Below are 51,539 nucleotides of genomic sequence, written 5' to 3'. Positions count from 1 at the left end.
GATCCTGACCAATAAGAATAGTGTTTAATATTGATAAATTAGAAAACGCTGACATTAGCCAGCGTTTTTATTATGAATACGCATATGTATTTATTAATGATTAATGTATTAATAAATATTCAATTTATCGTGCTATTTGATACTTATTTTTTATGTAGCTCGTATTGAGAGGCCATATCACCAGAAACTTTATTGCCTGCTGCATCTAGCTTAATGAGCGTGCCATCTTCGATAGCATATTGCTCTGGTTTTCCTTTCCCGTTATCTAAGCTTAATGTAGTCCCTTCTGGAGACCAAGCAAACTTACCTTCGGTCTTTTTATCTTTACCATCAATCTGTTGAGTCATGGTAAAGGTTTGATCTTCATTTAAAGTGATTGTGGTATCTACATTTTTACCATCAGCACCAGGTAGTGAACCTTGGTAACTTCCTTGCCAATCTAGATCACTTGTTTTTTTCTGTAGGGGATCAACAGCCGTAGGGGCAGAGCTAGTTGGCTCATTAACATTTGGTGAAATATCACCAGATGCTGCAGGTGAAGCGTTTTGTTCAACGGTAGCGGATGGTTGTTGGTCTGCTTTAGGTTCAGTTTTATCTGAATTGCCATCACAACCAGCCAAAATTACAGTTAATACACTCAATGCCAAAATCGACTTTTTCATCGTTTAATCCTTTCTCTGTTTGAAATACAAACGGATGTGTTGTTGTTTTGTGGAATGCATTATCCAGCAAACGAATGTTAGGAGAGTCAGGTGGTAGTCATCCTTTCAACAGCGGCTGTAAGAAGGTTGTCAGTGATGTGTTAAGACCTCAACCTAAGATTTACATAGCGATAAAATTCCATATTTATCAGCGTATTAATGCCTGTTGGTCTATAAAGCTGCGAGCTATTCAAATTTGTTGCTTTTTTAATGGTCGTTAAGAAGCAGATCAACAGGCTGGATACTTACACATAGGTTGGAAAATCCGGACTAGATAGATGTTTTATTACGCCAAAAATAACAAGGTAGTTGTTCAATTACTTGTTTATGATAGTTTGGAGAATATTTTTCTATATCCCAATAACTTTAAGACTCAGGATTCAGAACTTAATCTTGTGGTTACTAGGGTATATAACCGATGAGTCAGATGATGGAATTAGATAGAACAGATCGACACCTATTGTCGTTATTGCAAAGTAACAGCAATTTATCACTGAGCGAGTTATCAGAAGCTGTAAACCTAACCACAACTCCTTGCTGGAAGCGATTGAAGAAGCTTGAAGAGAGTGGGGTTATTAAGAAACAGGTCGCTTTATTGGATGCAGATAAATTGAACTTGTCATTTATAGCTTTTGTTATGGTTAAAACGAATGACCACTCACATGAGTGGTATCAAAACTTTGTCCGCGCTGTTGAAGAGTTTCCTGAGGTAATGGAGTTCTATCGCATGGCGGGTGAGTATGATTACATGATGAAAGTCATTACAAAAGATATGAATAAATTTGATCTTTTTTATAAAAAACTTGTTAATAGCATCGATGGAATAAATAATGTTACCTCAACATTTTCAATGGAGTCATTAAAATATACAACGGAGCTCCCTATTTAATATATTTTGATCTAAACATATAAATATCTGATGGTTGTATTAATTGTCGTTATATTGATAAGGTATAATTACATTTATTAATAAAACTATTTGTTATTTTAAATTATTTTGTATTAGTTTATTCGTTGTATATAATGGCCGGCCATTGTGTCAGGTTGTTTATTCGCACGGATTACAATTTTTCCTTGTTCTCTTCATCAGCTCGGCATAATTCCTCTAATTATAATTAAGGTTTAAAGTATGTCGTTCATTATTTCTTGGTTCGAGAATCGTTCGGTAGGCTACAAGCTAGGTGTAGGGTTTGGTTTAGTCCTTATTCTTACTGTGGTGGTTGCGCTGGCCGGAGATTATAGCCTTCATATTGTAAAACAGCGCGGAAAAAAAGTATCCGCAGCACTAAGTATGAATCTTTTACTATCACAAGCTAAATTAAATTTTAATGACTATGTGATGAAAGATAGTGATAAAAACAAGCAAGCAACGTTAGATCTCTTAGCTAAGTTGAAAAGTGAATTAGTGAATGAACGTCAACTATACGTTGATCAAGAGGACCTTGATGAATTCGACCAGTCAATAAAAAATACNGATGTATTGGTTAATAANGGTTAATAATATCTATTTGCAAATTAAAAAGCTCAATGAAAAAAATAAATTAAAGCAAGATATTGATAGAAGTTATGTTAGTGGTGTGAAAGATGTCAAAGCTGCGTTTGAAGCTATTTCTGCAAATGATAAAACATTCACGAATAGTGAAATAGAACAAATCCGAACAATACTTTTTGACCTAAGCAGATATTTAAACGAAACGGCTATTTTCGCTCATACGTCAGAGAAAATTGACATTAGCAGCACACTTTTATTAGGTGAAAAAATTCAAGGGTTAATTAACGCTTTACCGAGTAGTGCGTTAAGCCTGTTCACTAATGACGGTATGAAATCACAGATAGTTGCTTATCAAGAAGAAGTGCGCCGATTCGATAAACTCAATAGTGATTATCAAGTGGCATCGAAGGCAGTAGAGGATAAAGGGGGGCAAATATTTTCTAGTCTAGGTCGTTTAATCGATAGCCAGAATAAAAAAACGGAACTTGATGGAACCAAAGCGATAGTGACCTCATCTGTTGTCACGGCTATTGCTGTGATTCTCGGTGCTATTGCTGCTTGGATTATTTGGCATATGATCACCAAGCCATTAAATGAGACAGTAAAAATTGCCCGCCGTATTGCCGATGGTGATTTGACTCATACAGTATCGACAAAACGTAAAGATGAATTGGGACAGCTGCAAAGCACGATCGGGCATATGACTGAAATGTTGCACGGGCTAATCAGTGAAATTTCTACTTTATCGGGTGAATTAAGTGCTGCCACATCGCAGTTCTCTAAATCTTCCAAAGATAATTCAGCACGTATGCAGAATCAGCAAAAAGAGAGTGAACAAGTCGCAACCGCGATGAATCAAATGAGTGCAACAGTCGCTGAAGTAGCAAAATATGCAGAGCAAGCTTCGCATGCGACTCAAGAAGCAAGCACGATTGTATTTGATGGCCATGAAATGGTGAACGATACCACGCTTCAAATGCGTTCTTTGGCTGAAAACGTCGAACGCAGTACTTTGTCTATGCATGAACTAAAACAGCAAAGTGATGATGTGGGTAAAATATTGGATGTGATTAACGGCGTGGCTGAGCAAACTAACTTGTTGGCGCTGAATGCCGCGATTGAGGCCGCTCGGGCGGGGGAATCAGGTCGAGGGTTTGCCGTTGTGGCTGATGAAGTGCGCAATTTAGCGAGTCGAACTCACCACTCAATTAAAGAAATCGAAACGTTAATTGGTCGCTTGCAAGTCGGCGCGGATGAATCGTTACGTTCAATGGAAGAAAGCCAGCAATTCTCGCAAGTGACTATCTCTCGTGCTCAAGAATTACAACAAGCGTTTGAGCAAATTAGCGAAACAATTAAACGAGTGGAAGACATGAGCACTCAGATTGCGACCTCATCAGAAGAACAGAGTCTAGTATCGGATGATATCAGCCGCAGTATGGAACGAGTGAATGAGATCACTCAGCAAGTTGCGGAAGAGGCGCTAGAAGGTGAGCGCGGTATGGATTCATTGTTAAATCGTACACAAGATTTACACGCGTTAACGGCGCGATTCAGTATTTCTGCTTAGTTCTAATATGCAAGCCCGCAATAATATCCCCAAATGACCTCAAGATGCAGGATTCATAGCTTCATCAACGAGCCCAGGTCAAGCTCAATCACGGCAGGAATGGTTATTCCTTTTCAACGTGATTGAGCGCAGAAATAGGTTTGTTGATGAGCTCCCAAANGGCGAGTTTTATTCGCTCCTAGGCTGTGTTACTGATTTTCAACGTAGAATGACTATGTCTTCAAATCAGTGCCTTGCCTAAGAGCGAAACCATTCTCGCTGAAACAGCATCTTGAGGTTACTTGGGTATAATAGCGGGCCTTTTATATCCAAATTAACTAAACAATGATTTAGCCAAAAATCCAAGCGATTAGAAAAACGACAATCAGTAAACCAGCAAATACTTTCAGTAATGGGCCGATTTCCGGAGTGCCGCCTGCTGGTGGTTTGTTACAGCAGCTCATATCTCTTCCTCCTTAAGTTTGTCACTGAATTCACTATAAAGCTTCCCCTTAGGGAAAGGTAAAGAGGTATAAGAGAACTTTTTTATTGGATTACGTTTGCTTAAATCTCATCACGCCTTCTTGAACCGCAGAAGCGACTAAGGTGCCGTCTTGGCAATAAATCTCTCCACGAACAAGTCCCCGCCCATTTGAGGCAGTTGGGCTATCAATAGCAAACAGTAGCCATTCGTCCATTTTGAAAGGGCGATGGTACCAAATAGAATGATCGATTGTTGCCACCTGAAATTTTGGAGTCAGCAGTGAAACACCGTGTGGCTGTAGGGCTGTGACTAAAAAACCCCAGTCAGATGCGTATCCAAGTAAATATTGGTGGATTAACTGATCGTCGGGCAATTCACCCGTAGCGCGAATCCAAAGATGCTGTTTAGGTGCCATTTTTTCAGGCTTAATTGGATTTACAATATTCACAGGCCGCACTTCAATTGGGCGTTCACCACAAAATGTTGTCTTAAGTGGCTCGGGTAATAAGTGGGCAATCTGCGAGGCGATATCTCGTTCAGACGCTAAACTCTCTGGTTTTGGTACTTCAGGCATTGCAGATTGATGTTCAAACCCTTCACTGATCTCTTGATACGACGCGGTTAGATAGAAAATAGGGCGATCATTTTGCATCGCTTTCACACGTCGAGTACTGAAGCTTCTTCCGTCACGAAGGCGCTCAACATCGTAATAAATTGGTTTGGATATATCACCTGGGTAGAGGAAATAGCTATGGAAGGAGTGAACGGTGCGAGTATTCTCAACCGTGTAACGTGCCGCTGACAATGCTTGGCCGATCACTTGACCGCCGTAAACCTGGGGCAAACCGAGATTTTCACTTTGACCTACATAGGTGCCATTTTCGTGTGGCGTTAACTTCAGTAAGTCCAACAATTCTGAAAGGGCTTGGCTCATGAATAAGGAAATTCCTTTAAACTAACATTGTTAAACAGTACGTCACTCTATGCGATTTAAGCAAGTTAATCCTGATTTGGGTCCCAGCGAAATCGCTTCAATGATATTTTGCCATCTGGCGAAACGTCGACCCCTTCTGCTAGAAGTTTCTCACGTTGACGTAAGAGATCGTCCCCTTTTAGTGAGATTCTCCCTTGGCTATTAACAACTCGGTACCATGGCAAAGTCGAGCCTGCAGGTAAGTTAGACAAGGCTTTACCGACTTGTCGAGCATAACCGGGAAAGCCCGCCATTCGGGCAACCTCACCATAAGTGGTTATACTACCTTTGGGTATTCTCGCTATAACATAGAAGATATGTGCAAAAAATTGATCCATACTAAAAAAGTCCTACTACGATTATTTACCAAGGAAAGGTACAGGGGATCAAAATGGTATTTTCTATTCTTCAATTTGGAATGACAACCTTATTGGCGATTGTTTGTGCGAGAGCGATGGGGTTAAGCGGTAATGACATACCGTTTATTTCGTTATTGATTCCGGCTTTGTGGTTTTTACCACGAGGTGGAATATCAGGATTTGTTTTATTGGCATCGATGGCAGCGTATGGAATGACGCTCGCTTATCAACCGGCTTCTTTATCAGTAAGTGTTTGGGTGTTATTCCCACTGCTGATGGTTGCGTTTTCACCGCGCAGCAATATTGGCGTCATTGCTTGTTGTGCACTAATTACGATAACGCTTGAAGTGGGAATTATGGTGACTCAATCGGCTGGGAAACTAGGCGGCACACCTTGGGTTACCGTGGTTCAATTGGTCTCTGTTTCGCTCATGTGGTGGGCAGCGCGCAGTTGGAAACCTAGAAAAGGTCACAGTTGGTGGACGCTTCTTTTAGTCGTACCTCTGTGGATGGCAGGCTTGGAATATTCCGCGCTCTTGTCATTAACAGTGGTGGGCATTATGGCTTCTATGGAAACGATTCGTTCAACATTTAAAGATACGGAATTTTGTTGGCACACGTTATTGTGTTGGACGTTACCTTCGGTTGGGTTTGCAACATTTGTACTATCTCCCGATTTAGACGTACCCAATCCCGTGTTTGTGGTTTGGATGTGCTTACTTGTTACCGCATGGATGACAGATTATATTTTGCGAAGTAATGAAGAACAGATGGAACAATAAACAAAATACATTGTTGCGTGAAATCGATTTCTTGCAAATAAGTGTAAAAAATTAATGATATGGGCGTGTTTAGTTTAGGTATTGCTGAGATGTTTCTATATAATGCATTCACAATATACTGATAACAAAATAAACAACAACGTCCATGCATTATAAACTGATCCTTAGCGGTTGGTTGCTTGTACTTTTGTGTTCGTTCCAAGTACACGCCGATATTACGCCTAATCAAAAAAGTTACACCGTTGCTTCTCAATCTGATGATGTCGTTGCGCGCATTATGTTCGACGCAATAGCCCATCAGTTTAATCTTGATATTCGCTTCAAAACTTACACCAGTTTTGAAGCGATGCTGCATTCTGTTCAGGTTGGAGACAGTGATTTTGCTGCGAATGTGACATTCACGCAGCAGCGCGCGAAAGTATTCGACTTTTCTAGCCCAACTAATATTGACTATACTTATTTGTTTAGCCGCGAGTTTCGTCCGTTAGAGACGATGAAAAGCATCGCTGTGCCTGAAAAATCTGTCTATGACGAACGTTTAAAATCAACATTTCCATTTATACATATCAAATACTTCCATGGCATATTTGAAGCTCAGAAGTTATTAAATTCTGGAAGTGTTGATGGTGTAATTGGTCCGATAAATAGCCTCAAGCCAATGTTAAAACACGGCTACAGTGCGCAATTAGTGAATAAAGAACTTCATGTTCAACCTGTGTCGATTATCGCGACCAAAGGTAAACATCAAGAAATGTTAAAAGTGATGGAGCATTTCCTTTATTCTTCGGAGTCTCAAGAAATATTGCGTCATACCGTGCGTAATTATCAGTTTGAATTACGCCGAAAAGCACTGCGTCAAGCTGTTAATGAAAGTGGTTTGAATTTACAGCTGCCACTTAAAGTTAAGTTTGAAAATTTACCACAGTATGCCACTTATCATAGTAACGGTAATGTCGAAGGTATCAGTGCTGATGTCGTCATGAAGGCGTGTGATGTGCTGCTGATAAGGTGTGAAATCACTAGTAAACCATCAGAAAGTTGGGCAAGTATGTTCAACGATCTACGTAATAATAAAATCGATATATTGGCGCCTATTACCGTTTCGCAGCAGCGTAAAAGCATCGTGAATTTTAGCGATAGTTATTATCATCCTAAGGCATTACTGATTAAGCGCGAAGGATATAAAGAAGGTACATATAAAGATATTTCTGAACTGATCTCTGAACGTATCGGAGTCATCAAAGAAGATTATTTTGAGGAAATGTTGCATCAAATGTTGCCTCATAAATCTTTGGTGCGTTTTACCTCTCAGAAAAAACAGATCCAAGCGCTGCTTGATGGCGATGTTGATTATATCGTTTTAACTGAGGCGAACTTTTCTGAAGTGCTGCGTGAATCACCGAAAATATTGCCACTAGAAGTGGATAAATTAATCGGTCAATTTAGCCAGTTTGATATTGCTGTCGGTTTTACTAAAAATGACAGAGGTGCTAAATTATCGAAACTGTTTTCACAAGCAATTCAAATTATCGATACCTCTAGAATTGTTGCCAAATACGATTTTCGACCGGATTGGCGTTCTAATCTTGCACTGCAAAAACATTACCAAAAAAATGATCAAATAAATTTAGTAATGGTGGTTATTTTACTTATTGTTACGGGGTATTTGATTCAGCGCCAATTCATCATGGATTCCTTAACAAAATTACGTAACCGTAATAGTTTGTGTCGCCGTTTTGCAAAAGGTGTTTCTAAAGATATCAGTATTGTTTATGTTGAAATTGAGCAATTTAAGAAAATTAATGAGACATATGGTTTTGAAGTGGGTGATAAGGTACTGAAAGAACTGGCTAAAAGGATGAAGAAAAATTGGCCAGGTCACTGTTACCGGTTTAGCGGTGATGAATTTGTTGCAGTCGATGTTATTAGTCCTGATAACGTGAACACTTTTATAGAACGCATTGAGAACTTTATTTATGTTGATTCAGAACGAGAGCAAAGTTTTCCTGTGACGTTGTCTCTGGGAGCGTCGTTTAGCCGCAAGAAAACGATACCACTAAAAGAAGTCTTAGGGGAAATATACGCTGATATGGCTCAAGGGTGGTCGGGCAATCACTAAATATCACGATTGGCGTTGGTATTTTCAGCGGTTTGTTTAAATGCTAAGCATTTGAATCGCAAACCCTGTAAATTCTTTGTGATAGGGTTGCATTCAGTCATGGGATGATTGATAATCCTCATCACTCTTCGGTAACCGAAAAATACTGAAGTGACCTATGGAGGCTCTGGTCCTCCCGCAACACTAGTTCGTAAACCTGGTCAGGTCCGGAAGGAAGCAGCCACAGCGAATGACGTGTGTGCCGGGATGTGGCTGGGGCTTCCACCCATTTGATACGTGCAAAATAAGTCAGCAACAATTGCAAAATGACTCAGCAAATTTGCACACTAAGTCAGCATAGACTACATTTTGTTGTAGGTTTACAACAAAGTTATAACGCTATGTATGACCAAACCAAAAAATCTTCCCATGTACACAACATCAGCAAGTTTATGAGCTTGAAGAATGATGCTGTTGTGCGAACAATGTCCGTTCTTGAATTCGACTTTTGTTTTCACCTCGAATACAACCCCGATGTTCAGAGTTTTTCATCTCAGCCAATTAACTTAGCTTATTGTTTTAATGGAAGAAGTTGCCGCTATACTCCAGATTTTTTGGTTTCTAGTGCTTCAAAACAGGATTTGTTGGTTGAAGTAAAACATTCTAGCCAGATCTCGAAGCCAGATTTTAGAGCTAGATTTACTGAAAAGAAAAGGGTTGCTATGGCTGATTACGGATACGAGTTACGGTTAATTACTGAGAAGCAAATCCGGATAAATCCAATACTCAACAATTTAAAGTTGTTACATCGTTACTCTGGTCTACATACAGTGACTGAGGCTGAAAGGTATGTTCTTAAATATATTCAGCGAAAACAAAAAGTACAGCTTTATGATATTTCAGAAGCTTTAGGTTTGACTGAGCATGAAACCCTGATAAGTGCGTTGTGTTGGTTATCGTCAGGAAAAATAAAAACAGATCTAACCAAAGAAAGCTTTGGGTTAAGTAATTATGTCTGGTGTTGATGAACCTCTGGATAGCGATAGTGGCCTATTCGGATTTGTTGATGAATTTATTGATGAAAATGTAGATACTCCTTCTCAAAACGTTACCAAATTCTTCAATTCAATAGATAATCAATTTGAACCTTCTTTTGATACTTTGTCTTCAGAAGTACAGCAACAGGCGCTTGATCGTCTAGACATATTGAACTACGTGGAAAAACGTCTCACTGGCGGCTGGACTGAACGGAATTTATTGCCGTTGCTAAATTCTTATAAAAGTAAAACTGGTAAGTGGGTACCGACTTGGAGAATATTGGTTGAATGGAAATCTGCATATTTTGAATCTGGTAGAGATATTTTCTCATTGGCACCAAAGCATAAACAAAAGGGGAATCGAAATAAAAAGAAGGATTCCCAACAGCTTGTTGATGAAGCAATAACTAAAAAGTATTTAACCAAAGAAAGGTTGGCAGTTGCCGAAGCGTTTGAGTATTACAAATCAAGGGTGATTGAAGAAAATCGTAGAAATACTGTTACAAAGATAAAGCCGATTAGTAAGCGTACTTTTTATAACCGAGTTGATGAGTTGCCTCCTTATGATGTAGCTGTCGCTCGGTATGGGAAACGATATGCTGATCGTGAATTTAAGATGGTTGACCATATTAGACCAGCAACCTATCCCATGGAGTATGTAGAAATTGACCATACTCCAGCACCAGTTATTTTGCTTGATGATGAATTAAATTTACCGTTGGGAAGACCTTATCTAACTATATTGTATGATCGATATAGTGATTGCATTGTTGGTTTGTATGTTGGATTCAGAGATCCTAGTTACGAATCGGTTCGTTCGGCATTTTTAAACGCAACACTAAAAAAAGACTGGGTAAAAAGAAAATTTCCGGCAATTGAACATGATTGGCCTTGTCATGGAAAGGTTACTTACTTGGTCGTTGATAATGGCGCTGAATTTTGGAGTCAAAGCCTGGAGTCAGCTCTGAAACCATTAGTATCTGACATTATTTATACCAAAGCTGCAAAACCGTGGGAAAAGCCACATGTCGAAAAGGCTTTTGACTCATTCTATAAGCTGTTATTCAGCCGCTTGCCTGGCAAAACATTCAATAATATTAATGAGTTAAAAGATTATGATCCTAAGAAGGATGCCGTTGTTCGTGTTTCTGTTTTTTTAGAATTGCTCTACAAATGGGTGATTGATTATTTCCACATGAAGCCAGATTCAAAAGAGCGAAGAATCCCTTATCACAAGTGGTTTGAATCGGAATGGCGACCAAATTTTTATGATGGAATTGAAGCTGAACAGTTAAAAATAGAGCTAGGAATATTAAATACACGCACTTTAGGAAAAGATGGAATAAGGATTCATAACTTAAGATATGATTCTGAAGAACTTGTTGCCTATAAAAAGCGTTCTGCAAAAGTGAATAAAAAAGGAGCTACATTAAAAGTAAAAACGGATCCTGATAATATCAGTCATATTTATGTGTATTTAGAAGAAGATAAGCAGTATCTCAAAGTGCCTGTGATCAAGAATTCAGGTCATATTGAGGGAGTGTCTTTGTATCAACATGAACGAATTTGTGCTGTGAAACGATTGAATACGCGTTTACAAAAAAATGAAGAATCTTTAGCTGACACTTATTTATACATAGATAGACGAATCGATGGTGAATTGGAGCGTATGAGCAATAAAAAACAGAACAGATCAACGCAGCCCAAAACAACTAATTTATCCAAAATAGCAAAATACAAAAAGGTAGGTAGTGAAGGTCCTGTATCTATTGCAAATAGGCAAGATAAGGCCAAATTACCTTCTGTCCTAAATGTGTCTGATTCCGATAACTTGGCTGATGATATTGATTTAAGTGATATAGATGGATACTAAAATGTTCAATCTGACCGATAGACAATTAAATCAGTTAAGTGAATTTCGGGAGTGTTTTGTTGAATATCCACAGATTACTGAAATTTATACTATTTTTGACAGGCTAATGTTTAATAGTACTGTAGGTGGAGAACAAGAATCTTTGCTCCTTACTGGTGATACTGGAGCCGGTAAAAGTGCTCTCATTCATAACTATCTGCAAAAGTTTACTATCAAAAAAGGTCGATGGGCTGAAATGCCCGTGTTGAATACCCGAATACCCAGTAAGATTAAAGAGCAGAATACTTTAGAGCGTTTTCTTCTTGATCTTGATGATATTAAGTCAAATCGGACAAGGCGATCACATAAAGAAGGTTCTTTAACTGCAGGTGTTATAAGAACACTAACTGATAAAAATGTAAAACTAATCATAGTAAATGAAATACAGGAACTGATTGAATTCAAAGATGCAGAAGAAAGGCAAACCATCGCAAATACGTTCAAGATGATAACTGAGGAAGCCAAAGTTTCTTTTGCATTGGTTGGAATGCCGTATTCATCGTTACTTGCTGAAGAACCTCAATGGAGTTCTCGATTAGGATGGCGTCGAAATCTTGATTACTTTCATTTATTTAAAATATCAGAAAATAAGGAAACTTTACTGCCAGATAAATTAGGAAAGATTCATTTTGCTAAATTTGTTTCTGGATTAGCTGCACGAATGGGGTTTGATGAACGCCCCAATCTGACTTCTGATGAAATTTTATTGCCGTTATTTGCTGTGTGTCGTGGTGAATGTCGGGCATTAAAACATTTTCTATCTGACGCACTATTAAATGCACTATGTGAATCCGCAGGTACTATAGATAAAGGAATGTTAGAAGCGACATTCAGCTCAAGATATCCTAATGAAGATAATCCATTTAAATGTCCTTTAGATCAGCTTAAGGTCCGAGAATTGAGTATTGGAACTCGGTACGATAAAGACGCTCAATTTAAAGAAGGTAAGTTAATCGATAGAACGTTTACAGACCTTTTACCTATTAATATGTTGTTGAGTAAACAACCATTAAAGAGCTAATTTCTTATGTTCTAAAAGAGCCAGTAAATTTTCCTTTTCTTCTTCACTCAATTTATCAATCAAACAAGCCAGCTCAGCTGTCACATCATCCTGACAAAAGAAATAATTAAGTGGAACGCCAAGCTCTTCAGCCATTCGAGTTAATGTTCCGATATCGGGTACATGGCGACCTTTTTCGTAATGGTTCATTCGACCGCTTGCTGAACTTTCTTCCATACCAATTTTTACCCCAAGATCTTTTTGGGTAATTTTTGCTTTTTTTCGTGCTGCTTTAAGCCTCGCTGGGATTGGGTTTTCCACTTAGACATTCTTTTTCTACCTATAGATAACTTAGATTGTCTAAGTTTTACTTATTTTTGTATACTTAGCAATCCTAAGTTTTAGTCGTGTTAGGTAGTGATAATGAAACGAACGAAAAAGCTAAGTCAGCCAATTTATAACCTTTTGATAAAGAACAAACTAGATCGTTTTACGGTTCTTCAGGCTCGTGATGAGCTTCAGAACTCACAGGATCGATTTCAAGATGATAATGAAGCCAGGAAGTATATCTATCGGCAAGTTAGCAGCCTTGTTTTGAATGGATATTTGAAAACGACAGGGAAAGGACGAAACAAACTTTATATTAAAACAGATGCATTTTTTTTAGGAACATTTGCATGCAAAACATATAAATATTTAGAAAATGAGCCGAATGTAATGGTTCAGAAAAATACAGATATTCAGAACAATAACTATATAGCAACACTAAAAAAAGAACGTTTACGTTACCAAAGTGAATTTTCAATTGCTTCTCATGAAAAAGAAGAATTCGATAAACTGATGGAAAGGTTCCCTGATAAACAAGAACTTTTAATGCCTGTTTTTGAACAGATAAAAGGACGTTCTGAAATGATGTTAGGCAAAATAAATGCGATAACGGCGGCACTAAAAGTAATACAGTTACCGGAATCGGGATTTCAACAGGAGATGTTAATTTCATAAATCCTTTATTCAGTATAGAAAATTGCGGGAACTTCTATTAACACTCGGTTTTATATACCCATTTTGTTATATTAGTTAACTAAACGGTTTCATATCGAGTCGGTTACATGGAAGCAAATATCAATAAAGCAAAGTTGTCTGAAACAGACATCATTACTAAGTTCATTTTGCCTGCGGTGAAAAGTGCTGGTTGGGATGACATGACCCAGATTCGTCAGGAAGTAAAACTTCGTGACGGTAAGGTGATTGTTCGAGGAAATATGGCAGCACGACGTAAAGTTAAGTCGGCTGATATCGTGCTGTACCATAAACCCAGTATGCCGCTAGCAGTGATAGAAGCGAAAGCCAATAAGCACGAAGTCGGTAAAGGAATGCAGCAAGGATTGGATTATGCCTCTTTGCTTGAAGTGCCATTTGTATTTGCTTCCAATGGCGATGGTTTTGTTTTTCATGATAAGACCAATCCCAGTCAGTTAGAAAAAGATATTCGACTAGAAGAGTTCCCAACACCCCAGCAGCTTTGGGATAAATACTGTGTTTGGAAAGGGTTCAAAACCGAAAATTTACCTGTCATTACTCAAGACTACTACGACTATGGTCGTGATAAATCACCGCGCTACTATCAGCTGCAAGCAATCAACAAAACAGTAGAAGCGATTGCCGATGGTCAAAAACGAGCCCTGCTCGTTATGGCGACAGGCACGGGGAAAACCTATACCGCATTTCAGATTATCTGGCGCTTATGGAAAGCTAAAAAAGCCAAACGCATTCTATTTCTTGCAGACAGAAATGCATTAGTCAATCAGACAAAAAGAGATGATTTTCAACCATTTGATACTGCAATGACCAAAATCACTGGACGAACTGTTGATCCTGCTTATGAAGTGCATTTGGCTCTCTATCAGGCGTTAACAGGTCCGGAGGAACACCAAAAGGCTTATAAACAGGTCTCACCGGATTTCTTTGATCTGATTGTGGTCGATGAATGCCACCGTGGCAGCGCAGATGAAGACAGTGCTTGGCATGAAATCTTGGAATATTTCAGCTCTGCAACTCAAATTGGGCTCACAGCAACGCCAAAAGAAACCGATGAAGTTTCTAATACCGAATATTTTGGTGATCCTCTGTATACCTATTCGTTAAAGCAAGGCATTGAAGATGGTTTCTTAGCCCCTTACAAAGTAATTCGTGTTGATATCAATGTGGATGTACAAGGCTGGCGACCTACCAAAGGTCAGGTTGATTTGAACGGTGAAGTGATTGAAGATCGCATCTACAACCAAAAAGATTTTGACCGCACGATGGTGATTGATGAGCGTACGGAACTTGTGGCAAAAACCATTACCAATTACCTGAAAAAGACCGACCCGATGGCAAAAACCATCGTGTTTTGTAACGATATCGATCATGCTGAGCGTATGCGTCGAGCGTTGGTTAATCTCAATCCAGACCAAGTTGCCAAAAACGAAAAATACGTCATGAAAATCACCGGCGATGATGAAATTGGCAAAGCACAAATTGAAAACTTCTGTGATCCCAAAAAACCATACCCTGTGATTGCGACTACGTCGGAATTAATGACCACAGGCATAAATGCCAAAACCTGTAAATTGGTGGTGCTTGATCAAAGTATTCAATCTATGACTAAGTTTAAGCAGATTATTGGCCGTGGTACCCGTATCGATGACCGTTATCATAAGCTTTGGTTTACCATTCTTGATTTCAAAAAAGCGACCGAACTCTTTGCTGATGAGCGCTTTGATGGTGAGCCTGAACGAGTCAAAGTGACTGAGCCAGAAGATTTTGAAGACGATGACGCGATTGATGACATCATCATGGGAACGGATGGCGCAGATGATGAAGATCCGTTTGAAGGTGAAGATATCGAACCGGATTCAATTCAGGAGCCCGAAGGTGAATACGATCCGACTTATGGTTCATCATCAACATCAAGGGGTGGTGATGACTGGACAGAAGAACCCGAGCGTGTGCGCAAGTTCCACGTGAAAGGCGTCGACGTGACTGCTTTAGCGGAACGTATTCAATATTACGACAGCGATGGCAAGCTGGTTACGGAATCCTTCAAAGACTACACCCGTAAAACCATTGCCCAAGAGTTTGCATCCTTAGATGAGTTTACCAAGAGATGGCAAGAGTCCGATCGCAAACAAGCCATTATCGACGAGCTGGCTGATATGGGGGTGATTTGGGAAGTGCTTGAGCAAGAAGTCGGTAAAGAGCTCGATCCATTCGATATGATCTGCCATGTCGTTTATGATATGCCGCCTTTAACCCGTAAAGAGCGGGCTGAGAATGTCAAAAAGCGCAATTACTTTACCAAGTACGGTGAGGTTGCCCAGCAAGTGCTTCAAAACTTATTGGATAAATACGCCGATGCAGGTCTCTCAGAAGTAGAAAACATGACGGTATTGAAAGTCGCGCCATTTACTGAAATCGGCAGCATGATGGAGATCATCAAGCAGGGATTCGGTGGCAAACCTCAATATCAACAAGCTATTCAAGAACTCGAAGCGGAAATTTACCGTTTAGATGAAAAATCGGCTTAAGTGCCAAATAGTTTCAGATTCAACACATTACGACAAAAAGAAAACGAGAAAACTATGTCAATCAGTTCAGTGATTAAATCGATTCAAGACATCATGCGTAAAGATGCGGGCGTGGATGGTGATGCGCAGCGTCTAGGGCAAATGTCTTGGTTACTCTTTCTAAAAATCTTTGATGCCCGTGAAGAAGAATTAGAGCTTGAGCTGGATGATTATAAAGCCCCAATCCCCGCCAAATTTTTGTGGCGTAATTGGGCGCAAGATCCGGAAGGGATTACGGGCGAACAATTACTCGATTTTGTGAATGATGAACTCTTCTATGGATTAAAAAACCTGACAGCGCCGTTAGATTTAAACCCGCGTGGTTACGTTGTGCGAGAAGCTTTCACCGATGCATTTAACTACATGAAAAACGGCACCTTATTGCGTCAGGTGATCAACAAACTTAACGAAATCGATTTTACCAGCTCGACAGAACGTCATCTGTTTGGCGATATCTATGAACAAATCCTTAAAGACCTGCAAAGTGCGGGTAACTCTGGTGAGTTCTACACCCCTCGTGCTGTCACTCGTTTTATTGTGGACCGTCTTGATCCTAAACTGGGCGAGAACATCATGGACCCGGCGTGTGGTACTGGTGGTTTCCTTGCGTGCAGTTTTGACCATGTTAAAGATAACTATGTGAAAACGGCAGAAGACCATCAGACACTCCAGCAGCAGGTCCGTGGTGTGGAGAAAAAACAGCTGCCACATCTACTGTGTGTAACCAATATGATGCTGCATGGTGTCGAAGTGCCAGTGCAGATTAAGCATGGTAATACACTGAGTAAACCGCTTTCTAACTGGGAAAGTGATATCGATGTGATTGCCACTAAAGAAGACGGTATTGAGAAAAACTTCCCAGCAGAAATGCAGACTCGTGAAACTGCCGATCTGTTTTTGCAGTTGATTATTGAAGTGCTGCGCGATAAAGGTCGTGCAGGTGTGGTTCTGCCTGATGGTACACTGTTTGGTGAAGGCGTTAAAACCAAGATTAAAAAGTTACTGACCGAAGAATGTAACTTGCACACCATCGTGCGCCTGCCAAACGGGGTATTTAACCCATACACTGGTATTAAAACCAACATTCTGTTCTTTACCAAAGGAACGCCGACTAAAGACGTGTGGTTCTATGAGCACCCGTATCCAGATGGTGTGAAGAACTACAACAAAACCAAACCGATGAAGTTTGAAGAGTTCCAAACCGAAATTGATTGGTGGGGTTCGGAAGAAGATGGTTTTGCCAGCCGTGTTGAAACCAAGCACGCATGGAAAGTCTCAATTGATGACATTGTCGAGCGTAATTTCAACCTCGATATTAAAAACCCTTATCAGGATGAAGTGGTCAATTACGACCCTGAAGAACTGCTTGCCAGCTATGAACAGCAGCAGCAAGAGATCACCACGCTGCGTAATCAATTAAAAGACATTATTGGTAATGCGCTTAAGTCTTCTGTTAATGGTGAGGCGTAAGCATGTCGGTAGAAAGCCTAATTACACAACATATTGATATCTGGACCTCTGCGGTACAAACCAAATCAACCTCAGGTCGTGGTACCAGCAGCAAGCTTGATTTATACGGCATTAAAAAACTGCGTGAGCTGATTTTGGAATTGGCAGTGCGTGGTAAGTTAGTGTCGCAAGATCCAAATGATGAAGATGCATCAGTTTTATTAAAGCGAATTTCCGCAAAAAAAAATGAACTGATTGACTCTGGATTAATTAAGAAGCCAAAGAAATTAAGCAAAATATCAGAAGAAGAAATACCGTTTGAGATTCCTCAAAATTGGGTTTGGACCAGAATTCAGAATGTCGGTCATGATCTTGGTCAGAAAAAGCCTGATACAAAATTTACTTACATCGATGTAGGTGCAATTAACAAAGAACTAGGATTGATAGAAGAGCCTAATATTCTCGAAGCAGCCGATGCACCTTCTCGAGCGCGAAAGCTAGTAAAAAAAGGAACAGTAATATATTCGACGGTAAGACCTTATTTGCTAAATATTGCGGTAATTGACCATGAAATTTTACCAGAACCTATAGCAAGTACAGCTTTTGCAATTATCCATCCATTAGATGGAGTACTGGGTTCATATATTTATAGATATTTGAGATCACCCAGCTTTATTACTTATGTTGAATCTGTTCAGAACGGAGTTGCCTATCCGGCAATCAATGATAAACAGTTTTTTAATGGGTTGATTCCGATTCCACCTGAAAAAGAACAACACCGTATCGTTGCTAAAGTCGATGAGCTAATGCAACTTTGCGATCAACTGGAGCAGCAAACTGAAGCCAGTATTGCCGCGCATCAGGTGTTGGTGAAAACCCTGTTGGCAACCTTAACCAACAGCAAAAATGCTGAAGAGTTAATGGAAAACTGGCAGCGCATCAGCGCCCATTTCGATACCCTATTCACCACCGAAGAGAGCATCGACCAGCTTAAGCAAACTATTCTGCAATTGGCGGTCATGGGGAAACTGGTACCGCAAAATCCTGCCGATGAACCTGCATCAGAGCTGCTTAAGCGCATCGCCAAAGAAAAAGCCCAGTTGGTGAAAGATAAGAAAATCAAAAAGCAAAAAGCGTTGCCGCCGATTATCGATGATGAAAAGCCGTTTGAACTGCCTGATGGGTGGGAGTGGGAACGAATTGGTAATTTATCAAATTTTATTGAGTATGGTTCTTCTCAGAAAACGGTAGATTCTTTACCAAATGGCGTGCCTGTCCTAAAAATGGGCGACATTCAAAATGGAAAGCTGATTCTCGGTCAACATAAGGTAATGAGTTCGGATGTTGAAGAACTGCCTAATTTATACCTTAAGAATAATGACGTTTTATACAACAGAACCAACAGTGCCGAGTTAGTAGGAAAAACCGGAATTTTTAAAGGTGAGGACGATATCTATTCGTTCGCATCTTACTTGATAAGAATTCGCTGTAATCCTCAAAATATGTTGCCCGATTATTTGAACTTATCGATGAATACACCAATGTTTCGAGAGACTCAAATTAATCCTCACATCAAAAAGCAGTGTGGGCAGGCGAATGTTAATGGAACATTGATGAAGGCGATGCTTGTATCTCTTCCTCCGTTGGAAGAACAGCATCGTATTTTCAACAAATTAGGTGAGCTGATGATGCTGTGCGATCAACTTAAAAATCGCTTATTTATGGTTCAGGAAGCTAGGTTACAGTTTGCTGATGCCCTGGTAGAGCAGGTGGTTTAGCTATGAGTGAAATTTATAACGTATACTGCGACGAATCTTGCCACCTTGAAAACGATGGTATCAAAGTAATGACTTTGGGGGCCATGTGGTGCCCTTTGTCTAAACGAGTTGAAATTGCCCAACGGATTCGAGAAATAAAAGTAAAACATGGTTTGAAATCAGATTTTGAAATCAAGTGGACCAAGGTCAGTAAAGGACAGCTAGAATTTTATTTGGATGTGGTTGATTATTTTTTCGATGATGATGATTGTCATTTCCGTGGGCTCGTCGTACCCGATAAATCAGTACTAAATCATGAGCAGTTTGGGCAGAGTCATGATGATTGGTATTACAAAATGTATTTTGTGATGCTTAAGACCATTTTTGAACCAAAGTCTAACTATCGTGTTTATATCGATATTAAAGATACGTTGGGTCATGAAAAAATCGATAAATTACATGATGTTATTTGTAATAGTCAATATGATTTTTCTCATCATATTATTGAACGCATGCAACGTATCATGTCTCATGAAGCAGAACAACTTCAGTTAGCTGATTTATTAATCGGTGCATTGGGATATTTGCATCGGGGTTTAACATCGAATGAAGCTAAACTGGCACTAATCGAACGTATTAAGGAGCGTAGTGGTTATCGATTGACCCATAATACTCTATTGAAAGAAAACAAATTTAATCTATTAATGTGGAATGGAAAAGGTGGTTTCTAATGGCAGAGTGGTTACCGGATTTAGTCTTATTTGAAGATTATGATGGACAATGGCCACCATATCTTGATGCTATTTATACTTTTTTTGAACAAGATTTTGTACGTAATAAACCTGTTTATCAGGGGAAGCGTTTGGGTTTAAAACGATATCCTGAGTATGAAGGTAAATCTGCCACATTTTGGCATATGACCAGTACTGGTAATGAGGAAGATGAACGTATCCCTGATTTTAGACGATGTGAGCGTATTCGGTGGCCTAAGCCTGTTATAGAGAATGACCAAGAGCCAGAATTAAAAATTTGGGCAGAACCTAAAGGTAAAAATCAGAGAATACATATTTGGTATGAAGATGAAGGTTACCTAGTTGTTCTAGATGACCGTGGCGAATACATTTTACCATGGACTGCATTCTACGTAGAACATGAACATCAACGTACAAAATACATTAAACGTTGGAAAAGATATACAGGACAATAACTTGAGGAAGCTGGCCTCGCCCTCATTGAGGACGGAGCCGTAACTCTTTCTACACATGGCAGATGAGATAGCATGATCATAGGCATGAGCGTCTTTATTGTCAATTAGAATCCTAATTGTTTCTTTGGTTTTCTCATATATTCAGTAGATTAAGTTTGCATAATCATCTGCTTGATTTGACTTTAAATAAAGTTGGCTAATACTAAAACTTAGACATTCTAAGTTTTACGCTGGCGATGGACACGGAAATCGAACTTTACAGTGATGAATCACTCGAGAGCTTTTTGCTGCGATTGAGTAAGTATCGCGGCTATGAGCGGTTTGCTCATTTTGCTGAAGATATTTGGCATAATACGTTGTTGCAGCATGATGCGACTCCCGGTGCTTTTCCGTTTGAATTGAGTCGAATTAACCTTTTTAAAGCTCAAACAACCAGTCAGATGCGGGTTCGTGTTTTGCTCGATTTGGAGAAGCAACTTAGTCTAGATAATTTTGCAATATTGCGGCTAGCGTTAGCTAACTCCAAAGTACTATTTTCACCTGAACAAAAAGCCCTTCATCGTGCTGGTATTGACTACCCCTATGTTTTCTTGCGTAAAAATAGTACTCCCATTTGCCCTGAGTGTTTGAAAAAAGCTCCCTATATTCGGCAGCTATGGCACTTTATGCCTTATCAGGTTTGTCATAAGCACCAATGTAAACTTGTCCATCGATGTCCCCAATGTGGAAAAACAATTTCTTATCAACAATCAGAACTGATTGAGTCTTGTGAGTGTGGATATAGGTTCACAGCGTGTGAAGTGGAAAAGCCGGAACAGTCTTCGCTGATAGTGGCTCAATGGCTGGCGGGTTCTCAGGTCTCACCGCTAGGCTTACTTAGTCATGAACTATCACCGTCGAGCAGGTGTGGTTTTTTGCTTTGGTACGTTAATCGCTTTGGGGATACACAAGATATTTCCTTTGATGACTTCGTTGATTGTTGTGAAACATGGCCTCAACGCCTTAATGAAGACCTAGATAGCATCGTTCATAAAGCCGACTTAATAAGAACGTTGCCTTGGAATAAAGCGTATTTTAGAGAGGTGTTTGGAGAACTACTCAAAGAGTGCTGCTGCTTGCCCTACCGTGAGTTAAGCAAAAATCCTGTGTTACTTGCCATTGTGCATTATTTCACTTCATTAGTTAGCCATTATCCTCGCTCAAAGTCATCCAACATTGCAGATGTCCTTGTTAGCCCACTAGAAGCCGCCGCATTACTCTCTTGCACATCTGAAGAGGTTATTCGCTGCTATCAATTTGGTGAGCTTAAAGCACAAATCAAACCCAAATTACACAGTAAACTGGAGAACCATCAATCCGTTTTTACACTTCGCAGCATTATCGAATTCAAATTGGCGAAGATGACTAGTGAAGAAGATGGAACAGTTAACTTTCTACCAGAGTGGTAAGTTATGAGAGCATTGCAGGACCTTATCAAATTAGAAGATCCAAAGTTGCGCTTTAGCCAACTGAAAAAGTCGTTTATGCCTTATACCGCTCCGATTGAGATTTATGGGGATGAAAGGCACGCTCTCACTGTATTGCTCAACCTGTCTTTGAGTACTCCAGAGTGCAAGGATTGGCTCGACATGGAGAGGGCCATGAAGTACTTCTCCGACGAGAAAAATCTGCAAACTGTGGAAGAGGAAGTTAAATGGTATCACACGCATAATCTCAAATTTCCAGATTGCCGCGTAGCAAACCAACGCATATTGGCTACACCGATACCTAGTAATGAAGTAACGTTAACCAGCCAGTCGTTATTACCTCAATTGGGTTGGGCTCATAATTCTGCAAAGTATAAACACACGATCTGGCTACTGAATAACTTTGTTTGGCGGGGAAGTAATGCGAATGTACTTAATCTCATCCGTAATCAAAATGAATTATGGTCAGATCTTTTGGTTGATATGGGGTTGTCATTAGAGAAACAAGAGCAACTGCGAGCCATTTGTGAACGAAGTTTACCGGTAAGTGAATTGCCCACTGAAATTAGTCAGTTTAGTAAGCAAGTACGTTTCCCATGGCAAGGAGAGTACCTATCTATAACACCAGTTGTCAGTCATGCTATGCAGCAACAACTAGAAGTTCTTGCTAGAGATAAGCATTCCTCGTTTCGGTTTAGAACATTGGACTATCCCAACCCCGCTAGTATTGGCAATCTATGTGGTGCACTTGGGGGGGACGTCAATGTGCTGAACTATCCGATCGGTGTTCGTAAAGACTCACAGCGCACATTATTGGTAAGTAGGGAAAAATCACAACGCTACTTTGATGACTACCAGTTAACATCGAAAAAGACCTGTCTCGTTTTGGCGCATCTTGTTGGATTTGAAAAGCTTGATGATCGAAAAGCTCAAAAGCATGTTAGGAAATATCAAGTTAAGATTATTCGACGGCAGATAGCACGCTGGTTACTTCCTCTGATTGAATTAAGAGAGCAATTAGAGACAGAATCGTACCAATATCCCATGGACATTGCTGATCCGCTGGTAAAACAATTTCTAACCATTCCAGAGGCACAATTTAGGGAACTAGCATCAGAGCTTAATCAGAGAGTGCATCTGAGTTTACAAAGCAATCGCTTTTCATCGCGCTTTGCCTATCACCCGAAGTTGATGAGAGTGCTTAAAATCGAGCTGGATTGGGTGCTAAAACAACTTAGCCGACCAGAATCTGAACTCACACACACAACAGAACAAAGAGAGCAGTATATTTATTTGTCATCAATGAGCGTTTTTGATGCAAATGCTAGAAGTTGCCCTTATTTGATGGGAGCGCCATCGTTAACGGCATTTTGGGGCTTTGTTCATCGATATCAACGTGATTTCCAAGAATTATTGTTTGAGGATTATGAGAATGTGAGTTTTGATGAATTTGCTGTTTTTATACGTGATGAGGTCATGCAAACAACAGCAAAGTTAACCGAACCTAGTGTATTGGCGAAGAAGCGTGAAATATCACCAGTGAAACGCACAACTATTATTCGAGATGAGTATATAGACCTTGAATTTGACTTGGTAATTAAAGTAAGCACCAGCAGGCGATTGTCAGATTATATTAATCAGTTAAAGGCGGCGCTTCCCAATAACTTTGCCGGTGGTGCATTATTTCAACCTGATATTGAACGGGGAGCCAGTTGGTTAAAGACGTTTGGTTCGACCTCTGAACTCCTTCATATAGTCAAAGGTCTATCAGGTTCTGGAACTTGGTTAGCGCCACATTCGGACCAGCCTGAAAGCTTAGAAGCGTTGGAAAAACTGTTATCTAATGATGATACTCTCCTGCCTGTTTCAAATGGCTTTCATTTTCTGGAATTACCCAAGCTAAGGGATAATTCCCTAACAGCACTGCATGCCTTTGCTGAAAACAATATTGGTATAGCAAAGCTAATTAGCCCCATCGAAATTAGACTTGGGGCACGCAATACTTTTATTGAACGCTGCTTTTGGGCTCTAGAATCATCAAAAAGTACTATCCTTATAAAAAATAAAAGGAAATAGTACATCATGGAACTCTGTAGTCAGTTGAATTACGTGCGTTCATTATCTTCAGGTAAAGCCTATTTCTATTATCTGGAAAATGAACGCCTAAGATCCCTTCAAGTAGACCGGACCCATTTGAGAGCGCCCAAAGCGGGGTACTCCGAAGCCTTTTCTGGGAATTTCGAAGCTAAAAATTTAGCGCCACAAGATTTAGCCCATTCTAATCCACAGTTTATTGAGGAGTGTTATGTTCCTCCGGAAGTGAACGATATTTATTGTTCATTTTCTCTTAGGATTCGTGCTAATTCATTAGCACCAGAAGTATGCGCAGATGTCGACGTACGAGTCATTCTCCAACGACTTGCCGAAACTTATCAGCGTTTGGGTGGATATCGGGAACTGGCAAATCGATATGCAAAGAATTTATTGATGGGAACTTGGTTGTGGCGTAATCGTGAATGCAGAAATATTTCGATTGAGGTTAAAACAGAACAGCAACAATGGCAGATTGATGATATTCGGTATTTGGAATGGAATGGTGATTGGGAAGGCGATGCTGCAGTAGCACTGAATGGGTTGAGTGAATATCTTAGTAAAGCTCTATCGGACAAAACGCATTATTTCAATATAGATGTAAGAGCAAAACTGACTGTTGGATGGGGGGATGAAATTTATCCGAGTCAGGAATTTCTTGATGTCAAAGTGGTTGGTCATCCAAGTAAACAGTTAGCCAAAGTTCTTATTGATGGCGAAGAGTCGGTGTCTTTTCATGCTCAAAAGGTAGGTGCCGCTATTCAGTTGATTGATGATTGGTGGGCGGAGGATGCTGATAAACCATTAAGAGTAAACGAATATGGTGCAGATAAAGAGTATGTCATTTCTCGTCGGCATAGTGTTGATAAAAAAGACTTTTATTCTTTAATCAGAAGATCAGAAGAGTTTCTCGAGGTTATGAATACCAGCGGTGAAATTCCCAATGACGTTCATTTTGTTATGGCTGTTCTAGTAAAAGGTGGTGTATTCAGCGGCGCGAGTAAAAAGAAGAACAAGGATGAGTAACAATGAAGAGATATTACTTTTCGATTCGATTTTTACCTGAAAGAGCTGATTATGAGCTTTTAGCCGGGCGTTGCATTTCAACGATGCATGGCTTTTTATCACAAGAACGAAATCATTCGTTTAAGAATAGTGTCGGTGTTGCATTTCCTCGTTGGAATGAGAAAAATATTGGTGATCTCATCATGTTTGTTTCTGAACATGAAAGTATCCTTACCGGGCTTTTTTACCAACCGTATTTTTCAACCATGATGAAGGAAGGATTGTTCGATGTGTCACCAATAGCGTTAGTCCCCAAAGGTGTGGTAGACGCTCGGTTTGTATACAACAAAACCATTCAGAAAATGTTTAATGGGTCTAAAAAGAGACGAATCAAAAGAGCATTAGAAAGGGCTGAAGCTCAAGGAACAGGCTACGTCCCTCAACCAGCAGAAGAGCGTGAGTTTGATCCTTTTCACTGTATACCCATAGACAGTCATTCAACAGGACAACAATTTATTCTTCATATTCAGAGACAATTTACCAATGCTGTAGGTGTTGAAAATCAGTTCAATAGTTACGGCTTTGCTTCCAACGAGCGTTGGACAGGTACAGTGCCTATATTTTGATTTTGACCTTATTTTTAGAGCAGATATTTATTCTGTTAAAATTCATGTGGTTATTATGTGACCATCAAATAAGGGTATATTAGCTAGATTGTGACGAATAGCAAACTAATCAGAGCGTTAGCGTCTAAGTTTTATAGTGAACCGCCGGATAGGCGGCTAAGAATAGGTCAGGAAGAAAGCAACCTAAAATCGCTGGGCTAGCGGAAACTAAGCCAAAAAATAAAAATGCGGTTACTTTTGTAGCCGCATTTTTTTGTGATTGATAAAGAACTATCAGCGTAAAAACATCAGTCGTCATTCAAACTCGTTTTTGCCCCTTTATGTGTTTCGAATAAGATCTTACGTCACGGCTAGTAATCCATTATGCTATAAATTATCTAGTATCATTTTTGAATTAAGACGCAACTTATGAGCAAAAAACGGTTATCAGAGAAAGAGCTGCTTGAAGGGCTAACGCCCTATACTGCACACGTTGATAAACTTGCAGCTATAAGAGAAAAGGATTGGAGGTCGTATTCAGAAGATACAGAAAAATCAGACGACGATTTTCTAACTCAAAGAGAAGATGTTTTTGATGATACCCGAATCGAATTTGAGGAAGATGAGCAAGATCGAGAATTGATTAAACAAAGAGAAAACTCCCCTGAAATTGACGTCGATATCGATGATCTATAACTTATCGTTTCTGCATTATGTGGACGACTGACTAAATCAAAATTGCCCCATTCGTGGTTACGCCTAGCTGATTAATTATTTCAATATGTGGTCATTTGGCATACTTTTAGTCATATCAAAAGTTGCTACTTTACTAGTGGTGATTCAACATTAGCGTTAGCGCATGCTTTTCATAATCTTGCTCGGAAGTTGACTAAGTCTCGAGGTAAGAACACACATCGCTATGCTAGTGCCAAGATGGGTAAAAGGGTTACTTGAATAAAAAAGCAGCTTTTAAAAAAGCTGCTTTGTATATCAGTAAATACTATTTATTTATCGAACTTGATTGAGGAAGTATAGGTGCTTCTCGTATTGATCAATAATATCTGCAATTAACTGATTACGATTATAGCGACAGATATTGTATTGTTGAGAACCTTTATCCAGGTAAACTTCAATGTAAAGTTGCGATTTAGGCTGAGATTTACTGCGCTCTCCAATAAATGAAGGAATGCTTGCTTCTCTTGCCCACGCACCATAAACAAAGTTACGTTCGTCTCCGTGGTCGATAACCAGAGAGCAGTAATTATGGTCTGAGCTAATTTCAGTGTTCAGACCTTTACTCTTGAAGACATCTGAGACTTCTTTCATTGCTTGCAAAATATCACCTTGCAAAAAGTTCAGAACTTCTTTCTTTTCCGGAATCGTAATGAGCTGCTCCAGATGTTGCTGCCATCCAATTTCCTGAATTCTTGCTAATGTGCTTGGTGTTGCCTGACTAAGGTGATTGGCACTATCAATTTTGATCATTTCCTGTCTTAAAGACTTAAACAAGCCAAAACCCACCAGTATTAACACGGGCGCAAATGGCAGCGCAGATGCAAGAGACGCTGCTTGCAGCGCTGACAACACATTTTGGCCGCCTGCAATGATCAATGATGCTGCGACTAAGCCTTCAGATACAGACCAGAAAATGCGCTGTTTGACTGGCGCTTCATCACCATCTTTTGCTGTCAGTGTATCAATAACCAGTGAACCTGAGTCTGATGATGTCACAAAGAATGTGAAAATCAGCAGTGTCGCGACCACTGAAGATATGCTTGCCAGTGGCAGGCTGTCCAGAAAGTGGAAAAGTGACGTCGGAGTATTAGCAAAGACCTGATCGACCAGTTCTGGCATGCTCCCTGTCATAATGCCGTGTAACGCTGTATTACCGAATACAGTCAGCCACAGAATGGTTACGCCAACAGGCACGAAGAGTACACCCAGCACGAACTCTTTGATGGTACGTCCGCGTGAAATTCTCGCTACGAACATACCGACGAACGGAGACCATGCAATAAACCATGCCCAGTAGAATAATGTCCAGCCACCCAGGAAAGAGTTTGTTTTATCACTGTTGATGTATGCATAGCTGTTGAACGTCATGTCAGCAATGGACGCGATATAGCTACCTACATTTTGTGCCAATGACTGGAAGATAAACAGTGTTGGACCTGTAACAGCGACAAATATCAGTAATATAACCGCCAAATTGAGGTTAAGCTCAGACAGACGGCGAATACCACTATCTAATCCGGTTACGACTGAAATCGTTGCCATCGTTGTTACAATCGCAATCAGTATCAACTGAGTCGCAGTACCGATTGGAATGTCAAACAGGTAATTCAAACCAGAGTTGATTTGCAGAACACCAAGCCCAAGCGAGGTTGCGATACCAAACATGGTACCGAATACAGCTAAGATATCGACAGCGTAACCAATAGGGCCGTGAATACGTTTGCCGATAATTGGATACAGAGCGGAACTGATGCGTAGCGGTAACCCGTGACGGAAGCTAAAGTATCCTAATGCCAGAGCAACAATAGCGTATACACCCCATGCATGCACACCCCAGTGGAAAAACGTTTGGGTCATTGCATGTCTTGCTGCGTCAACGGTTTGTGGTTCACCTGCTGGTGGGTTGGCGAAATGAAAAACAGGTTCTGCAACACCGTAAAAAATGAGTCCAATCCCCATACCGGCAGAAAACAGCATCGCGAACCACGAGCGATAGCTATACTCAGGTTTACTATGGTCCGGTCCAAGCTTTATTTTGCCAAAGCGGCTAAATGCCAGAATTAGGGTAATAATCAGGTAGATTCCCATCGATAGCAGATAGAACCAGCCAAAGGTATCGATAATCCATGATTGTAGAGAACCAAACCATATGCCAGCTTGTTCTGGCATTGCGATGGTAAAAAGTACGAATAGGACAATCAGTCCGGCAGACGGATAAAAAACGGGTGGGTTGATTCCCGCTAATTTAGGTTTAGTTGCTTCAGTTGCGTTACTCATAATCGGATGATTTGATTAACCTCTTTATTAGTTAATGATGCCTTGGTGTTCGCCTTTCCAAATAGCAACAAACACAGACTACCCGGCAAATTGATTGCCAATAACGGAAATAGTGTGATTGCGGATTTTGACGGATTGAGAATGGTGCAAGCGCAAGGCGGCTTATTTCAAACGGTTGGTATTGTGAAATAAGATGAGATATTATGAAAACGATAAATCCTGATTGAAGTATTATGATTCATGATAGAAGAACACTTAAAAAGTCGCCCTTTGGATTTGGTGTTGTTAAAAACATTTGTTCAGGTGATAGACAGTCAGGGGTTTACCTCTGCTGCTGATGAACTGCATTTGGCTCAGTCAACCATTAGTGCTCATATTAAGCGACTAGAAACTCAGGTTGGCACATCAATTATCGAAAAGGGACAACGGACACCAGTGCCAACATCGGTAGGCCTGAAATTATTAGTTCACGCCCGTCGGTTGTTAAGTCAAAATGCCCTTGCGTGGCAAGATATTTTCGAACAACGATTAGAAGGGGTGGTTAGGCTGGGAATCCCCGATGATTATCTAGTGTACATGCCGTCTGTTCTGTCCGAATTTGAGCGTCGTTTCCCTGATGTAGAGTTACAAGTGTATTGTGGCTTAAGTGTTGAGCTGCTAGATCATATGCAGTCTAAAATGCTTGATCTTGCTATCACTACCCGGCAGCCAAACAGTCCCGGTGGTGAGGTCCTATGTCAGGAGCGAACAGTATGGGTGGGCGCCAAAGATCTTGATATACAAAAACGAAATCCGCTGCCGTTAGCTGTGTCTAAAGACGGTTTGTGTATTTTTCGTCAGCGTGGTATTGAAGCACTTAACAGTGCCGGTATTCCATGGCGAATCGCGTATACAAGCGCAAGTTTATCCGGATTAACGGCAGCGGTTAAGGCAGGGTTAGCTGTTACGATCCTAACGCCCTCAATGTTAACTACCGGTATGAGTGTGCTGACTGCATCGAATGGTATGCCGAGTTTACCGATGACTGAAATTGCCCTTCACATACAGCCACAAGCAGAAACTAACGAGGCGACGAAACGTTTAGCTGATGGAATTAGGAAGCACATCAGGTCCTCAGTTAAATAGTTGCCGATTTATTGCAACTTTTGAGTATGAAACAATAAACTAATGGTCATTCGGTAGACGTTTGAAAATACTTTTTACCTGCGACCATTAGCCGTCAAAAATGATAAAGACGGTCATCAAAGGAAAAATCAAAGTAATATGGCACCCATAAATTTCCTCTCTACTCAGCTATCCGAACAATGAAGAGGAACGTTTTCAGGAAATTTGTGACAGCTTTTTCCACAATAACTCCAACGTAAAAAGCTTCCAAGATTATGGTGGCGTTAGCTCGAGTAAAAGTCACGTTAGACGTATTATGATTTTGAAGCTGTTCGTAATGAATTGGTGTTCTTTGAATTGCTTAAATTAATAACCGTATATCTTCAATTCTCTTATTACCGAACTGATTGCTCACTTGTTGAGCGGTGAACAGCGCTTCATACGACTTCACGTCGCACGTCCAAAAGTGGGTTACAACGAGTATGGTACTTTAATATTTAGTAGTAGCTTGATTTGCACTTGGTAGTAGCAATTAGTATTAATCTTTATTTTTGGTCACGTTTAATCGTAAACGGTTTGAGCAGGGTTACTTGACTGTTTAGTATGAGACTACCTACACAGGCGGTATCAGCAATAAATCTGGAAAGGTTTGTATGATAAGGCATAATAGCCTTTTCCAGAAAAATAGTAATTTTTAGCTATTTTTCCTAAAACTTGAGTTTTGATGTTATCAGTTTCCAGAAAATTAGTCACTTCTTCAAGGCGTGCTTTCAATGGAAGGAGGGGCTGATGCCTTTCAGCATCAAACACATTTTTGCCCCAAACAGTGTTAAGTCAGTTAATGATCATTAAAGCGGTTTCTATTAGTTTCCCTCAATTTATCTAATAACAACCAATACCAAGGACAAGTTTTGTCCCAATAGCATCCTTATGTGTCCTTTAAGCCACTTTTGAGCGTCTATCCTATTGCATAAAATGACTCCATTACAGCAAAGCACAGCAATACTGGAGCACAATTATGAAAATCACACAAATTCGCAATGCAACACAAATCATCGATTATGCAGGTAAAACATTTCTTATTGACCCAATGTTAGCGCCAAAAGGCATTTACCCTGGATTTGAAGGAACAGCAAATTCACACTTACGCAATCCAACAGTTGAATTGCCTTTGCCTATTGAAAGCATCATCAATGTGGACGCAGTTTTGCTAACTCATACTCACCCAGACCACTGGGATGAAACAGCAGTAAATGTGATACCTAAAGATAAATTGATTTTTGTACAACACGAAGGTGATGAAGCTATTCTTCTATCACAAGGTTTTACCAACGTTAAAATTTTCTCTGAAGAGACTGAATATCACGGTATTTCATTTACACGTACAGTCTGCCAGCATGGCCCAGAAGCTGCTTTCCAGCATGAACAAATGGCAGAAATTTTGGGTGAAGTGACGGGCGTTATCTTCTCTCATGCCGATGAAGAAAAATTGTACGTGGTTGGTGATACGATTTGGATCCCAAGTGTAGAAGAAACCATGAAAAAAGAACAACCTGGTGTCGTTATTCTCAATACTGGCTGGGCGCATGTACTGGGCTTTGGACCTATTATCATGGGTAAAGAAGATGTACTAAAAACACACCAAGTACTTCCTAAAGCAAAAATCGTTGCGACTCATATGGGCGCAGTTAACCATGTATTGGTAACGACTCAAGAAATGCGCGAATACGCAGTTGCAAATATGATTAGCGATTTTGTGTTTGTTCCAGAAGATGGTGAAACAGTAACACTTTAGTTTGATGTTAGGAGTATGCTGGTAATGACATCTGAGACAAATATTGAGCTAGTGAAGTCTTTCTACAGGGCTATAGAGGGCAATGATTATGATGCAGTGGCTTCAATGTGCCATGAGCAATTCACTTTCTACTCACAAGTAGATACACCATTAGATATCAACGGTTTCCTTACTCAGGAAAAGGGAAATATGGACGGTTTTCCTGGCTTTGTTTTCCGTATACATGACATCTTCGCTCATGATGATAAAGTAGCTTGTTATATGATATTTGAAGGCGTTCATTCGGCACCTATGCATAATTTGCAGCCAACAGGGAAGAAGGTTCGATTTTCATTGATGATACAGCTAAAGATTAAAGACGGCAAAATCATAGAAAAACGAGCGCACTTCAATGAGGTTGATATTATGAAGCAACTACAGAGTTAGAGTTGATAACGGCACAGAGTGATTAATTGACATTGCTCTGTGCATTTTACTTTGGAAATGCCCTATGTATCTTACTGAAAAAAATACAATTCCTTCCGTTGCTGTTGTCGTCTTTAATCACTTTAGTCCGTTTCATATTTCTGTCCCGAGCATTGTGTTTGGGCGAGATACCCTAAATGAAACTTTTTTCGAGCTTAAATTTGTCGCAGGAGAGCAAGGGCCGATTTTATCTGATATCGGTATGGAAATTCATACCGAGGCGCAGTTGGATTTCTTAGAGTATTGCGACATTATCGTTGTTCCTTATTGGAGAACAATTGATGAGCGGCCTAATGAAAAACTGCTCAATGCTCTCTGTCGTGCTCATGCCCGAGGCGCATTGGTTGTCGGTTTATGTCTTGGTGGTTATGTTCTCGCTTATGCTGGCTTATTAGCGGGAAAACGAGCTGCGACACATTGGGAATTAGAACAGGATTTTAGTCAACGCTTTCCAGAAGTTTCGCTCGATACTAATGCCTTGTATGTTGAAGATAGCGGGGTGATCACATCAGCAGGTACTGCCGCAGGTATCGATTGCTGTTTGTATGTTTTCCGAAAATACTACAGCAGTACTATTGCGAATCGAGTAGCAAGAAGAATGGTTGTGCCTCCATACAGAGATGGTGGGCAAGCTCAGTTTATAGATCAACCTATACCTGTGACGACATCTGATTTACGTATCAATGCATTAATGGACAATATCAGGCGCAATATCAATCAAAAATATTCACTGGATGAGCTAGCAGATTCAGTGATGATGACCCGCCGAACTTTTACGAGAAAATTTAATAGAGCAACAGGTATGTCATTTGGAGAGTGGCTGACGGCTGAGCGACTAAACTTGGCTCAGGATCTACTTGAATCTACAGATTTGTCTATTGAACAGATTGTCGCAAAAACTGGGTTTAGCTCTGTTCTCATTTTCAGAGATAAATTTAAGGAGCGTTATGAGGTGACCCCCAACCGATGGAGGAAAACGTTCCACCAATAGTCTTAGATAAATATTCAGCGTTCCAACTAAGGTTTACCATACATTTCCTCATGTCAATTCCGATCATTAGGGAGGTCAGCGTAGCTCATTTATGTCCAATTTCGTTTTGAGGTGTGAAATTTGTTCATTGCGAAATTTTTAAGGGGGGAATAACTAGTTTTTATGTATCGGAGATTTTGTAAGAAATTTTCTTACCAAATTTATAGGATAGAGGATATATTGCTATTTTATTCCTGCATTTCTATGCTGTTTATTGTTGCATTATGAGTTTTAAATTATTGATTTGTAATGTTCGTATTTGCTGCCTTTTCTTGCACGTATCACCATTTTGGCTCCGTAAAAATTCCCCTTTCTTTTTCACATAGTTAGTTTAGTACACTCTGTCAGATCTGTCTTTAATCTCCATATCTTCTATTAAATTTTTCATGATGGTGATTCGTGTTATTTCTTGTCATTCGAGTGAGTACCCATACTCTTTATTATCTGATTATCCTTGCCGGTTAAGATCACCAATAACAGCATTAGATCCCGACGACCAAAAAATGGTCATTTCAAGCAATAAGTTGCCTAATAAAACCAAAAATTACCCTATTAGTTTTTTAGTTAATATAAAGTATTGATTTTATTGTGTGTAAAAGTGGCACTGCAATTGCTTTAGTAGATATAGCGCATTATTTAGCGTCCCAACTACTTATTGAAAGGAATTTGCAATGCCAACTCCATGTTATATCTCTATCGAAGGTCAAACCCAAGGTCTTATCACTGCAGGCGCATGTACTGCAGATTCAATCGGTGACTCTTATGTTGAAGGTCACGAAGATGAAATGTTGGTTCAAGAGTTTGACCACAGTGTCACTGTACCGACTGATCCTCAATCTGGTCAGCCTTCTGGTCAACGTGTACACAAAGCATTTAAATTCACTGTGTCATTAAATAAAGCGGTTCCTCTACTTTATAACGCACTGGCATCGGGTGAAAAAATGTCTTCTGTGACATTAAAGTGGTACCGCACTTCTATTGAAGGTAAGCAAGAAAACTTCTTCACAACGACTTTAGAAAACGCATCAATCGTTGATATCCGTTGTGAAATGCCACACTGCCAAGATCCAACAAAATCTGATTTCACACAAAACCTAACTGTGTCTTTGACTTACCGTCAAATCACTTGGGATCACGTGAACGCAGGTACTTCTGGTTCTGACGACTGGCGTAAGCCTGTTGAAGCGTAATTCGCTTTAAAAGATAAATATCTATCTAGATAGCATGATAAAAGCGCCAGTAATATTGGCGCTTTTATCGTCTTTATGAGAGTAAGTTTGTGATTTTGCTTCCGAAATAGAAAGCATTAGCGAAATTCTCAAACGCCGTTTGTGGTGGGCAAACATTTCTTTTAAAGCCGAGCGATAGTGTAAACCCGATAAGGCGTTATTGCCGGGTTTATGGGGTTTAGATTATTAAAATACAGCACAACCAATTTGGTTAGGGGTAAGCATTCAATGGCAACATTAGGTTATACATTTACCGTCGATGGTCAGGACGATGATGCATTACTTGTCACTCGTTATGAGGGGCAAGAATCTATTTCTGACTCGATCACACAATCGGGATCACCTTGCTTTGGTTTCCGTTACCAATTGGAGTTAGCGAGTCGCAATACCAGCCTTAAAGCGGAAAACATTGTCGACAAAACCGGCTTATTGACAGTATGGCTTAATGGCGAACCCGTTCAATATGTGCACGGTATTGTGCGTTCTTTTACGTTGGGTGATATCGGCCATAACCACACCTTTTATAAATTGACGCTGGTGTCAGCGTTAGAACGATTATCTCTCCGTCGTAACAGTCGTATTTTTCAAACGAAAACGGTTCAAGACATCATTTCAACGTTACTCGATGAAATGAAAATTACCGATTATTCATTCTCTTTGAAACGTACTTTATCGCAGCGAGAGTTTTGTGTTCAGTATCGTGAAAGTGACTTGGAGTTTATGCATCGTCTCGCGGCAGAAGAAGGGATTGTGTATTACATCAAACATGAAAAAGGTAAACATACCGTGATGTTTACCGATGATACTTCCAAGTTGAAAAAGTCAGTGGAAGTGCCATACAACGTACTCTCAGGTGGTGCGACTGATACCCCTTATATCTCAGCGCTTGAAGTGGATTACCAAAGCGAATCAAGCAGTGTGGTCATGCAAGATTACAGCTTTAAAAAACCGACATACGGTTTTTTGCAGGAGCAAAAGGGGCAGAATCTCGATCATCAGCAAACGATGTATGAGCATTTTGATTTTCCTGGGCGCTATAAAGACGATACGTCAGGTAAAGCCTTTAGCGAATTTCGCATGGAATATCTGCGCCGTAATGTGATTTTAGGCAAAGGATTATCGAACGAACCTGCTTTGCAAGCCGGCGTGAAATTCGCACTCACCGATCATTTGCAAGATTCGATGAACAGTGAATGGCTGGTGACGGTAATCACCCACCAAGGGACACAACTTCAAGCATTGGAAGAGGAAGCAGGGAGTGGCGGCACCACTTATTCCAACCAATTCCAATGTGTTCCGGGCAAAACGTTATGGCGAGCCGCTCCTCAGCCGAAACCTCAGGTTGATGGCCCGATGATAGCTAAGGTGGTTGGCCCATCAGGAGAAGAAATCTTTTGTGATAAAGATGGCCGCGTGAAAGTGCATTTCCCATGGGATAGAGAAAGCCAACAAAATGAAAAGAGCTCGTGTTGGGTGCGTGTTTCTCAAGGCTGGGCCGGCGGACAATACGGCTTTATTGCGATTCCTCGCATCGGCCATGAAGTGATCGTGTCATTTTTACATGGCGATCCAGACCAACCCATTATTACTGGGCGTACTTATCATGCCACTAACGTCGCTCCTTATTTATTACCCAATCATAAAACGCGTACAGTACTGAAAACTCAGACCCATAAAGGTGATGGGTCAAATGAAATTCGTTTTGAAGATGAATCTAGTATTGAGCAAATCTATATTCACGCACAAAAAGACCAAGATATTGTGACCAACAATATTCATCGCGAGTCAGTGGGCGTTGATCAACACACCCGCATTGGGCGCCATAAATACGAGATGATTACAGAAAATGAACATCGTCTGGTTGGCAAAAATGTCACCGAAGAATATGGCCAAGACCACCATCAAAAAGTGGGTCGAAATATTGTGCAGCGCGTGTTGGGGAAAGTCAGTCGTTATATTACTGGCGGGGTGATCAATAAGATTGATGGCAGTTCTGTTACCCAAGTGGCCGCTTCTGAAGAGAAAGAAATCGGCGCAAATCAAAGAATTAAAGTGAGTAACGAAAGTTATCTCAATGCGAAAACAGTGGTGTTAGAAGCCAATAGCTCACTGACCATAAAAGGGCCGGGCGGTTTTGTGAAAATTGATAGTGCGGGCGTGACGATCTCTGGAACCAAAGTGAAAATCAACGAAGGTGGCTCTCCTGATACAGGAACAGCGCCGACTATGGTCACGCCAGATGATACAGATAAACCGCAAGAACCAGATAAACCGGATCAAAGGGGTTAAATATGCCTAAAGCAGCAAGGCTTGGCGATACTGCGGGGGGGCACGGTTGTTTTCCACCAACCGCCATTATTGCCGGTAGTTCCGATGTATCGATTAATGGTAAACCGGCTGCTCGAAAGGGGGATGCCGCTTTATTACATGCATGCCCGTGTCCTTATGTGGTTCATGGTGTGCATGGACGAACGATCAATGCTGGCTCTTCAACGGTGTCGATTAACGGTAAACCCGCGGCCCGCGTGGGGGATGCGATTGATTGTGGTGGTTCGGTTGCTTCTGGTTCGGGTGACGTTTTAATTGGTGACACGCCCTACAGTTCTACAACGCAATCATGCGGTGAAGGAGCGGCGCAAGAGCAATCTACATTCTTAAAGATATTGCCATTGGCCGAACCCATATCAGCGGTCTGGAATAGTCCTGTATTCTCTTCCGATATGTTCAGTGACCTGATTCAGGAACAATTAACGAGTACGGCAGTGGATTTAGCGGTAGATAACACCTTGTCAAAATCAGCTTCAACGTCAGCAAGCTCTAGCAAGTTAACCAGCAGTTCGAGTAACAAAGCTAGTTCGACATCTTCTACGTCAAAAGTGTGAGAATAGAAAGTGCTGCCATTTCCACTTGTTAATCGCTTGAAGAACTCAAAGTGGGCGATTTGCACCAATTAGCAAGTGAGGTGAAGCAGTGATTAAGTGGGTAATTGTTGCTGTTATCGTGATGGCACTGACCATAGTTGTTGGCGGAGTAGTTAAAAAAATGAGTAATAAAATCAACCCGAAAGATCTATTTTCTGGCCCCATGCTAGAGGTGGCGCAAGCCGTTAATAGTCAGGATATTGAAAAAATAAAGCAGCTCGCATCGCAACTGGATGATATTAATGCACGGGGTGAGCATGGAGTCACATTATTAGTTTATGCGGTTATTGCCAATAAATTGGATGCAATTAAGGTGTTGATGGAGCTGGGCAGTGATCCTTCTATTGACATTCCCGAACAAGGTAATGCGGGTTACATTTCTATGTGGCACCCTGATGCAAAAGCGTTAGAGGTGCTATTGCAATCAGGCATGGATCCTAATTTAAACGAAGAAGGAGATCCGCTGATATTTCATAGTCATAATATCGATGAATCGAACTCATTGCCGGTGTTGGTGCAATACGGTGTGGACGTGAACGCTCTTAATGAAAAAGGAGAAACTCCGATATTCGGTATGCTATCGGTTCAATTTAAAAATGCTTTGTACTTACTCGACCATGGCGCTGACGGTCATTATGTTACCTCAGCAGGAATATCGGTAACTTATAGTGTGGAGTTCGAATTAGAGCATATAGATCCTAACTCGAAAGCTTACCAGACGATGTTACAGATTAAGGAAAAACTAATATCTCAAGGTGTTAAGTTTCCAGCCCTTTCTCCATGGGGAGAGCGCTTTGTTCGAGATATTGTTTTCTGTAAGGAGCCTTCAGGGTATTACCCACGTAGTGAATGCAAAATAGAAGGGGTGAATCCTTTTGTAAAAGGGCCTTCGGATGAGGTTAAGCGTCAAGATGAAGCTATTTTGAAAGAACGTTACGGTATAGAGCATCAGTTTTGAACCAATTCCCACTTGTTGAACCACATCCAAATCCACTATTCCCTGTGCTCGATAACGCTGCGGGGAAATTGGTGTATTTGTTGTTTGAGCAAGCACTCTTTCCCGCTGCCAAAGAATTCTGGGACACCATGCAATATCGAGATGATGTGCAGTGGTGCTCGTTAGTCACTGGGACACCTCTGGCTTATTTGGAAAAGGTGGCTCCCATCTTAATCTCAGTCACTGACGGTAATCCCGGAGAAACCTTGTATTACTGGCTGTGCGAAAACGAAGATTTAGCAGAGCGTTTGGGTTTTGTGGGTGTATTTGATGGTTCATTTGAATCGCTGGCTCAACATTGGCAGCAGTGGGTTTATTTTATCAGTGCTGACGACAAGACCATGATGCTGCGCTTTTATGATGAAAAAGTGCTGCCTCGTTGGTTTGAGATTTTAACACCAGCGCAAAAGCTGGCTTTTATTGGTCAGCATGACGCGGTTTACTATCCGATTCGAGAAGACGGCGTTATCCGGTTGCGTGAGTGTGAAATTAAGCAAGGCGCTGTCAAACTCGATGAGCTTAGTGAAGAAGACGCTGCGAGTTTTCCGATTACTCTGACTCAAGAGCAGCATGACCAATTTTATTATCCCGAACAGCTTGAAAGAATCATTGATCAAACCTATCGCAAAATTGCCCCTAACTCGGCATGGATCTTATCTAGAGATAAGGTGGCAGAGCAATTCTACGAGGGAATGGAGATAGCCACCCAGCGATATCGAGATGTTTCCAAGTTGGATGCTCAGACCTTTGCGTTATATCGCTTTTATATTGCTGACCGTTTCTATGAACACCCGCTATTTCAGCAAATGTTAGGCCATTTCACACTGCGTAAAGCAATCGGTAAATTCTATGAGAAAGTGCAGGCTGGTGAGGTTGAGCTTGAAGACTACCGAACCGAATTTTGGTTAGGCATTGAAGGCGAGGCGAGATTATTACCATGAACGAACATCTCAATGGTACCGCTCTCGTTGCGATGGGAGACTGGGAGAAAGACCTGCAACAGCCGGGATGGTTTATTATCGCGGATGCTGCGATAAACAGTAACGTACGCAGTTTGGTCGCCGATGATAGAGTGATGGAACAACGCCTTTATTGGGGACAAATGGGAGAGCAACATGCCTCCATTTCTCCCTACTTATTGCCAATGCCTGAGTGGCAATGGTTGAGTGACAATATTACTTCCATACCCCATTGGGGCGTAGCCGTGCAGCTTCATGAGTCTTTCCATTCTTATGAGCTTGATGAACAAATTCGGTTGGTGATGCTGCATTTTCGCGCATGGACATTGGCTGAGCTGCCAAATCAAGACACCATCATTTTGCGATTAACTGATTGGGATATTTTTAACGTGTTGTGGAACGCGACACCAAATGAACGCCTTCCTGATCTGCAAGGGCCACTTAAAACGATCGGATATTGGTCAACTGGGGATGACAATGCAATGGTGCGCCATTGTGATTTCCCACTCTCTAGCACACCAATGGTGATGCCTAATCGCTTAGATGACACTCAATATCAAGCCTTAAGCTGGTGGAATGAACGTAAGATCTTCCAACAGTATCAGGATCACCTATTTCAGCAGCACAAAATCACCCATGACTGGGACCAAGATGCTTGGCAAACCTTTATTCAAACCCATGTGGAACAGGCACGCCAGTTGGGTTTTCAACAACAGGCTGAAGTCGCCACTTTTTTAAGCCTAACGGTGCTATTAGGCGACACATTTTATCTTGCCCCTTGGGCGCAACCCATTTTGCAATCGCCCCAATTTGTGGGCAATGAAAGCCGCATGGATCGCTTAGTCGCAGAGGCGGTCAACCATATCGATGAGGAATCAACACCATCATGAGTGACAGTAAAAAGGCCGAATTATTGTCTAGTGCAGAGGCCGCGAAACAAAACTTTTCTACTGACAATGTCCTTGATGGCGGTTGTGTGGAATGTGGGTGTGAAATTTTTATTCGTTATCACTATGACAATGATAAGCCCATTGGGAATGCCTCTTTTGTTTTAACCGACAGCAATAAAACGGAAATTTCCGGACAAACTGATGCCAATGGGATGTGCAAAGTCACTAACATGGGCTGTGGTGGTTACGAATTGTTGCTTGGGGAAGGGAGTGATGAATTCAAGCCAACATCAGTGGCCGAAAATAACCCTGTCATTCAAAAGAACCCTCAATATGCAGCACTCGCTGGTGAATATTTTGCGCTCTTTACCTTACTGCGTAAGGCGGGATGTTTGGTTTACGATGCGGATGATAGCAGCAATAGCCACGTCGATGTCGATCGCGATACTTGGAATGTGCCTGATAAGTATGAAAAAGCCTACGACCGTTTCTGGAAACTGTATTACAAGATAAACCAAGGCCCGACAGAACTGCGCATAGCAGTCAACAAAATGCACTGTAGTTTGGCTGGGGAATTAGCGGGTCATGCTCAAGATAACAGTGCGATTTTGCTTTTCTGTCAAATTGCTTTGGGGTTTGTCCCTGTCGTTGGGCAAGCCATGGATCTTTACGATCTAGGCGACTGGGGTTGGCGAACCTACGAAGGAAAAAATCTCGATACTTGGCACTGGGCTGAAGGCGCTTTGGTATTAATTGGTTTTATCCCTGGTCTTGGTGATGCGACAAAAAAAACCGGCAAAGCGATCATTAACGCCTTGAAAAAATCCGATTCACGGTCGATTCAGTTTGCTATTAAAATTCTGCGTGGGTTATCCAACGGCAATATCGTTAAGTACCTAAAAGGGTTAGCTAGTACCTTAAAAGAATACGCTAAAAAAGCACTCAGTCTGATGGATCAAATTATTGATGGCTTAAAGAAAGTCGTCAACGAAAGTGACAGTTGGATCGTCAAACTCGCTGCGGGTGCTTTTGAAGGCATCATTAAAGCGATGGAAACGCTCGAGAAAAAAATCGATCAAATGATCAACTGGCTTATCAAGCAAGTGGAAAAATTCATTGGGAAAGTGACCACGCGAATTACCGGAACGAGTGCGCCGAAAAAAACATTGAAAGATGCTCAGCAACTCAATGCTGGTAAGGCCGACTTAACCCATGGCGATGGTAGTGCACAAGCGTCCAGAGAAGCTAAGGTTACAGAAAGTGAATCGGCAGCAAGCACCAATACACATGAATGCACTGGAACGGAACCTATCGATTTAAACACGGGTAAAATGCTAGAAACTCGTACCGATTTCACCGTCGATGGTCTAATGCCTCTCTCGATGACTCGTTATTACCAGTCGACAGGTAAACGTGAAGCTGGTTTATTGGGCCGTTTGTGGCGCACCAATTGGGATATCAGCTTAGAGATCAATGGCTCAGAGGCAGAATGGGTCGATTATGATCATAGCCGAGCACTGTTCCCGCTTCCTAGCGCAGATGAACCGGCACTTTCTATGCGTAAGCCTGGTTGGGTTCTGCAGCGTGATGGGTTTGATTTCACCCTAACGAATGTGTCTGGCCTGCAATATCGGTTTGGGTATGCATTGGGCAATACCCTTAAACTGAGCAAAATTACCGACGGGTTTGGTCATGAAACCGAATTCGTTTACGACCGTGGCACACTCAAAGGTGTGTTGTTGGCCGATGGACGCTATGTCAAAGTCGCGACCCAACAACGCCGAATTGAATCGGTAATCTTGTGTGATGCAAGCGGTGAGCCTTTAGAAACATTGGCGACGTACGATTACGATGCGTATGGCAGTCTATTACAAGTGCGCGCAGGCCCCGGCTGTAACTTTGATTATCAATACGACAAACAAGGTTATCTTATTCGCTGGGATGACTTAGCCCATACCTGGGTTGAGCACGATTTTGACGAGCAAGGGCGGGCGATTGCGACACGTTGCTCTGGCGATTTTTGGTGGGATAAAGTGCGCTATGATGATGAGCGCCATATTACTTACCACCATGATGCGTTGGGCGGGGTGGTGCAATACCATCTGGATGAGCGGAATCGTGCCATAAAAGTAGTGGCTGCCGATGGCGCTGAAACCTTGCAAGAGTGGCAAGGCGAGTTGCTTTCCGCCATCGTCAATCCACTTGGAGAGCGCACGGAATACACTTACGATGCGTTAGGTAACCTCACTTCGGTCACATTACCTTCAGGCATTGCTCACCAATATCTATACAATGATGCTGGGCAGCTAACAGCTTATGTCAATCCATTGGGCGCCAGTTGGGCGTTAGAGTATCACGTTGCGGGCACTCTCAAATCAGTAACCGACCCGGATGGTCATCAATGGTGTTATGAATACAATGAGCACGGTTTACGCACGTTAAGCCAAGGCCCTGATGCGCTTGCGGTTCGTTATGATTATGACGACTTTGGTCGCTTAGTGCAGTTACGCCCAGAGATGGGTGAAGCGGTGAGTTTTGCTTATGACACGTTAGGCCGCTTAGAAGCGCGCACTATCGCCAATCAAACCCGTCGCTGGCGCTATGAAGATGCGCAGCGCATGCCAAGCCAAGTGTGGTATGAAGATGGTACCCACGCCAGCTTTAAATACGACATTGAAGGCAACCTTATTAAGGTAACGGATGCGCTGGGTAATGCATCAACCTTTACTTATGGGGCGTTTGATAAACTGCTCTCGGCGACGGACCCAATGGGTTCGGTCACCCAGTATCACTACAACCCGATGGCGGAGTTTGCTGGGGTCACCAACAGCCAAGGTCGCCAGTGGCGTTATGAGTTTGATGCCTGTGGTCGCATTCATACCGAGCGCCATTACGATGGACGTCAAGAGCGTTACCAATACGACTTGGCAGGGCGGTTGGTGCAACACACCAAGCCCGACCAACACGCCTTAACCTACCTCTATAACCAAGATGGACAGTTAACCGAAAACCACACCTTCGACCCACAGGGTGAACGCACCAGTCGCACTTGGTATGAGTATGACGATGCCGGGCGTTTAATCAGTGCAGAAAACGGCGATATTGACGTGGTGATGCAATACAGCTTAGGTGGTCAACTGTTGCAAGAGAGCCTAGGTGGCGTGCCGTTGACTCACCATTATGATAAAGCGGGCTATCGCGAACAACTGACCGGCACTCACACTCCACGCCAATACCAATGGCAACAAGGTCAGCTAGCTGGGCTGCAAGTGGGTAACCACCAAGCGTTACAGTTTAACTACACCCCCATGGGGTTAGAGCAGCAACGCTTAAATGGCCAAGGTTTTCACCTACATCACGATTGGGATGAGAAAGGGCGATTACAAGCGCAGCGCTTGGGTACGCACACTATCACAGGGATGCCACAAGCGTTACGGGAATACCACTACGATAACCTCGACCGCTTAGTGGGCATTGATGATAGCCACTGGGGTAGTGAACGCTTTGAGCTTAACCGTAATGGCCAAATCACCCAACGCACTTTTACACCCCACAAGGGCAGCCAACGCCAATTTGTGACCTTGTTTGGTTACGACAGCGAACTGAACTTAAATGAAACGGCCAGTGCCACACAATACACCGATAATGTGGTGCCGATTAGCCAAGCGATACTGACCAAAGAAGCACGCCACTACGATAACGCAGGGCGAGTGGTGCAAGTGGGGCGCTTTACCTACCATTACGATGAGTGTGGTCGGGCAATACAAAAAGTAGAACGTAAAGAGGGCTTTCGCCCACAAGCGACTCGCTTTACGTGGGATGAGCATGACCGCTTAACCCGCATCGAGCTGCCAAGCGGGGAACGCTGGCGCTACCGCTACGATGCCTTTGGGCGACGAGTCGCCAAAGAGTGTGAACAAGGTGCACAAGCGAGCCACCAAGTGCACTATCTTTACGATGGCGCGCAGGTGATTCAGCAAACGCTGAAAACGGCTAATGGTGAAGCCTTACAAAGCACAGAATATATATACGAACCGGGCTCGTTTAGACCGGTCGCGCAAGTTGATACTAACCATACGCTCGCTATTGAAAAACTGCATTACGTGGTGACCGACCACGCCGGTACCCCACGGGAGCTGTGCGCAGAAGACGGTGATATTGTGTGGCGTGGCGAACAAAGCTTATGGCATCGCCATACTCAAACATTACAGAGTAATGTGAAGCGGCTATTTGAAGATGCCGCCAACGACCCAGTACACTGTGACCTGCGTTATCAAGGTCAACTTGAAGATAAAGAATCCGGGCTTTACTATAACTTAAATCGTTATTACGATGCCGACAGCGGCCAGTATCTCAGCTCAGACCCAATAGGGATGCTGGGCGGATTGCGACCTCAAGCGTATGTGCATAACCCGATGGAGTGGGGAGATCCTTATGGATTGGCTGGTTGTTGGGTTATGCAAAGTTCTAATAGTAGCGATTGTGATTATGTTTTAGAGTTAGATAGCTCTGTTTATCCAGAAACGGCTAAACACATTAAAGATGCAATTGATAAAGGACACCCTAATGTAGTTACGATAGACAGAACTCTGGCTAAGGCAAATAGAAAAACGAGTTTAAAAGGTATTAAAACTATGACAGGTAAAGACCGCGATGAATGGCCTATGGCTATGTTTAAGGAGGGGGGGGAAGGAGCTAGTGTAAGATATATTGATCCTTCTGATAATAGAGGGGCAGGTTCAAGTATCGGTAATGCATTATCTGAATTACCAGATGGCACGCGAATTTTATTTAGGATAAAGTAAATGTTAATTAAAGAATTTGATCTTATGATATCGCACAATCAAATTAGGTTAGAGAATACACCTTACAGAGAGGATTATTGTGACTGGGGCAAAGTAAATATAGAGTTAGGAGCGCTGATTTTTGAAAGTTTTGTTTCTTTTGATCCTCTTCCTGATGACGCTTTTGGTGCTAAAGTTTCAATTTATTTAGAAGATAGTCATAATTTAAATAGTGATATTCAGCGTTCGATAAAAGTTCCATTTAAATATTCTAGTAAAGAAAAATTATACATAGCATCTGCATTTGAAAGATATGAAGTTAATATAAATATTGATAGTGGTATGTATGAATTATACTTTGATATATTAGAGTTAGAAGAGATTTGTTATAATTTTACTTTGATTAAAGTTAATGANGTGATGATTTTGGTGGGGTAAAAGGTAAAACTATTCCTATTGGTAAATTATAAACTCATTTTTTAATTATTTTTAATAAAAATAATTAGGAGCGTACTTTTAATTTGTAGTTTAGTCGCAAAAATAAAATGGTTAGTGTCAAAAAACAGGGCAGATCTTGTATCTTGCCTTTTTGACTAACGGTATGATTAATAGAAGAATATAATTTACCTACCACTACGATGAGTATGGTCGGGCATTACAAAAAGTAGAACGTAAAGAGGGTTTTTGCCCACGACGAATTTAAATGGGGCACACACCGTTAAATATTGTTGTGTTAAAGGTTCTAACTCAAAGAGTCTGCAGGTAAAGTAACGCACAGCCTATTCAGGGATGATTGAAATTATTGGTATTAGTTAAGTTATTGTTTTAAGTAGAAAGGTGATTATAGGTGTAGTGAAAAACAGAATATGCTGTCGCAGTCTATAGGTTGGGTGTTCTATTTATTAAGAAATCGTCAGACCCAGCATTCTTTTTCTACCGAGCTTAGCTTTGGCATTTTGGAGTTCTATGGTTGAACCAACCCAAGCTCTGGGCTTCTTCTCTAGTTCAGTACATAGCGTTAAACATTCTTGTTGGGGGAGGGACAACCGTTCGAGTATGACGGGTATGCGGTTATTGATATGCCCGCGCTTATCGTCTCTTATTTGCCTTCCTACCCAATCGACTAACTCAATATAATCCATCAAACGAAATGGTATCCCCTGATGCTTATCTTGGTGTTCATGTCCCATAAAGTTAGCGAGCGATGGAGTGTGGGTTTCGCCACGTTCTAAGCTACCCAATCGAGCTTGTATCGAAGTGTGATCGGATTGTTCAGGTGAGTCAGCCATTTTTGCTCTTATAGGATTGAGATCGACATAGGCCATGGCGGAAAGCAGCGCTTTTTCGTCTAATAAGGCTTGAGATTTAAATCGCCCTTCCCAAAAACGGCCAGTGCATTGGTCTTCTTTATTAGCTTGCACGGCAATGTCATAGTTAAGCTCTCTCATAAACCAACTTAGGGAATACAAGCGGTGACGCCAAGTCTTAATCAGTTGGCTGCAAGTGTATGATTCGGCTTTGGACGAGATTTGGTTTGCCAGCCAACGTTGAATAATGTTAGGGATTTGATGTTCACTGCACCATCGTTCAACGACTTCTAGGTCTGAAAGGGAGAGAGCGGCTTCTTTATCAATAAATGCTACGAGGTGGTAATGATTACTCATAATGGCGTAAGAACAAATCCGAATACAATAGACGGAAGTGAGAGCCAGCATACGTTGTTCAACCCAAGCCCTGCGGTGTTCGTAAGACTTGCCGGTGACACCATCTTTGCCACAGAGGAAAGAGCGGCGTACACAACGCGAAACACAGTGATAGTAAGGTGTCACTTCAGGACAAATGAGTTGAGATCTGGCCGTTGTCATATGCTGTCTCGGGCAATATAAGAGTTATCAATCATGATGAATTTACGATAGATACGATATAAACCGAGCGACAACTTACGCCTGAAATCAAAGAAATATCGGGTAACTAGAGTGGTTTAGTGAACACATGTTAGGGTGTGTGATGGGATGGTCACTCCGTCAATAGGCATCGCAATGTGCCATGATTGAAGTGATATAAACAATCAATTGAATACGGAGTGACCACCATGAAATGTAGCGTAATTAGTATCGATTTGGCAAAAAATGTTTTTCAAATCTGTGCGTTAGATGAAAAAAGGCAAGTGCTATTCAATAAAAAGGTGAAAAGAACCCAACTTCTCCAAGAACTGGCTCTATTTGAACCCACGTTGGTTGTCACGGAAGCCTGCTATTCTTCTAACCCTTGGGGGCGTCGCATTCAGGCTCTTGGTCATACTGTTAAATGTGTTCCTGCATTCATGGTAAAACCTTTTGTTGTGGGAGGGAAAAACGATAGGAATGATGCGCTAGCCATTGCTGAAGCGGCTCTTCGACCTAAAATTCGATTCGTTGAAATCAAATCCGTTGAACAACAAGATATTCAGTCTCTTTTCCAAATTAGACAACTCCTTATTCGTCAGAAGAATGCTTTGAGTAATCAGCTTCGGGGGTTGTTAGCTGAGTATGGTGAAGTGATGCCTAAAGGGTATGTTCATCTTCGAAAATTACTCCCTGATGTTCTTGAAAATCCCAACAATGAACTATCCAATATCTCCCGAGAATTCTTTCATCAAATAAACGACAATATCTTAGCCATTTCTAATCAAATCAAAGAAATTGAAACTAAAATTGAATCACTAATTCAAAACAAACCCTCTCATCAGCGTATTTCCCAGATACCAGGTGTTGGCCCAATTATCTCTTCTGCTATTCATGCGTTTGTCAATGATGCCAGCGCCTTTAAAAATGGCCGACAATTTTCAGCATGGATTGGATTAACACCTAAGCAATATGCGAGCGGCGAAACTAACCGTCTTGGGAATATAACCAAGCGAGGAAACTCAGCACTACGCCGGTTACTAATACAAGGAAGCCATATTCTCATCATTCATTGTGAAAAAACGGATACCCCCTTTAACCTCTGGCTTAGACAATTAAAACAAAGAATGCCTAGAGGAAAGTGTGTCGTTGCCGTGGCGAATAAACTAGCGAGAGTCATTTGGCATATATTGGCTCATGATGAAGCCTTCAGTCAGGAAAAAGTATGTTACTAACAAGCAAATTTTAGTGACGAACTCAAAGTAACGAACCCATTTAAAGGAACTCTGCAGTCTAACGGCAAAAAAGCACAGTAATGAATTAAACGACCAATGTCTTACCCGGAACCTCTGCAAGGACTACTGCCATAAAAGGCATCGTGTGTGATAAAGGCGGGTAAGACTTTTTGAAACTCATTAGGGCGCGATACGCGAAAGTATCATTCAGACGCCGGATATATGTTATAAGGCCGATTTTCATTACGTATGACTTAATGCTGCCTGCAAGGAGCGTGTATGACATAGCTAAACGATCTTTAATTTTATTGACTCAGACGAAGTGACCATATATGTCCTTATTAAATTTGTTTGGATTTGTCACCGATGGAGCTTGAAGCCTTAAGAGCAGCAATTTCAGATAAATTTATGGATAGTCAACGTTGGGTTGTCATGCCTACGGGACAGGTTAAGGATGAATATGGAACTGAAGTGTATAAGCGTGGTTATGTTAATTCATTGAAGAAGGTACTTTTTAGTTAATGATCATAGAAATAGTGAGTTAAGACATTTATCTCGTATGTTGATATGTGATAAGTTGACTATTCGTAAGTAATTGTGGGGCCTGCTGATGTAATATGGATATTCCTGATAACTTAATTAACGAAATAAAACGAGGGAAAGTAATATTGTTCTTGGGGGCAGGGGCCTCTATGGGAACAACTACTAAGTCTGGTGATAAAAGTATGTATAGTGCTGTAAAATTAAAAGAAGCACTATGTGATCGATTCCTTGGTGGAAAGGATAAAGAGCTTTCTCTTGCAACTGTAGCTGAGTTGTCAATTTCAGAATCTGACTTAGTTACCGTTCAACAATTTATTTGGGAAATATTTCGAGATTTTGAACCAGCAGACTTCCATAATCAACTTCCTAAATATAAATGGTCGAATATCTTTACTACAAATTACGACTTACTTATTGAGAAAGCATACGATCGATATACTGAAGAATGCCAGCATCTAGTCCCAATAATACGAACAACAGATCGTATGGATTCATTGGTTAAACCTCCAGAGGATTTAGCATATATAAAGCTACATGGATGTATATCTCATATAGATGAAGTTGATCCTGAACTTATTTTAACTATAGATCAATATGTTACTCATAGACACAAAAGAACTACTCTTTTTGAGCGCCTTAAATCTTTAGGTGCTAGTCATACTATTCTTTTTATCGGCCATAGCTTAGAAGATTCTGATATTCGTCAAATATTGCTAGAAATACAAGAGATTACACGAAGTAGACCAAGATACTACGCTCTAATGTTAGATTTCAATGAACGACATGAGAGAATGTGGGAAGGCAAGCGGGTTACCCTTATAAATGGTACGTTTAAAGATTTTATGGCGGCATTGGATGATAAAATTTCAGAAATTGAACGAGTTGTACTTTCATCAAATGAACAACAGCATCCTATTGAAAGAAAATTTATATCAAATGAATCATCTTTAACTCCTAAAGCTATCTCTGAATTATCAAACTCATTGATATATGTAAATGGTTCTATGGCTATAGATAGTGTCAATCCAAAGATGTTTTATAAGGGATATTCTCAGAGTTGGGCCCCAATAGCACAAGAGCTTGATGTGAGAAGACGTATTTCTGATGAAATTATATCGGACATTATCCTTGCAGACGAAATAGAAAGAGATACAACGTTTTTTGAATTATTTCATCTATCTGGATTTGCTGGTTCAGGTAAGTCTGTAATTCTTCGCAGAGTCGCATGGGATTCTGCAATTGATTATGACAAAGTATGTTTATATTGGGATTCGAATGAAAGAATACCAGTTGATGTATTAATTGAAATAGCAGAAAAAGTTGGAGAAAGAATATTTTTATTTATAGATAAAGCCTCTAATCATATTCACGATCTTCTAGCTTTAAGTTATAAATTCAATCATGCATCATTAGCAATTACTTGTATTGCTTCCGAACGGACTAATGAATGGAATATTGAATGTGTACCGTTACAAAGTATCTTATCCGATAAACTAGAAGTTGGCTATTTATCATTCAAAGAAATAGAAAGACTTATTGAACTGTTGGATCGTCATAATGCGTTAGGAGAATTAAAAAGTCTTTCGTTAGAGAAAAGGAAAGAGGCTTTTTCTGAAAAGGCTGGGCGTCAAATTTTAGTTGCATTACATGAAGTGACAATGGGGAAACCATTTGAACAAATTATAAGAAATGAATATGACAATATTGTCCCCAGAAAAGCCCAATTAATTTATAGAACTATATGCATTATGAATAGATTTAACGTTCAGGTAAGAGCAGGGATTATAAACAGGGTTCATGATGTAAGTTTTGAAGAATTTACAGAACGATTTTTCTCACCTTTAGAATCTGTTGTAAAAGTTACTAGATATGAAGCTGCTATGGATAATGCTTATGTTGCGCGACATCCAATAATTGCAGATATGGTTTTTGATTATGCTTTAGGAACAGAAGATGAACGGCTTGATATATATCTATCTTTATTAAAGAATTTAGATATTGGTTATAGTGCTGATAGAGCTGCATTTAGAGAGTTAATAAAATATAGACATTTATCGGAAGTTTTTAACTCTGAAGATAGAATTGAAAAAATATATAGCCAAATAGGCGATGTATGTGGTGATGATGACTATTATTATCAACAGATCGGCATTTTTTATATGCGAAAAAAATCACCAGACTTTAAAAAATCAGAAGATTATTTAAATCTTGCGGAAAAGTTTGCAAAGTATAATCCTTCAATCCGTCATTCATGGGCTGAATTAGAGTTGGCGAGAGCTAAAAAGGCTACTGGGTTAGATAAAGAAAGGCTATTAAACAAAGCAGAACGCATAGCTAAAGATATATCTCAACAAGATAAAACAACCTCACATTCATTTGATACTCAGTGCAAGATTGCACTACAAAGATTAGAAGATGTTATTCATAATGAAGATGTAGAAATAATTACAGATGCTATTAAAAATGCTGAAAATATTATACAAAAGGCATTAAATAATTTTCCTGATGATGAGATAATTTTATCNGAAGAAGCTAGTTTTGCCCGACTGGTATCTGATGATAAACGAGCTCTTACTGCTTTAGAACATGCTCATAAAATTAATCCTGCTAATGGTTTCTTATCGAATAGGTTAAGTCAAATATATTTATCAGGTGATATCCCTAATGTAGAAAAAGCAAAAGAAGTATTAAATAGAACTCTTGATGCAAATCCATTAGATAAAAGTGCTCATGCTGGATTAGCAAGAATATATTCTTTATATGATAGGGATGAGAAGCAGAGCGCAGAGCATCACTGGCGACGATCGTTTACTGATGGTGATAAAAATATAATTAATCAATTATGGTATTGTAGACAACTTTATATTAATGGTAAGTATAAAGATTATAAGGAACAATTGGAAAAGTTAAAAACCATAAGACTTCCACCTAAAACTCGACATTCTGTTCGAGGTGTTTTGTTAGGAAATGATCCGCTCCAGCTGTTTTGGACACTGAGTTAAGTGAGTACAATCACTAACGAGGTGAACAATGACAACTAAGAAAACTAGAATTAAACATTCCCCTGAATTTAAAGCAGAAGCCCTAAAACTAGCAGAGAGAGTGGGAGTAGCTGCG

Annotated in this window: 41 protein-coding genes, 1 other RNA gene and 1 pseudogene; 35 read left to right on the top strand and 8 right to left on the bottom strand. The window is 40.8% G+C overall.

Going from position 1 to position 51,539, the window contains the following annotated elements:
• Positions 1–143 precede the first annotated feature (143 nt).
• Positions 144–662 carry a copper resistance protein NlpE gene (locus F9817_RS16300; RefSeq protein WP_161157215.1) on the bottom strand — a complete coding sequence of 173 codons (519 nt, stop codon included), beginning with the start codon at positions 660–662 and terminating at the stop codon, positions 144–146.
• Between the two features lie 469 nt (positions 663–1,131).
• On the opposite strand from F9817_RS16300, the gene F9817_RS16295 reads away from it, so the two are divergent.
• Positions 1,132–1,590, top strand: a complete 459-nt coding sequence (locus tag F9817_RS16295) for an Lrp/AsnC family transcriptional regulator (protein ID WP_161157220.1) — start codon at positions 1,132–1,134, stop codon at positions 1,588–1,590.
• Between the two features lie 688 nt (positions 1,591–2,278).
• The gene (locus F9817_RS16285) at positions 2,279–3,763 is read left to right on the top strand and encodes a methyl-accepting chemotaxis protein (protein WP_161157213.1); all 1,485 of its coding nucleotides are present in this window, start codon (positions 2,279–2,281) and stop codon (positions 3,761–3,763) included.
• 533 nt (positions 3,764–4,296) lie between these two features.
• Here the strand turns inward: F9817_RS16285 and tesB are convergent.
• Together tesB and F9817_RS16275 are read right to left on the bottom strand one after the other, a co-directional pair.
• Positions 4,297–5,160, bottom strand: a complete 864-nt coding sequence (gene tesB / locus F9817_RS16280; RefSeq protein ID WP_161157212.1) for an acyl-CoA thioesterase II — start codon at positions 5,158–5,160, stop codon at positions 4,297–4,299.
• A 65-nt stretch (positions 5,161–5,225) separates the two neighbouring features.
• Positions 5,226–5,537, bottom strand: coding sequence for an MGMT family protein (locus F9817_RS16275; protein WP_161157211.1), 312 nt, complete (start codon positions 5,535–5,537; stop codon positions 5,226–5,228).
• A 53-nt stretch (positions 5,538–5,590) separates the two neighbouring features.
• On the opposite strand from F9817_RS16275, the gene F9817_RS16270 reads away from it, so the two are divergent.
• The 6 genes from F9817_RS16270 (at position 5,591) to F9817_RS16245 (ending at position 12,408) form a co-directional block, all read left to right on the top strand.
• Positions 5,591–6,340, top strand: coding sequence for a VP0952 family biofilm-associated protein (locus F9817_RS16270; protein WP_161157210.1), 750 nt, complete (start codon positions 5,591–5,593; stop codon positions 6,338–6,340).
• Between the two features lie 145 nt (positions 6,341–6,485).
• The gene (locus F9817_RS16265; protein ID WP_161157209.1) at positions 6,486–8,459 is read left to right on the top strand and encodes a GGDEF domain-containing protein; all 1,974 of its coding nucleotides are present in this window, start codon (positions 6,486–6,488) and stop codon (positions 8,457–8,459) included.
• Positions 8,460–8,623: 164 nt separating this feature from the next.
• An RNA gene (ffs, locus tag F9817_RS16260) (signal recognition particle sRNA small type) lies at positions 8,624–8,720 on the top strand.
• A 119-nt stretch (positions 8,721–8,839) separates the two neighbouring features.
• A complete protein-coding gene (locus F9817_RS16255) occupies positions 8,840–9,463 on the top strand; it encodes a TnsA endonuclease N-terminal domain-containing protein (RefSeq protein ID WP_161157219.1) in 624 nt (207 codons plus the stop codon).
• Positions 9,450–11,348, top strand: coding sequence for a Mu transposase C-terminal domain-containing protein (locus F9817_RS16250; RefSeq protein WP_237476269.1), 1,899 nt, complete (start codon positions 9,450–9,452; stop codon positions 11,346–11,348). Before F9817_RS16255 ends, F9817_RS16250 begins: the two co-directional genes overlap by 14 nt.
• The gene (locus F9817_RS16245) at positions 11,338–12,408 is read left to right on the top strand and encodes a TniB family NTP-binding protein (protein ID WP_237476268.1); all 1,071 of its coding nucleotides are present in this window, start codon (positions 11,338–11,340) and stop codon (positions 12,406–12,408) included. Before F9817_RS16250 ends, F9817_RS16245 begins: the two co-directional genes overlap by 11 nt.
• Here the strand turns inward: F9817_RS16245 and F9817_RS16240 are convergent.
• Positions 12,397–12,708, bottom strand: coding sequence for a helix-turn-helix domain-containing protein (locus F9817_RS16240; protein WP_161157208.1), 312 nt, complete (start codon positions 12,706–12,708; stop codon positions 12,397–12,399). The two genes, F9817_RS16245 and F9817_RS16240, sit on opposite strands and share 12 nt — an antisense overlap.
• A gap of 102 nt (positions 12,709–12,810) precedes the next feature.
• Here F9817_RS16240 and F9817_RS16235 point away from each other — a divergent pair, with 102 nt between their 5' ends.
• The 10 genes from F9817_RS16235 to cas6f all read left to right on the top strand — a co-directional run bounded on the left by F9817_RS16235 (position 12,811) and on the right by cas6f (position 25,596).
• On the top strand, positions 12,811–13,389 hold the full coding sequence (locus F9817_RS16235) for a hypothetical protein (RefSeq protein ID WP_161157207.1): 579 nt from the start codon (positions 12,811–12,813) through the stop codon (positions 13,387–13,389).
• A 107-nt stretch (positions 13,390–13,496) separates the two neighbouring features.
• Positions 13,497–15,956, top strand: coding sequence for an EcoAI/FtnUII family type I restriction enzme subunit R (gene hsdR / locus F9817_RS16230; RefSeq protein WP_161157206.1), 2,460 nt, complete (start codon positions 13,497–13,499; stop codon positions 15,954–15,956).
• Positions 15,957–16,010: 54 nt separating this feature from the next.
• Positions 16,011–17,465, top strand: a complete 1,455-nt coding sequence (locus F9817_RS16225) for an N-6 DNA methylase (protein ID WP_161157205.1) — start codon at positions 16,011–16,013, stop codon at positions 17,463–17,465.
• Between the two features lie 2 nt (positions 17,466–17,467).
• Complete coding sequence (locus tag F9817_RS16220) at positions 17,468–19,222, top strand: restriction endonuclease subunit S (RefSeq protein WP_161157204.1); 1,755 nt, start codon at positions 17,468–17,470, stop codon at positions 19,220–19,222.
• A gap of 2 nt (positions 19,223–19,224) precedes the next feature.
• Positions 19,225–19,932 (top strand): DUF3800 domain-containing protein, encoded by a 708-nt coding sequence (locus tag F9817_RS16215; protein WP_161157203.1) that lies wholly within the window; start codon positions 19,225–19,227, stop codon positions 19,930–19,932.
• Positions 19,932–20,408, top strand: coding sequence for a hypothetical protein (locus tag F9817_RS16210; protein ID WP_161157202.1), 477 nt, complete (start codon positions 19,932–19,934; stop codon positions 20,406–20,408). The genes F9817_RS16215 and F9817_RS16210 overlap by 1 nt, the downstream gene beginning before the upstream one ends.
• 236 nt (positions 20,409–20,644) lie before the next feature.
• Positions 20,645–21,856 carry a TniQ family protein gene (locus F9817_RS16205; RefSeq protein WP_161157201.1) on the top strand — a complete coding sequence of 404 codons (1,212 nt, stop codon included), beginning with the start codon at positions 20,645–20,647 and terminating at the stop codon, positions 21,854–21,856.
• A 3-nt stretch (positions 21,857–21,859) separates the two neighbouring features.
• Entirely contained in the window at positions 21,860–23,950 is a 2,091-nt protein-coding gene (locus F9817_RS16200) for a type I-F CRISPR-associated protein Csy2 (protein ID WP_161157200.1), read from the top strand.
• Positions 23,951–23,956: 6 nt separating this feature from the next.
• The gene (gene csy3 / locus F9817_RS16195) at positions 23,957–24,991 is read left to right on the top strand and encodes a type I-F CRISPR-associated protein Csy3 (protein WP_161157199.1); all 1,035 of its coding nucleotides are present in this window, start codon (positions 23,957–23,959) and stop codon (positions 24,989–24,991) included.
• A 2-nt stretch (positions 24,992–24,993) separates the two neighbouring features.
• Positions 24,994–25,596 (top strand): type I-F CRISPR-associated endoribonuclease Cas6/Csy4, encoded by a 603-nt coding sequence (gene cas6f, locus F9817_RS16190; protein ID WP_161157198.1) that lies wholly within the window; start codon positions 24,994–24,996, stop codon positions 25,594–25,596.
• 124 nt (positions 25,597–25,720) lie between these two features.
• On the opposite strand, the gene F9817_RS16185 is transcribed toward cas6f, so the two are convergent.
• Entirely contained in the window at positions 25,721–25,894 is a 174-nt protein-coding gene (locus F9817_RS16185; RefSeq protein ID WP_161157197.1) for a hypothetical protein, read from the bottom strand.
• Positions 25,895–26,004: 110 nt separating this feature from the next.
• On the opposite strand from F9817_RS16185, the gene F9817_RS16180 reads away from it, so the two are divergent.
• A complete protein-coding gene (locus tag F9817_RS16180) occupies positions 26,005–26,271 on the top strand; it encodes a hypothetical protein (protein WP_161157196.1) in 267 nt (88 codons plus the stop codon).
• A 312-nt stretch (positions 26,272–26,583) separates the two neighbouring features.
• Here the strand turns inward: F9817_RS16180 and F9817_RS16175 are convergent, their stop codons facing one another.
• A complete protein-coding gene (locus F9817_RS16175) occupies positions 26,584–28,587 on the bottom strand; it encodes a BCCT family transporter (RefSeq protein WP_161157195.1) in 2,004 nt (667 codons plus the stop codon).
• A 45-nt stretch (positions 28,588–28,632) separates the two neighbouring features.
• Here F9817_RS16175 and F9817_RS16170 point away from each other — a divergent pair, with 45 nt between their 5' ends.
• Positions 28,633–28,779: a hypothetical protein gene (locus F9817_RS16170; RefSeq protein WP_161157194.1), complete on the top strand. Its 147-nt coding sequence runs from the start codon at positions 28,633–28,635 to the stop codon at positions 28,777–28,779.
• Positions 28,780–28,827: 48 nt separating this feature from the next.
• Positions 28,828–29,712: a LysR substrate-binding domain-containing protein gene (locus F9817_RS16165; protein WP_161157193.1), complete on the top strand. Its 885-nt coding sequence runs from the start codon at positions 28,828–28,830 to the stop codon at positions 29,710–29,712.
• 606 nt (positions 29,713–30,318) lie between these two features.
• On the opposite strand, the gene F9817_RS16160 is transcribed toward F9817_RS16165, so the two are convergent.
• Complete coding sequence (locus tag F9817_RS16160; protein WP_161157192.1) at positions 30,319–30,501, bottom strand: hypothetical protein; 183 nt, start codon at positions 30,499–30,501, stop codon at positions 30,319–30,321.
• A 208-nt stretch (positions 30,502–30,709) separates the two neighbouring features.
• Between F9817_RS16160 and F9817_RS16155 the strand changes: the two genes are divergently transcribed.
• From F9817_RS16155 to comJ, 11 genes and pseudogenes are all read left to right on the top strand, one after another.
• Positions 30,710–31,486, top strand: a complete 777-nt coding sequence (locus tag F9817_RS16155) for an MBL fold metallo-hydrolase (RefSeq protein WP_161157191.1) — start codon at positions 30,710–30,712, stop codon at positions 31,484–31,486.
• A gap of 24 nt (positions 31,487–31,510) precedes the next feature.
• A complete protein-coding gene (locus tag F9817_RS16150; protein WP_161157190.1) occupies positions 31,511–31,912 on the top strand; it encodes an ester cyclase in 402 nt (133 codons plus the stop codon).
• 64 nt (positions 31,913–31,976) lie between these two features.
• Positions 31,977–32,942 carry a GlxA family transcriptional regulator gene (locus tag F9817_RS16145; protein ID WP_161157189.1) on the top strand — a complete coding sequence of 322 codons (966 nt, stop codon included), beginning with the start codon at positions 31,977–31,979 and terminating at the stop codon, positions 32,940–32,942.
• Positions 32,943–33,652: 710 nt separating this feature from the next.
• Positions 33,653–34,171, top strand: coding sequence for an Hcp family type VI secretion system effector (locus F9817_RS16140; protein WP_161157188.1), 519 nt, complete (start codon positions 33,653–33,655; stop codon positions 34,169–34,171).
• Positions 34,172–34,438: 267 nt separating this feature from the next.
• Positions 34,439–36,499, top strand: a complete 2,061-nt coding sequence (gene tssI / locus F9817_RS16135) for a type VI secretion system tip protein TssI/VgrG (protein WP_161157187.1) — start codon at positions 34,439–34,441, stop codon at positions 36,497–36,499.
• A gap of 2 nt (positions 36,500–36,501) precedes the next feature.
• Positions 36,502–36,798: pseudogene (locus F9817_RS24550) on the top strand (PAAR domain-containing protein); the annotation flags it as partial.
• 382 nt (positions 36,799–37,180) lie between these two features.
• Entirely contained in the window at positions 37,181–38,089 is a 909-nt protein-coding gene (locus F9817_RS16125; RefSeq protein WP_345789738.1) for an ankyrin repeat domain-containing protein, read from the top strand.
• Complete coding sequence (locus tag F9817_RS16120; protein WP_161157185.1) at positions 38,086–39,069, top strand: DUF4123 domain-containing protein; 984 nt, start codon at positions 38,086–38,088, stop codon at positions 39,067–39,069. Before F9817_RS16125 ends, F9817_RS16120 begins: the two co-directional genes overlap by 4 nt.
• Positions 39,066–39,977, top strand: a complete 912-nt coding sequence (locus F9817_RS16115) for a DUF4123 domain-containing protein (protein ID WP_161157184.1) — start codon at positions 39,066–39,068, stop codon at positions 39,975–39,977. Before F9817_RS16120 ends, F9817_RS16115 begins: the two co-directional genes overlap by 4 nt.
• Positions 39,974–44,782, top strand: coding sequence for a DUF6531 domain-containing protein (locus tag F9817_RS24310; protein ID WP_161157183.1), 4,809 nt, complete (start codon positions 39,974–39,976; stop codon positions 44,780–44,782). Before F9817_RS16115 ends, F9817_RS24310 begins: the two co-directional genes overlap by 4 nt.
• Positions 44,783–45,199, top strand: a complete 417-nt coding sequence (gene comJ, locus F9817_RS16105) for a competence protein ComJ (RefSeq protein ID WP_161157182.1) — start codon at positions 44,783–44,785, stop codon at positions 45,197–45,199.
• A gap of 464 nt (positions 45,200–45,663) precedes the next feature.
• Here the strand turns inward: comJ and F9817_RS16100 are convergent, their stop codons facing one another.
• Positions 45,664–46,626 (bottom strand): transposase, encoded by a 963-nt coding sequence (locus F9817_RS16100; protein ID WP_161157181.1) that lies wholly within the window; start codon positions 46,624–46,626, stop codon positions 45,664–45,666.
• A 227-nt stretch (positions 46,627–46,853) separates the two neighbouring features.
• Here F9817_RS16100 and F9817_RS16095 point away from each other — a divergent pair, with 227 nt between their 5' ends.
• The 3 genes from F9817_RS16095 to F9817_RS16085 all read left to right on the top strand — a co-directional run bounded on the left by F9817_RS16095 (position 46,854) and on the right by F9817_RS16085 (position 51,424).
• Positions 46,854–47,879 (top strand): IS110 family RNA-guided transposase, encoded by a 1,026-nt coding sequence (locus F9817_RS16095; protein WP_161157180.1) that lies wholly within the window; start codon positions 46,854–46,856, stop codon positions 47,877–47,879.
• 366 nt (positions 47,880–48,245) lie between these two features.
• Positions 48,246–48,401, top strand: a complete 156-nt coding sequence (gmtX, locus tag F9817_RS16090) for a gamma-mobile-trio protein GmtX (protein ID WP_202436493.1) — start codon at positions 48,246–48,248, stop codon at positions 48,399–48,401.
• 95 nt (positions 48,402–48,496) lie between these two features.
• Entirely contained in the window at positions 48,497–51,424 is a 2,928-nt protein-coding gene (locus F9817_RS16085) for a P-loop NTPase (protein WP_161157179.1), read from the top strand.
• Positions 51,425–51,539 lie beyond the last annotated feature (115 nt).

It is taken from the genome of Vibrio eleionomae (genome assembly GCF_009874545.1).
Classification (GTDB): Bacteria; Pseudomonadota; Gammaproteobacteria; order Enterobacterales; family Vibrionaceae; genus Vibrio; species Vibrio nitrifigilis.
This window is presented reverse-complemented; position numbering and strand designations above follow the sequence as displayed.

Coding starts and splice junctions, on each gene's coding strand:
- F9817_RS16300 (WP_161157215.1), bottom strand. CDS start 662: ATGAAAAAGTCGATTTTGGCATTGAGTGTATTAACTGTAATTTTGGCT.
- F9817_RS16295 (WP_161157220.1), top strand. CDS start 1,132: ATGGAATTAGATAGAACAGATCGACACCTATTGTCGTTATTGCAAAGT.
- tesB (WP_161157212.1), bottom strand. CDS start 5,160: ATGAGCCAAGCCCTTTCAGAATTGTTGGACTTACTGAAGTTAACGCCA.
- F9817_RS16275 (WP_161157211.1), bottom strand. CDS start 5,537: ATGGATCAATTTTTTGCACATATCTTCTATGTTATAGCGAGAATACCC.
- F9817_RS16270 (WP_161157210.1), top strand. CDS start 5,591: ATGGTATTTTCTATTCTTCAATTTGGAATGACAACCTTATTGGCGATT.
- F9817_RS16265 (WP_161157209.1), top strand. CDS start 6,486: ATGCATTATAAACTGATCCTTAGCGGTTGGTTGCTTGTACTTTTGTGT.
- F9817_RS16255 (WP_161157219.1), top strand. CDS start 8,840: ATGTATGACCAAACCAAAAAATCTTCCCATGTACACAACATCAGCAAG.
- F9817_RS16250 (WP_237476269.1), top strand. CDS start 9,450: ATGTCTGGTGTTGATGAACCTCTGGATAGCGATAGTGGCCTATTCGGA.
- F9817_RS16245 (WP_237476268.1), top strand. CDS start 11,338: ATGGATACTAAAATGTTCAATCTGACCGATAGACAATTAAATCAGTTA.
- F9817_RS16235 (WP_161157207.1), top strand. CDS start 12,811: ATGAAACGAACGAAAAAGCTAAGTCAGCCAATTTATAACCTTTTGATA.
- hsdR (WP_161157206.1), top strand. CDS start 13,497: ATGGAAGCAAATATCAATAAAGCAAAGTTGTCTGAAACAGACATCATT.
- F9817_RS16225 (WP_161157205.1), top strand. CDS start 16,011: ATGTCAATCAGTTCAGTGATTAAATCGATTCAAGACATCATGCGTAAA.
- F9817_RS16220 (WP_161157204.1), top strand. CDS start 17,468: ATGTCGGTAGAAAGCCTAATTACACAACATATTGATATCTGGACCTCT.
- F9817_RS16215 (WP_161157203.1), top strand. CDS start 19,225: ATGAGTGAAATTTATAACGTATACTGCGACGAATCTTGCCACCTTGAA.
- F9817_RS16210 (WP_161157202.1), top strand. CDS start 19,932: ATGGCAGAGTGGTTACCGGATTTAGTCTTATTTGAAGATTATGATGGA.
- F9817_RS16205 (WP_161157201.1), top strand. CDS start 20,645: ATGGACACGGAAATCGAACTTTACAGTGATGAATCACTCGAGAGCTTT.
- F9817_RS16200 (WP_161157200.1), top strand. CDS start 21,860: ATGAGAGCATTGCAGGACCTTATCAAATTAGAAGATCCAAAGTTGCGC.
- csy3 (WP_161157199.1), top strand. CDS start 23,957: ATGGAACTCTGTAGTCAGTTGAATTACGTGCGTTCATTATCTTCAGGT.
- cas6f (WP_161157198.1), top strand. CDS start 24,994: ATGAAGAGATATTACTTTTCGATTCGATTTTTACCTGAAAGAGCTGAT.
- F9817_RS16185 (WP_161157197.1), bottom strand. CDS start 25,894: ATGACGACTGATGTTTTTACGCTGATAGTTCTTTATCAATCACAAAAA.
- F9817_RS16180 (WP_161157196.1), top strand. CDS start 26,005: ATGAGCAAAAAACGGTTATCAGAGAAAGAGCTGCTTGAAGGGCTAACG.
- F9817_RS16175 (WP_161157195.1), bottom strand. CDS start 28,587: ATGAGTAACGCAACTGAAGCAACTAAACCTAAATTAGCGGGAATCAAC.
- F9817_RS16165 (WP_161157193.1), top strand. CDS start 28,828: ATGATAGAAGAACACTTAAAAAGTCGCCCTTTGGATTTGGTGTTGTTA.
- F9817_RS16155 (WP_161157191.1), top strand. CDS start 30,710: ATGAAAATCACACAAATTCGCAATGCAACACAAATCATCGATTATGCA.
- F9817_RS16150 (WP_161157190.1), top strand. CDS start 31,511: ATGACATCTGAGACAAATATTGAGCTAGTGAAGTCTTTCTACAGGGCT.
- F9817_RS16145 (WP_161157189.1), top strand. CDS start 31,977: ATGTATCTTACTGAAAAAAATACAATTCCTTCCGTTGCTGTTGTCGTC.
- F9817_RS16140 (WP_161157188.1), top strand. CDS start 33,653: ATGCCAACTCCATGTTATATCTCTATCGAAGGTCAAACCCAAGGTCTT.
- tssI (WP_161157187.1), top strand. CDS start 34,439: ATGGCAACATTAGGTTATACATTTACCGTCGATGGTCAGGACGATGAT.
- F9817_RS16115 (WP_161157184.1), top strand. CDS start 39,066: ATGAACGAACATCTCAATGGTACCGCTCTCGTTGCGATGGGAGACTGG.
- F9817_RS24310 (WP_161157183.1), top strand. CDS start 39,974: ATGAGTGACAGTAAAAAGGCCGAATTATTGTCTAGTGCAGAGGCCGCG.
- F9817_RS16100 (WP_161157181.1), bottom strand. CDS start 46,626: ATGACAACGGCCAGATCTCAACTCATTTGTCCTGAAGTGACACCTTAC.
- F9817_RS16095 (WP_161157180.1), top strand. CDS start 46,854: ATGAAATGTAGCGTAATTAGTATCGATTTGGCAAAAAATGTTTTTCAA.
- gmtX (WP_202436493.1), top strand. CDS start 48,246: ATGGAGCTTGAAGCCTTAAGAGCAGCAATTTCAGATAAATTTATGGAT.